The sequence below is a fragment of the Streptomyces sp. NPDC033216 genome (assembly GCF_055577115.1).
On the sequence record NZ_JBVIQK010000004.1, the window covers coordinates 403,172 to 458,747 of the forward strand.

Here is a 55,576-nt window from a genome sequence, read left to right on the forward strand (position 1 = left end):
TCGCCTACGGACCTGGTGCACAGCCGGATCGCCGCCTTCTCCGAACACCACTGCGACTTCGGGGCGGTCCTGCCGATCGCCCGCACGCTCCGGGAGAAGATCGACTGGGACCGGGTGCGCCGTGCCTGCGGCGACGAGCCGATGCCCGACGCGTTCTTCTATTTCCTGGAGCGACTGGACGTCATCGCGCCGAGGCCGGAGGAGGACCGACGATGAGGCCTTTCGCCGAGCCGTCCGGCAGCGGCGCGGACAGCGCCCGGCGGCCCCCCGGGACCGCCGGGACCGCCGGGACCGCCGGGACCGCCGGGACCGCCGGGACCGCCGGGACCGCCGGGAACATCGAGTACCGCGTCGCGCATCTGCACGACCGGCTCGCCGCCGAGGAGCTGGCCGAGCTGGGTGTGCGCGCCGAAGTGCGGGCCGGGTCGGTCGTGGTGACCGGCACGGTGCCCTCCGAGGAGTGCCGCGAGACGCTGCTGCGGACCGTTCACGAGGAGTTGGCGGGGCTCGCCGTGCACACCGACGTGGTGGTGGCCGAGACCGCCTCGCCCGACCATGCGGAGGACCTGCCATGATCCGCGTCGCCGCCGTCGGGGACATTCACATGGGCTCCGACAGCCAGGGCCTGCTGCGGCCCGCCTTCGACACCCTGGGCGAGTGTGCCGACCTGCTGCTGCTGGCGGGCGATCTGACCCGACACGGTACGCCCGAGGAGGCGCGGGTGGTGGCCCAGGAGGTGCGTGGTCTGCCGGTGCCGGTGGTCGCGGTGCTCGGCAACCACGACCACCACGACGAGCAGCCCGAGAAGGTCACCGGCATCCTCCAGGAGGCGGGCGTGACGGTCCTCGAGGGTGAGGGGACCGTCGTCGAGTGCGCGGGGGCGCGCGTCGGCGTCGCCGGCACCAAGGGCTTCTGCGGCGGGTTCGTCGGCCGCAGCGCCGGGGAGTTCGGCGAGCCGCTGATGAAGGAGTTCGTCCGGTACACCCGGCGCAGCGCGGACGCGCTGCACGGCGCGCTGGAGGACCTCGGCCGGGAGGGCTGCGACGTGCGGGTCGCGCTCACCCACTTCTCCCCCGTCGCCGACACCCTCGCCGGTGAGCCGCTGGAGATCTACCCCTTCCTCGGCAGCTATCTGCTGGCCGAGGCGATCGACACGGCCGGCGCCGACCTCTCCGTCCACGGCCACGCCCACATGGGCACCGAGCACGGGATGACGGCGGGCGGGGTCCGGGTGCGAAACGTGGCCCAGCCGGTGATCCGGCGGGCGTTCAACGTGTACCAGTTGCACGCCGGCTGACCTGAGGGCCCGCGCACCGGCCAAACCCGTACCGGGGGTCCTTTCGGTCGCACGGGAGCGTGGCGTTGCGCGCGGTCCGTCCCGAGGCACGGCCGGGCGCGGGTTCGCGCCGTGGCGCTGCCACGTTCAGGTGGTGATCACCTCGGATCGCCCTGCGGCCCCGCGTCCGCCCGTATCCAGGGCACATGGACAATCTCCACACCCGCGACGAACCCCGCTCCCTGTCCCGCAGACACTTCACGGCCAGCGCCGGTACGGCCACCGCGGCCCTGCTGGCCGCGGCCCCCGGCGCGACCGCCGCTCCGGCCTTACCGCAGGCCCCGCCGAAGCCCACCGCCGACTGGGCCACCTGTCTGGCGGTCGCACGCGCCCTGCTGGTCGTCGACGCGCAGGACAGGCCGCTGGTCCCCGGCTATCAGAAGATCCTCGGCGGCGGGCTGCCCCGCGCCGGGACGAAGACCGCGAGGAAGGTGCTCGTCATCGGCGCGGGCCCCGCCGGACTGGTGGCCGCCTGGCTGCTGAAGCGGGCCGGGCACCACGTCACGCTCGTCGAGGCCAACGGCAACCGCGTCGGCGGCCGCGTCAAGACCTTCCGCACCGGCGGACACGAGAACGCGCCCCAGGCCTTCGCCGACGCCCGCCAGTACGCGGAGGCGGGCGCCATGCGCATCCCCGGCAGCCATCCGCTGGTGATGAGCCTGATCGACCAGCTCGACGTGGAACGGCGCCGCTTCCACCTCGTCGACGTCGACGGCCAGGGCAAGCCGGTCAACAACGCCTGGCTGCACGTCAACGGCGTGCGGATGCGCCGTTCCGCCTACGCGAAGTCTCCCCGCAGGATCAACCGGTCCTTCGGAGTGCCGCGGAGGTTCTGGGACACGCCCTCCTCGACGATCCTGCGTCAGGCCCTCGACCCGGTCCGCGACGAGTTCAGCACGGCCGGCCCCGACGGCAAGCGTGTCGACAAGCCGATGCCCGAGCGGGTCCGGGGCTGGGCCCGGGTCGTCCAGCGGTACGGCGACTGGTCGATGTACCGCTTCCTCACCGAGGAGGCCGGCCTCGACGAGCGGACCATCGATCTGATCGGCACCTTGGAGAACCTCACCTCACGGCTGCCGCTCTCCTTCATCCACAGCTTCATCAGCGCGTCGCTGATCAACCCGGACACCGCGTTCTGGGAGCTGGTCGGCGGTACGGCGACCCTGCCGGACGCGCTGCTGCGGGAAGTGTCCGACGTGCTGCGCCTCGACCGGCGTGCGACACGCATCGAGTACTGGACGCCGGGCCGGACCGGCACCGACGGTACCCCGCACGTCCGGGCGGACGGTCCGCACGTATGGATCGACACCGTGTCCGAGGGCCGCGACGGCACGGTGGTGCGCGAGCAGTTCACGGGTGACGTCGCGATCGTCACCGTGCCGTTCTCGGGGCTGCGCCAGGTCCAGGTCAGCCCGCTGATGTCGTACAAGAAGCGGCGGGCCGTCGCCGAGCTGCACTACGACAGCGCGACCAAAGTGCTGCTGGAGTTCAGCCGGCGGTGGTGGGAGTTCACGGAGGCCGACTGGAAGCGGGAGCTGGACGCCGTACGGGCGGGGCTGTACGACGAGTACCGGGCGGGAAAGGCACCGGCGGACGGAAGTCTGCTCGGGGTGCACCCGTCCGTGCCGCCGGGGCACATCACGGCGGGGCAGCGGGTGCACTACGCCGCCAACCGGTGGGTGGGCCGCGACCAGCCTGAGGCGGCGCACATCGTCGGCGGGGGCTCCGTCTCCGACAACGCCAACCGCTTCATGATCAACCCGTCCCATCCGGTCGAGGGCAGCCGGGGCGGGGTCGTCCTCGCCTCCTACAGCTGGGCCGACGACGCCTCCCGCTGGGACTCCCTCGACGACGACGCCCGCTACCCGCACGCCCTGCGGGGTCTCCAGCAGGTCTACGGCCAGCGTGTCGAGGTCTTCTACACGGGCGCCGGCCGCACCCAGAGCTGGCTGCGGGACCCGTACGCCTACGGCGAGGCGTCGGTCCTGCTCCCCGGCCAGCACACGGAACTGCTGGCCGCGATCCGCTCCCCCGAGGGCCCGCTGCACTTCGCGGGCGACCACACCTCGGTCAAGCCGTCGTGGATCGAGGGGGCGGTGGAGAGCGCGGTGCGGGCGGCGCTGGAGGTGCACCGAGGGTGAGGCCGACACCGCCGACCCATTTTTGAACGCGTTCAATTCTCCGGTAGGCTCCCCTTCACACGAGCGAGGGGGAGCCTCACGATGAAGATCGTCATACCCGGTGGGACCGGACAGGTGGGAACGGTCCTGCGCCGGGCGCTCACCGCATCCGGGCACGAGGTCGTGGTGCTCAGCAGGCGGCCGGAACGGCCCGGCGACCTCGCCTGGGACGGCAGGACCCCCGGGCCCTGGACCGACGCCGTCGACGGCAGTGACGTCGTGATCAACCTGGCCGGCCGGAGCGTCAGCTGTCGCTACACGCCGGCCAACCTGCGGGAGATGATGGACTCGCGGGTGCACTCCACGCGGGTCGTCGGCCAGGCGATCGCCGGGGCCTCCCGGCCGCCCCGGCTCTGGCTCCAGATGAGCACCGCCACGATCTACGCCCACCGCTTCGACGCGCCGAACGACGAGGCCACGGGACTCCTCGGAGGGGCCGAGCCCGATGTCCCCGCCTACTGGTCCTACAGCATCGACATCGCCAGGAACTGGGAGCGGGAGCAGGAGGAGGCCGACACCCCGCACACCCGCAAGGTGGCGCTGCGGTCGGCCATGGTGATGAGCCCGGACCGGGGCGGGGTCTTCGACGTACTGTCGACGCTGACCCGCCTCGGCCTCGGCGGTCCGGTCGCCGGTGGCTCCCAGTACGTGTCCTGGATCCACGACCGTGACTTCGTGCGCGCGATCGACTTCCTGATCGACCGGGAGGACCTGGCCGGACCGGTGAACCTCGCGGCCCCCGCCCCCCTGCCCCAGCGCGTCTTCATGCGCGCACTGCGAGGAGCGTGGGGCGTACCGGTGGGCCTGCCCGCGACGAAGCGGATGGCCGGACTCGGCGCCTTCGCCCTCCGCTCGGACACGGAACTCCTGCTCAAGAGCCGCCGTGTCACCCCCGGCCGCCTCCTCGAAGCGGGCTTCACCTTCGCGCACTCCGAGTGGCCGGGGGCGGCGGAGGACCTGGTACGGCGGAGGCGGGGCGGACGTGAGGTCCGCGCGGGGAAGGGCGCGGGGGCCGCGCGGACCTGACGCGGGAGGCGCGTCCGCACGGCTCTGCCACAGGTGTCAGCTCGTCGCCCGGACCGCCGCGCGGATCAGGTCCGCGACGTCCTTCGGCCGGGACACCGCGACGGCGTGCGAGGCGCCCTCGAGTTCGACGATCGTCGCGTCGGCGCGCTTGGCGCCGAAGCGCTCGACCTCGGGGTTGATCGCGTTGTCCGCTCCGGCGATCAGCGCCCAGGAGGGCTTCGTCCTCCAGGCGGCCGCGGCGGCGGCCTCCTCGAACGCGGCGGCGGCCAGCGGTCGCTGAGCGGCGGCGAGGATCTTGGTGACGTCGGCCGGCACGTCGGCGGCGAACACCGACGGGAAGGCGTCCTCGGCGATGGTGACCTCGGCGGCGGCCGCGCCGTCCGGCGTGGGGTACGTCCACTGCTTGAGGTTGCTGACCAGCGGGGACAGCGGGAACCGGCCCTGGAGCTCGCCGAGGCTCTCGCCCTCCTCCAGGACGTAGGCGGCAACGTACACCAGGCCGACGACGTTCTCCGTGGTGCCGGCCACGGTGATGAGGGCACCGCCGTAGGAGTGGCCGACCAGGATGACGGGGCCGTCGATCTGGGCCGCGACGGAGGCGACGTAGGCAGCGTCGAAGGCCAGGCCGCGCAGCGGGTTCGGCGGGGCGATCACGGGAATGCCGTCGCGCTGGAGTTCGTCGATGACGCCGGACCAGCTGGCCGCGTCCGCGAACGCGCCGTGGACGAGGAGGACGGTGGGAGTGGTGCTCATCTTGCGGGTCTCCTCGGATCAGGCGGTGCGCAGGGCGGTGCGCAGGGTGGTGGTGGCCTGGGTGATGGCGGCCTGGGCGGCGTGGGTCTCGCGCAGGGCGTTGAGCATGACGAAGTCGTGGATGATGCCCTGGTAGCGGACGGCGGTGACGGGGACACCGGCCTGGCGGAGCTTGTTGGCGTAGGCCTCGCCCTCGTCACGCAGGACGTCGGCCTCGCCGGTGATGATCAGGGCCGGCGGCAGGCCGGCGAGCTGCTCGGTGGTCGCCCGCAGCGGGGAGGCGGTGATCTGGGCGCGCTCGGCCTCGTCGGTGGTGTACTGGTCCCAGAACCACTGCATGCCGTCGCGGCGCAGGAAGTAACCGGTGGCGAACTGGTGGTAGGAACCCGTTTCGAAGCTCGCGTCGGTCACCGGGTAGAACAGCACCTGCTGCACCAGCGGCACATCGCCGCGTTCCTTGGCCATCAGGGTGAGGGCGGCCGTCATGTTGCCGCCGACGGAGTCGCCGGCGACGGCGATGCGGGTGGCGTCCAGGCCCTTGGTGGCACCCTGCTCCACGATCCAGCGGGCGACCGTGTAGTTCTGCTCGATGGCGACGGGATAGCGGGCCTCGGGCGAGAGGTCGTACTCGGGGAAGACCACCGCGGCACCAGCGCCGACGGCGAGTTCACGCACCAGGCGGTCGTGGGTGTGGGCGTTGCCGAAGACCCAGCCTGCGCCGTGGATGTAGAGGATGACGGGCAGGGTGCCCTGGCTGCCGGCGGGCTTGACGATGCGGGCCCGGACATGGCCGGTGGGGCCGCCGGAGACGGTGACCCACTCCTCGTCCACGGCGGGCTTGTCGATCTCCCCGGACTGCACCTCGTCGACGGCCTTGCGTCCCTCCGCCGGCGCCAGATCGAACAGGTACGGCGGGTTCGCGGTCGCCTCCACGAACGCCTGGGCGGCGGGCTCCAGCACCGGCGGGGACGGCTCTACGACGTCGGACATGAGAATCTCCTGCTGTTGAGGTGTGCGTTGTTCCGCACATGGACGCTAAACGCCCTCCGCCGGCGGACTTTGTCCTCGCGTGCACCGGCAGTGTGCTCAGAGCGCACAGCGTGCCGTGCACAGCGATAAGTCGTTCGGCGCGCTCGGAGAACACACCGGGGAAGCGGCGAGTCCGCCGCACGCGACCTGGGGAATTCCGATGGAGTTCACGCCGTGTCGACCATGTGGGCCGGCGGGCCGGAGAACTCCTCGTCCCTCGCGGACCTGGAGACATCCGGCCGACCGTCGGCGCGTATCCCCCTTCGCCTTTTCCGCGACCGCGGGCCAGGGAAGACCATCTCAGCCGCTCGACGCAAACAAGCGCTCCGCGTGACGGTCACGCTTCACCGTTCCCCTACGGAATGGACTTGAACCTCGCCTGGACCCGGCCCGTTCGGCGGACTTCACGCAGCATCGGCCCCGAGTCGCCGATTGCGCACCGGAATGGGAGAAAGTCCTGCGACTTCCCGTGGAGAGGGGCCGGGATTCCGTCGGCACGCCACCTACGGCGAAACCTTCCGGCGCGATCTGCCGATCTCGCGGAGTCGCGGTTTTCGTCGGCCTCGTCGGCCTCGTCGGCCTCGTCGGCCTCGTCGGCGAGAGCCTCTTCCCGACCGGCGAACGCGGCTGTCCGGCCATGCCGAGACGGTCCGCCGGAGAGCCCCGAGCGCCTGGCGGCCCTCGGATGCGCCGTGTCCGTGCGGCACCGCCCGTCCTTGCAGGGTGAGGCGTTCCCACGGCGCCACGGACCCGGTGCCGCCTTCCACGCCCCGCCGGTCACCGCCCCGCGCTGTCCCGCCACTCGCGGGGGGACATGCCGTAGGCGGCGCGGAAGACGCGGCTGAAGTGCGTGGCGCTCGTGAAGCCCCAGCTGCCCGCCACGGCGGCGATGGTGCGGCTGCCGTGGCGCATCAGATCGCGGCGGCATTCCTCCAGCCGGCGGCGCAGGATCCAGCGGCCGACGCTGGTGCCCTCGTCCTGGAACAGTTTGTGCAGATAGCGCACGGAGATGTGATGGGCGCGGGCGAGGGTCTCCGGCGAGAGGTCCGGTTCGGTCAGGTGCAGCTCGACGTACTCCAGGATGCGGGCCATCACGGGCGACGGCTGGCCGTCCGGGCCCGGGGTGCGGCTGCCGAGTTGTTCGGAGGCGAGTGTGGCCAGGAGGTTCACGGCGCTTCCGGCGAGCATCACGCCGACCGGTGGCCGGGCCTCGGTCGCGGTGCGGGCCAGGTCGGACAGCAGCGGCGAGAGCAGGGCGCCGAGCCGGGAGGTCCGGGTGACCGGGGTCCGGGTGATCCGCCCGGCGTCGGCGGGGGTGAGGCCCATCAGGTCGGTCGGCACGAGGAACACGGTGGCCCGGAACCGCTCGGGGAAGTCCAGGGCGGGCGGCCGGCGCGCGTCGTAGAAGCAGATGTCGCCGGGGGTGAGCCGCACGGCGTGGGGGTCCGGGAGCCGGGTGGCGCCCCGCAGTCCCACGAAGAGGTACTCGCCGGCGTCCCGTGCGTGCGGCCGGTGCTCCGGCTGCGGGGCCCGCTCGCCCGGCAGTCGGCCGGGGCCGGTCTCGGCGGTCATGATCTCTACGCCCAGGGGCGTCCGGCAGATGGGTACGTCGATCGTGCTGGTGGTGGTCATCTTCCGCCGTTGCCTCCTGAGCGAGCGACTGTCGGACTCGTCGCCCGGACGGTAGGCCGGAGGATGTGTAAAAAGAGTGACAACGCAGTGACAGCGGCGGGTACCGGTCAGGCGCGCACGGCGTCTTCGGCTTGCTCGGCGCGCTCGGCCGCGAAGATCCGCAGCAGGTCGTGCAGGACGTGGTGGCCGGGCGTGTGCTCGGTGATCAGGTGGGCCTCGGCGAGTTCGCCGAGCAGCCGGCGGGCGCCGCGGACCGGCAGGCCGGTGAGTGCCGCCGCCGACGCCGGGGTGAGGTCGGGCCCCGAGTGCCGGGGCAGCAGCCGGAACAGCCGGGCCGCCTCCGGGGAGAGCCGTCGGTAGGAACCCAGGAAGGCGTCCCGGACGTCGGCCGTTCCTCCGCCGGCGAAAGCGTCCAGGCTGCCCCGCGTCTCGCGCAGGTACGCGGCCACGTCCGCGAGGGGAGTCTCACGGTGGCCGCGGGCACGTACGGCGACGGCGGCCAGCGCGAGGGGCAGCCGGCCGCTCCGGGCGACGATCTCGTCGGCTGCCTGAGGCTCGGCGGCCGTTCGGTCGGCGCCCACGAGGCCGGCCAGCACCTCGCGCGCGTCCTCGGCCGAAGGCGGCTCCAGGCGCAGCGGGCGGGCCCCCGAGGCGATGAGGCCGGGCAGGGCGTGGCGGCTGGTGACCAGCGCCAGACAGCCCGGTGCGGCGGGCAGCAGCGGACGCAGTTGTTCCGTGCCGGCCGCGTCGTCGAGGACCACGAGGACGCGCCGGCCTGCCAGCAGCGTGCGGTACAGGCCGGTCAGCGCGGCCGGTCCCGTCGGCATCCGGGCCGCGGACACGCCGAGGGCCGTGAGCATCGCGCGCAGCGCCTCCTCGGCCCGGGCCGCGGGCCGCGCCGGGTCGCCGCCGCGCAGCGCGACGTACAGGTGTCCGTCGGGGAAGCGGCCGGTGGCGCCGTGGGCCCAGTGCAGGGCGAGGGCGGTCTTTCCGACGCCCGCCATGCCCCCGATGAGCACGGGCGCCGGGGCTCCGGCGCTCCCCGCGACCGCGTCCCCCACCGCCGTCAGCCATTCCAGCTCGGCCTCGCGGCCGGTGAACCCTTCGGGAGATGCGGGCAGTCGGGCGCGCCGAGCGGACGCCGTCCGGTCCGGTACGGCGGGGGCGGCACCGGTCGCGGCGTCATCGACCCGTGGGTCCGGGCCCACCCGTCCGACCGGCGTCTGCCGGCCGAGGTTCACGCGTGGCCCTGAGGTCAGCCCGCCCACGTCCTGGCGCAACACGCGCGTGTGCGCCGCCGTCAGTTCGGCGCCGGGGGTGACGCCGAGTTCCGCGGCCAGCCGGCGGCGGAGGTCCCCGTGGACCGTGAGCGCGTCCGCCTGGAGACCGCAGGCGGCGAGGGACAGGATCAGCCGGGCGTGCAGCGACTCGTCGAGCGGATCGAGCGCCGCGGCCCTGCGCAGGGCGGGCAGGACCTGGGCGGACCGGCCGCAGAGCAGAGCGGCGTCGGCAGCCATCCGGGCCGTCCGCAGGAGTTCGCGGCCGAGCGCCGTGAACTGGACGTGCCGGCGTGCGGCGGCGGGAATGCCCATCGCCACCGGCCCGCGCCACTCCTCCAGGGCCTCGGTGAGGCGCAGCGCCGCCGTCTCGGCCCGCCCGGTGGCGGCCGCCCGCTCGCCCTGCCGGGTCAGTTCGCGGAAGCGCAGCAGGTCGACCTCCTCCGTGGCGGCCTCCAGCAGGTAGCCGCCGGGACGGCGCAGCAGGCGTTCGCCGGGGGCGCGCGGCGGCAGTTCCGGTTCCAGCAGGCGTCGGAGCGCGCCCACGTAACGGCGCACCACGTTCGACGCGCTGGCGGGCGGGTGGGCCGGCCACAGCACGTCGAGCAGTTCCTCGGTCGGCACGGGCCGGCCCGCGTGGGCCAGGAGCAGGGCGAGCAGGGCCCGCTGCTGCGGGAATCCGAGGTCGAGTTCCGTTTCGCCGCGCCGCACCCGCACCGGCCCCAGCACCTCGAACCGCGTCACGGCGGGGTCAGCAGGCACCGGCCTGCCCGTCCCGTCCGGCGAGGCGGGCGTGGACCCGCTCGGCGTCGGGGTGGTCGAGGCCTCTGAGGAGGCCGAGGGCCTCGGTCCAGGCGGCGCGGGCGCCGTCCTCGTCGCCCATGGCGCGGTGGGTGTCGCCGACCCGCGCGAGGATGTCGGCCTCGGCGTAGGGCGCGCCGAGGTCCCTGAGGAGGGCGAAGGCGTTGCGGTAGGCGAGGAGGGCGTGCGGGTGGCGGCCGAGGTGCTGGTGGGCGTAGCCGATGCTGTCCCAGGTGACGGCCTGGCCGTAGCGGTCGCCGAGGTCCTGGAGGGTGGTCAGGGCCTCGAAGCAGTGCGTCAGGGCCGACTGGTGCTCGCCCAGCCGGGCGTGGTACCAGCCGACCGAGTTCAGGACGCTGGCCTGTGCGGCCCGGTCGCCGGCGGCGCGGAACAGGGCGAGGGCGAGCTGGTTGTGGCGCAGGGCGCCGGGCAGGTCGCCGCGCTGCTCGCTCTCCCAGCCGAGGCTGCGGTGGGTGTTGGCGCGTCCGGTGTCGTCGCCCAGGCGCGTGAAAAGCTCGAGGGCGTGTTCGAGGCGGGGGACGGCCTGGTCGTTCAGGCCGAGCCGGCCCTCTATGCGGCCGAGTCCGCGCAGCCCGCGGGCTTCCATGGCGGGTTCGGCGAGCCGTCGGGCGGCGTCGAGGGCGGTGCGCTGAACGGTGAGCGCGTCGTGCCAGTGACCCCGGCGGTCGAAGAACGGTTCCAGGGACCAGGCCAGATGGCAGGCGAGACGTTCCTGCGCGGTGGCGGCGGCGGTGTCGACGACGGCGAGGAGCACGGCGTGTTCGGCGGTGAGCCAGGCCAGGGCCCGGTCGACGTCGACGAGCGGTTCCGGGCGTACGCCCTCGGGTGCGGGCGGCGGGGGCAGCGGGTCGGAGTTGGGGGCCAGCAGCCGGTCGGCGGCGTGGGCGGTGTGCAGGTAGTGGTGGTGCAGCCGGTGTACGGCCGCCCGTCGTTCGTCGTCGGTGTGCCGTTCCTCGACGAGTTCGGCGGCGTGGGCGCGGAGCAGATCGTGGAAGGCGTGCCGGCCGGGGCTGTGCTCGGTGACGAGGTGCAGGCCGGTCAGTTCGGCCAGCAACGGCCGGGTCCGGCGTACCGGCAGTCCCGCCAGGGCGGCGGCGGCCGGCAGGGAGAAGTCGGGGCCGGGGTGCAGGGCGAGCAGCCGGAACAGCCGGGCGGCCTCGTCGGAGATCTGACGGGAGGACCAGGAGAAGACGGTGCCCACGTCCACGGAGGAGTCGGAGCGGGCGAACGCGTCGAGGCTGCCGTGGGCGTCGCGCAGTTCGGCGGCGACGGCGGAGAGCGGGAAGTGGGGGTGGGCGGCGGCCCGGGCGGCGACGCAGGCGAGAGCGAGGGGCAGTCCCGCGCACAGTTCGGTGATCTCGTCGGCGGCGCGCGGTTCGGCCTCGACCCGTTCGGCGCCCAGGCGGCGGACGAGCAGGACGCGCGCCTGCTCGGTGTCGAACGGCCGCAGCGTCAGGGAGTGGGCGCCGTGCGCGGCGACCAGCCCGGACAGGGCGTCGCGGCTGGTGACGACGGCGAGACAGCCGGGCGAGCCGGGCAGCAGGGGCCGTACGTGGTCGCTGTCGCGCGCGTTGTCCAGGACGACGAGGATCCGCCGCCCTCTCAGCACACCCCGGTAGAGGGCGGCCTGCGCGTCCATGCCGTGCGGTATCCGGTCGGGCGGTACGCCGAGGGCGTCCAGGAAGCCGCGGAGGGCCTCGCCCGCCTCCATGACCGCGCCGGAGGGGTCGTAGCCGCGGAGGTTGACGTAGAGCTGCCCGTCGGGGAAGCGGTCGGCGACGCGATGCGCCCAGTGCACGGCGAGGGTGGTCTTGCCGACCCCGGCCATGCCGCCGATGGCGGTGATCACCACGGTACCGGGCGCCCCGTCGGGCAGGCTTCCGTCGCCGCCCGACAGGGCGAGGACCTCGTCGAGTTCGCCGCGTCGGCCCGTGAACGCCGGTAGGTCGTGCGGGAGCTGGGCGGGGACCGGGAAGGCGGGGAGACCGGCGGGTGCCGCCTCACGGGCGGGGACGGGGGGTTCGTGAGCCTGCGTGAGGGGGGCCTCGGGCGCGCCGGCGTTCGTCCGGTGATCGGCCGGTCCGGACGCCGCCGGGGCGCCCCCGCCGGGCTTGTCCCGCAGCACGGTCTCCCGGGCCTCGCGCAGCTCCGCGCCGGGGTCGATACCCAGGTCCTCGACGAGCCGGGTCCGTACGGCTTCGTACACGCCGAGGGCCTCGGACCGGCGGCCCGCTGCCGCCAGGGCGCGGATCAGCGCGGCCTGCACGGGTTCGTCCAGGGGATGCGCGTCGGCGGCCCGGTGCAGTTCGGGCAGGACGGCCCCGGGAAGGCCGGCGCGCAGGGCGGCGTCGGCCGCGTCGCGCACGGCGGTGAGGCGTTCGCGGTCCACCGCGTCGAACGCCGGGTGGGCGCGGACCTCGGCGGGCAGGCCGACGGCGACCGGCCCCCGCCACAGGGAGAGCGCCTCGGTGAGCGGGCCGAGGGCCTGCTCGGGCGCATCGCGTACGGTCCGCTGCCCGGCTTCCCGCAGGGCACGGAAGCGGATCAGGTCCAGGGAGTCACCGTCGGTCACGAGGCGGTAGCCGCCCGCGTCCCGCACCAGCCAACGGCCCTCCGCACGGGGGGCGAGGCCGGGCTCCAGCAGCCGCCGCAGTGATCCCACGTGCCGGCGGACCACGTTGACGGCGCTGCGCGGCGGGTCGGTCCCCCACAGCGTGTCGACGATCTCGTCCATGCCGACCGGCTGCCCCGCCCTGACCATCAGCAGCGCCAGGAAGGCTCGTTCCTGCCGCCCGGCCGGCTCCAGCTCGGTCTCTCCCCGACGCACCCGCACGGGCCCCAGGACCGCGAACCGCACGGACTCCAGCGGCACGTCTTCCCCCTCCGGTGTCACTCCCAGAGGCCGACCCTACGTCACCGCTCGTGTTACCGAGAGTCAGTCCAGGAGCCGGGAAACCGCAGGTGGGGGGTAGTTTACCGGACGGTCACGCCGACCGCGTGCGGGCCAGGGCGTCCGTCAGCGCCTGGTGGATCTCGTCGGGGAGCCAGCGGCAGTGGGCGCCCTGCACCACGTACTCGGCGACCTCGCGCAGCTTGGTGTTGGTGCGCTGGGAGATCTCCCGGAGCACCTCCCAGCCCTGCTCGGGGCGCAGCCGGCCCACGGCGACGACCACCCCGATGGCCTGGTCGATCACGGCGTGGGAGGCGACGGCCTGCCGCAGCTGGGCCACCTCCTCCCGCAGCGCGGCGACCCGCGCCTCGGCGTTCTCCTCCGCAGCCCTGCCGCACTCCACTGTGTTTCTCCTCGTCAGGAGCCCGCGAAGCCGCGGGCGGCCACCAGGCGTCACCGTGCCGTCCCCGTCCAGCCTGCACAGAAGCGAACGGTTCGGCCGCACACCGAACGAACGACATCGCCGGGGACGGTCCGGAAAACGAATGCCCCCCCGGAGGGGGGGAAAGCGTGCGGAGGCGGCGAAACGTCGTTGCGACGACCGTCCGGCCCGCGCGGCGCGGGGCCACCGACCCACCGGACGAAGGATTCATGGACACGCTGTTCTTCGACAGTGACGACCTCGGCCGGACCGAGGACTTCCTCAGCAGGGCCTACGCCAGGATGCGCATCGGCAGCAGCGACCCGGGGGCCGGCCGGGCACGCATCAGCCGTGCCGCGATGCCGTCGGTGACCGTGGACGAACTCGACCTCGGCTTCGAGATGAGCTACTCGGTCGCCCCGCTGGGCCGGATCTGTCTGTGCCTGGTCCACGAGGGCACCATCCGGGACCACACCTTCGACGGTGTGCAGGACGCCTTCGGGCCGGGCGACGTGGTGTCCTTCGTTCCGCCGGAGCTGCCGTACTCGGGGCGGGTCTGCAACGCCCGCTACAACATCACCATGCTCGACACCGACCTGCTCGCCCAGGTGGCCGCGACGGCCCCGGGCCGCAGGCCGGGACCGGTCCGGCTGACCGGGCACCGGCCGCACTCCCCCGCCGCGGCCCGGCAGCTGCGGCAGACGGTCGGCTACCTCCGCGACCATGTACTGGCCGCGCCCGGCCTCGCCGACCAGCCGCTCGTCGCCGCCACCGCCGCCCAGCACCTGGCGGCGGGCGTCCTGGCCGCGTTCCCCAACACGGCGCTCACCGAACCCACCGCGGCCGACCGCAACGACGCCCGGCCGGCGACGCTGCGCCGCGCGCTGGCCTACATCGACGACCACGCCGACGAACCGATCACGGTCGCCGACATCGCCGCGGCCGCGCACGTCACGGTGCGGACCCTCCAGTACGCCTTCCGGCGGCACCTCGACACCACGCCACTGGCGCACCTGCGTGGGGTCCGCCTCGCCCACGCACACGACGAGCTGCGGGCCGCGAACCCGACGGAGGGCACCACGGTCACCGACGTCGCGGCCCGCTGGGGCTTCCTCCATCCCGGCCGCTTCGCCACCCTGTACCGCTCCGTCTACGGCCGTCCGCCGCACCGCACGCTCGCCGGCTGAGCCCCACCCCGCGGCCGGGCCGCCGGCGACGAGCCCGCCCGGGTTCTCGACGGCTGATCGGACCAGCCCGCGCGAACGGAGCCGACCACGCGTACGACCACCGGGGTGTACGGGCACGACCACCGGCTCCAGCGCCCTTCAGGTCAGTGCGGCGCGGGCGGCGAGGCGGGGAGCGCGGCGGGTCAGCGCCGCGGCGGACAGCCCGATCAGCGCGCCGGCCGCGACGTCGGAGGGGTAGTGGGGGGCGGTGTACACGCGTTCGCCCGCCACCATCACCGCCGGCACCGCGCAGAGCGCTCCGGCCAGAGGCCACACCCCGGCGACGGCGGCGGTGAAGCCGACAGCGGCGGCCGTGTGTCCGGAGGGGAAGGAGGAGGAGTCGGGCCGGTCGTGGGCCTCCTCCTCGGGGATCCACTCCCTCGGCGGGCGGCGCCGTTCTCCGAGCTGCTTGACCACGCCGTTGGACACCGCCTCCGCGACTGCCATGCTGACCAGGCCGGCTGCGGCGGCCCGCCGTCCCCGCCACCCGCCTGCCGTGGCCATCACGAAGGCGGCGCCCCACCAGAACTTGGTGTGCTGCGCCGCCTCCTCCACCGCCGGGAGCGTCCGCCGCGCCGGGTCCCACCGCCACGACGCCATCCGCCGGGCCAGCCGCCGGTCGCCCTCTCCGAGATCAGCCCAGCACTCATGGGCTGCGCCTTCCCGCTACGGCGTGTCCCTAGCGGGACGTCGGGGCGCCCCTCACGTCATGCGGCGCTGGTCCTCCTCGCTCCAGGCACGGGTGTCGCGGGGCGGCACGTACGGCTCCTGGTCCGGCGGGAGACCACCCGCGACGGCCCGCTGGCGGGACAGTTCCGCGTCGAACTCCAGGCCGAGCAGGATGGCGATGTTGGTGATCCACAGCCACACCAGGAACACGATGACGCCCGCGAGGGTGCCGTACGTCTTGTTGTACGAGCCGAAGTTGGCCACGTAGAAGGCGAAGCCCGCCGAGGCGATCAGCCAGATCAGCAGGGCCAGCACGCTGCCCGGGGTGATCCACCGCAAGCCGCGGCCCTTCACGTTGGGGGTCGCCCAGTACAGCAGCGCGATCATGATGGTGACCAGGACGACCAGGACCGGCCACTTGGCGATCGACCACACCGCCAGAGCGGAGTCGCCGATGCCCAGCGTCGTACCGGCCCGGCGGGCGAGGCCACCGGTGAACACCACGATCAGGGCGCTGATCACGGCCAGCACGAGCAGCACCACCGTCACACCGACCCGGACCGGCAGCACCTTCCACACGGGCCGGCCCTCCGGCATGTCGTACACGGCGTTCGCGCTGCGGATGAAGGCGGCGACATAACCGGAGGCCGACCACACGGCCAGCAGGATACCGACCAGCGCCATGAGCGAGCCGATCCCGCCCCGGCCCTGGAGTTGGGTGACCGCGTCGGTGATGATGTCCCGGGCCGCCCCCGGGGCGAGTTGCCGAACGTTCTTCAGGACCTCGTCGGTCGCCGTCTTGCCGGCGACGCCCAGCAGTGACACCAGGACCAACAGGGCGGGAAACAGCGAGAGTACCCCGTAGTAGGTCAGGGCGGCGGCACGGTCGGTCAGCTCGTCGTCCTTGAACTCCTTGACCGTGCCCTTCAGCACCGCCAGCCAGGAGTGCTTGGGCAGTCGGCTCAGGTCGTCCGGTTGCCGGCGCTCCACCTGCTCGTCCGGTCGGTTTCTCGATGTCCGTGGCATAGCACACGTAGTAACCCCGGTAAGCCGTTCCATGCGGCCTCCGGGACCTCGGCCACACGGGAACAGCTCGCGGCGGCTCGGCGCAGCCGTGCCCGCGTGGGTGCTTCGTGTGCGGACCGGGTGGCTCCCGGCCCCTCGGCGCCGGCCCCCGCCGGGAGGTGCCGGTGCGGCCGGCGACGCGGTCCGCGGGTCAGGCCGTACGCCCGCCGGAGTCCGGGACCTCGTCGTGGGCGCGGGACGCCGCCGCGCAGAACGCGTCGAGTCCCTCCATCAGCGCGACCCGCTTCCCCGCGGGCATCCCGGCCAACACCGCGCGCAGCTCCCGCTCCCGACGCTCCCGCAGGTCGGCGAGGAAGGCCCGCCCCCGTCCGCTGAGACGCAACCGCAGCTCGCGCCGGTCGGAGGAATTCACCACGCGCTCCACGAAACCGGCGGCCTGGAGCCGGTCGCACAACCGGCTGGTCGACGGCGGTGTGGAGGCGAGGGAGTCGGCGAGGCCGCGCAGGTTGATGCCCTCCTGGTGCTCCAGGACGAACAGCACGCGCAGCTGGGACGGGGACGCGGGCGCCGTCGAGGCCCGTCCCCACAGCACTTCCAGCAACTCCGCGGCCGTCGCGGTCACCCGTGCGACCTCGTCGGGATCCGGGTGATGGCGCAGGGCATTCACGGTCACACTCTCGCATGCGCGGGGACGACGGCCGGCGTCCCAGTGGCTCCGCCCGCCCCCGGTACCGCTCCGACACGCCTCGAAGCGGCGGCGCAGCGCGAGCGCCTGGTGTGCCCGGACCGGCACGGCCGCTGACCGGCGCCCGCCGCATCGCCCCCGGCGCGGCAGGTGTGCGCCGGGGCGACACCGCGTGTCCGCCGCCGTGCGCCCCCGGTCCCGCTTGTCACCGGCCCTGTCCTCGCACTACTGTCACCAGGCCTTGGTGAACGGGAAATCCGGTGTGATGCCGGTGCGGCCCTCGCCACTGTGATCGGGAAGTCCGGCTCCGGCCCTCGCGGGCGGCCACTGGGTCCTCACGGACCCGGGAAGGCGGAGCACGGGCGGTGGTACCCGTCAGCCAGGAGACCGGCCAAGGCGCGTCAACCATCCACGAGGTGCTGGAGAGGGTCTGCTGAGCCATGCACATAGCCGAGGGTTTTCTGCCTCCGGCGCACGCGGTCGCCTGGAGCGTCGCGTCGGCGCCGTTCGTCGTCCACGGAGCCCGGTCGCTCACCCGTGAAGTCAGGGAGCATCCCGAGAGCACGCTGCTGCTCGGCGCCTCCGGTGCCTTCACGTTCGTCCTGTCCGCGCTCAAACTGCCGTCGGTCACCGGTAGTTGTTCCCACCCCACCGGCACCGGTCTGGGCGCCATCCTGTTCCGGCCACCGATCATGGCCGTGCTGGGCACGATCACCCTGCTCTTCCAGGCGCTGCTGCTCGCGCACGGCGGCCTGACCACACTCGGCGCCAACGTGTTCTCGATGGCGATCGTCGGCCCGTGGGCCGGTTACGGCGGGTACCGGCTGCTGCGGCGCTACGGCGCGCCGCTGATGGTCGCGGTGTTCTGCGGCGCGTTCGTCGCCGACCTGTCCACCTACTGCGTGACCAGCGTGCAGCTCGCGCTGGCGTTCCCCGACCCGAACAGCGGTTTCCTCGGCGCGCTCGGCAAGTTCGGGTCCATCTTCGCCGTCACGCAGATCCCGCTGGCGGTGAGCGAGGGGCTGCTCACCGTCTTTGTGATGCGTCTGCTCGTGCAGTCCAGCAAGGGTGAACTGACCCGGCTGGGCGTGCTGGTGACGGGCGGCCGGAAGTCGGACACGACCGAGGCGGTGGCCCGGTGAAGCGGAACACGAGGATCAACGTCCTGCTGCTGCTCGCCGTGCTCGCGCTCGCGGTGCTGCCGCTGGCCCTGGGGCTCGGCGACCACAAGGAGCAGCCGTTCACGGGCGCCGACAGCGAGGCGGAGACGGCGATCACCGAGCTGGAGCCGGACTACGAGCCGTGGTTCTCGCCCCTGTACGAGCCGCCGTCCGGGGAGATCGAATCGGCGCTGTTCGCCGTCCAGGCGGCCCTGGGGGCGGGCGTTCTCGCCTACTACTTCGGAGTGCGCCGGGGGCGCCGCCAGGGCGAACAGCGGGCTTTGGCCCGGTCGGCGGAGGAGCGGGGCGGGCCGTCGGCCGAGGGGGCCGATCGGGCGGCCGGGGACGGGACGTCCCGGCAGGGTCGGGTCTGAGCGCTCGTGCTGCCGATCGACGCCGCGGCGCACAGCAGCAGCTGGCGCCACCGTCATCCCGTGGACAAGGCCGTGCTCGGGCTGGGTCTGACCCTGCTCGCGATCTCGTTGCCGCCCTGGCCGGGCGCGGCCCTGGTGCTGGTGACGGCGCTCGTCCTGCTGCTCGGTCCGGCGGGCGTGCCGGCCCGCCGGCTGTGGCGGGCCTATCGGGTCCCGTTGGGCTTCTGCGCGACGGGCGCGCTCACCCTCCTCGTCCAGGTGGGCGGCCCCGACGGGTTCGTGTCCCTGGCCGACGGGGGTCCGGTTCGGGCCGGCGAGCTGATGCTGCGCACCTCGGCCGCTTCCCTCGGCGTGCTGCTGTTCGCGTTCACCACGCCGATGTCCGATCTGCTGCCCCGTCTGGTGAGCGCAGGTGTGCCCGCGCCGGTCGTCGACGTCGCCCTGGTGACGTACCGCATGAGTTTCCTGCTGCTGGACTCGGTGCGCCGGATCCGGGAGGCGCAGGCGGCCCGGCTCGGGCACACCGGGCGCGCCGCCGAGTGGCGGTCGCTCGCCGGGCTCGGCGCCACCGCGTTCGTGCGGGCCTTCGACCGGGCGGCGCGGCTCCAGGCCGGGCTCGCCGGACGCGGCTACGACGGCACGCTGCGCGTCCTGGTGCCCGAGGCCCGCGTCTCCGTTCGCTTCACGGTGGCCGCGGCCGGGCTGCTGGTGGCCCTGGCCGTCCTCACCCTCGTCCTGGAAAGGCCTCTGCCATGAGCGGGCTGGTCGCCCTGCGGGGTGCCTCCTTCGCGTACGAGGACGGCCCGGCCGTGCTCGACGGTCTCGACTTCACGGTGCGCGAAGGGCGCGCCCTCGCCCTGCTCGGCCGCAACGGCAGCGGGAAGACGACCCTGATGCGGCTGCTGAGCGGCGGCCTGCGCCCGCGCACCGGCGCGCTGACGGTCGAGGGGCGGCCGGTGGCGTACGACCGCAAGGGGCTGACGCGGCTGCGGACGACCGTGCAGCTGGTGGTGCAGGACCCCGACGACCAGCTGTTCGCCGCGTCCGTCACGCAGGACGTGTCGTTCGGGCCGCTGAACCTGGGGCTGCCCGACGCCGAGGTGCGGGCCCGCGTGGACGAGGCGCTCGTCGCACTGGACATCACCGCCCTGGCCGACCGGCCCACCCACCTGCTGTCCTACGGGCAGCGCAAGCGGACCGCGATCGCCGGCGCCGTGGCCATGCGGCCGCGCGTGCTGATCCTCGACGAGCCGACCGCCGGGCTCGACCCGGACGGGCAGGAGCGGCTGCTCGCCACGCTGGACGGGCTGCGCGCGTCCGGCACGACGGTGGTGATGGCAACCCACGACGTGGACCTCGCCCTGCGCTGGGCCGACGACGCGGCCCTGCTCACCCCGTCCGGCGCGCACACCGGTCCGGCGGGCACCGTGCTGGCCCGCACCGACCTGCTGCGGGAGGCGGGCCTGCGCCTGCCCTGGGGCATCGCGGTCGCCCGGCTGCTCGCCGGACAGGGCCTGTTGGCCGACGGCAAGGCCGGGCCGCGCAGCCCGGAGGAGCTGGCGGCGCTGTTGGCCGGGGGCTGAGCCCTCGGAGGACGCCTCGGCCCTGGAGGCCCGGTGGCGCCGTGCGCGGCGCCGGTCGGTTCGGACGCCGGTGAACCACGCCGGCGGGTGGAGGGGCAGCACCGTCGCGGAGGCGGCGGCCAGGATGTCGGACCGCCGGGCGACCGCCCACTGGGGCGTGCGCGATCGCCGATGACCATCGGCAGACCCGCACGGGTTCTTCTCGGCGCCGCAGTCTGTCCGGCGCTCATCAGTGTCGGCCCGCGCACCGGGCGGGACCGCTCGCCCGCGCGGATCGCCCGGTCGCCGCGGCCGGACTCGCCGGCGCCGTGGAAGGCGCCGGTCAGTGTCCTGAACTCCCCCGGTGCCCGGACATCCGGTGCCCCGGGGCCGTCCGGCGTGCCCGGCCGCGGATCGCCCGGTCGCCGCGGCCGGACTCGCCGGCGCCGTGGAAGGCGCCGAACAGTGTCCTGAACTCCCCGGTGCCCGGACATCCGGTGCCCCGGGGCCGTCCGGCGTGCCCGGCTGGTGAGCGTCCCGCCCCCCTCGACCCCCGTCACGGACGCGTTCCCTCCCCCAGACGTGCCGTGGTCTCCATCAGCGCGACGGTGAACGGATGCCGAGGACGCGTCAGAACCGCTCCGGCCGGTCCCTGTTCGACCAGTTCTCCCGCCTCCAGCACGGCGATGCGGTGGGCGAGGCGCGCGGTGTCCAGATCGTGGGTGACGAGGACCAGTGCGAGGCCGTCACCGTCGCGCAGGAGGCCGGCCAGCACGTCGAGAATGCCGCGCCGGGTGACGGTGTCGAGGCCGGAGGTGATCTCGTCGCAGATGAGGACGCGGGGCCGGGCGAGCAGGGCGCGTGCGAGGGCGGCCCGCTGGAGTTCCCCGCCGGAGAGGGCGCCCGGCGGACGGTGGGCGAGATCCTCGGGCAGGCCGAGGCGCGCCAGCATCGTCGACGCCTCGCCGGTGGCGGTGCGTTCGTCGGTGCCGCGCAGCCGGACCGCGGTGCGGGCGACCTGCGCGAGGACGGGCCGGAACTCGTCGAAGGCGGCGCGGGCGTCCTGGAACACGTACTGCACGGCGGCGAGCGCGTCCCGGTCGCGGTGCCGGAGGCTGCGCGGGAGGGCCGTCCCGTCGAGCAGGATCTCGCCGGTGTGGTCACGGTGCAGGCCGGCGAGGCAGCGGGCGAGGGTGGTCTTGCCGCTGCCCGACCGGCCGACGACTGCCAGGCACTCACCGGCTCCCAGGGCGAGGTGCGGGGCGCGCAGCACCGTGGCCGTGCCGTGCACGGCGGTCAGGTCCCGGACGGTCAGGACGGTCCGGGCGGGCTCGGCGCCGGTGTCCGTCGTCGGCTCGGCCCGGTGTCCGTCGAGGAGCCGGCGGGTCCACTCGTGCCGGGGGGCGAGCCACACCCGTTCGGCCGGACCGGACTCCACGACCCGCCCCGCCCTCATCACCAGGACCTCGTCGGCGAGCGCGCGGACCACGTCCAGGTCGTGGCTGAGCAGCACGACCGCGATGCCCCTGGCCGCGACCGCCGCCAGCTGGTCGACGATGCGGCTCTTGGTCAAGGCGTCCTGACCGGTGGTGGGTTCGTCGGCGACGACGACACGGGCGCCGAGCAGCAGCGCCTGTGCGAGCACCACCCGCTGCTGCTGGCCACCCGAGAGCTGATGCGGATAGCGGCGCAGCAGTGTGGCGCCGTCGGGGAGTTGGGCGTCCTCCAGGGAGCGCAGGACCAGCTCGCGGGCCGCGGTGCGGCGTTCGGCGCGCGGCAGGTGACGGACCTGGGGGCGGGCGATGTCGTGGAGCAGGGCGCTGATGCGGCGGGCCGGGTTGAGGACGGCCGCGGGATGCTGGGGCACGTAGCCGACCGGCCCGTCTCCGGGGCGGCGCACCTCTCCCGTGACGCGGGCGCCGGGCGGGTACTCCCCCAGCAGGGCGAGGCCGGTGGTGGTCTTGCCGCTGCCGGAGGCCCCGACCAGGGCGGTCACCCGGCCGGGCGGCACGCTCAGGTTCACCCCGTCGACGATGGCCCGGCCGTCGATCTCCACGCGCAGGTCGCGGATCTCCGCCGCGCAGGCGGTGTCGTGGCTCACGGACGTCGTCCCTTCCGTCGCGGGGTCCTCTCCAGGGCGGCGTCGAAGAGCAGGTTCGTGCCCGTCGTCAGTGCCACGATCAGCAGGGCGGGCACCACGACCGCCCAGGGCTGCACGAACAGTCCGGTGCGGTTGCGGTCGACCATGACCGCCCAGTCGGCGGCGTCCGGTGCGACGCCCACGCCGAGGAAGGCGGCCGTGGACACCAGGTACAGCACGCCGGTCAGCCGTATGCCGGCGTCGGCGGCGAGGGTGCGCAGGGTGGACCGGCCGACGTAGCCCACGGCGATGCGCCACCGGGTCTCGCCCTGCATGCGCAGGGCCTCCACCGCCGGTCGGGCGGCGGCCTCGCCCGCCGCCGCCCGCACGATCCGGGCCGCGTCGGGCACGTTCACCAGCGCGACGAGCAGCGCGAGGCCGGCCGCACCCGGCGAGAACACGGACGCCACCAGCAGGATCAGCAGCAGCGACGGTACGGCGAGCAGCACGTCCAGCGGCCGCATCAGCGACTCCTCCAGGCGCCGTACGTGGGTGAGCGCGGCGGCCAGTCCCACGGGCAGCGCGACCAGGTAGGCCAGGGCGGTCGCGGCGAAGGCGGTCAGGACGACCGTGCGGCCGCCGTGCAGGACCTGCCGCCAGACGTCCCGGCCGACGAAGTCGGTGCCGAGCGGGTGCCCGCCGCCGAGGGCGAAGGACAGGGAGCGGGGGCCCGGCTCGCCCGCGAACACGGGTCCCAGGAGGGCGAGGCCCAGCGGGACGGCGACGACCGCGATGCCGAGGGCGAAGCGGCTCCGGGTCATGCCGACACCTGCGCACGCGGGGTCAGCCGGTGGGCCACCAGGTCCGCGCCCAGGTTGAGGACGACGGTCAGCACGCCGAAGACCACGGCCAGCCCCTGCACCACCGGTACGTCCCGTTCGGCGACGGCGTTGAGCAGGACCGTGCCGAGGCCCGGAACGACGAACAGCGCCTCGACGACGATGACGCCGCACAGCAGCCAGTCGGCGGTGCGGGCCAGTTGCTGGACGGCCGGGGCGAGGGCGTTGGGCAGGGCGTGCGCGTAGCGGACACGGACGCCGGGGACGCGGCAGCGACGGGCGTGGGCGGCGTAGGGCGAGGCGAGGGCGTCGACCATTCCGGCGCGGACCAGCCGGGACAGGGAGCACACCGGCCGGGAGAGCAGGACGAGCACCGGAAGGATGAGGCCCTCCGGGTGGGCGAGGAGGTCGGTGCCGTAGCCGACGGCGGTCGGTGGCAGCCAGGCCAGTTTCAGCGCGACGACCGTCACCAGCAGGACACCGAGGGCGAACTCGGGGACCGCGTACACCGCGAGGGTGACGGAGCTGATCAGCCGGTCAACGGGCCGTCCCTCGTGGCGGGCGGCGAGCACACCCAGGCCGAGGCCGAGCGGGACGAGCAGGGCCAGGGTGAGGGTTGCCAGCAGCAGGGTCGGCCCGGAGCCGTCGGCGAGGTACTGGGACACCGGGCGGCCGGAGGTCAGGGAGGTGCCGAAGTCGCCGTGCGGCAGGCCGGCCGCCCAGGCCGCCAGCCGTTCGTGGGCCGGCCGGTCGAGGTCCATCGCCTCGCGGATCGCGGCGATGCGCGCGGGGTCGGGCTGGTCCCCGGCGAGGGCGACGGCCGCGTCGCCCGGCAGCGCCTCGGTGAGCGCGAAGACCAGCAGCACGACGGCCACGGTCTGCGCGGCGCCGAGGAGCAACCGCCGGGCGACGAACGAGCGCGGGCCCCTCGTCCTCGGCCTCTCCGTCACGCCAGCCAGACCTTGTCGAATCGGGCCCAGTCGAGCGTGTTGGCGGGCGCCCGGGTCTCGACTCCCCTCACCGAGCGGGCGGTTCCGATGATCCAGTCGGCGAACCCCCAGATGAGGAAGCCCCCCTCGGCGTACAGGCGGCGCTGCATGCGCTCGTACACGGCGGCCCGTTCGGTCTTGTCACGGGTGGACTGGGCCTGCTGGTAGAGGGCGTCGAAGTCCGGGTGCTTCCACTTGGTGGCGTTGGTGGTGGAGCCTGTGAGGAGGCGCTGCGAGATGTGCGCCTCGATGGGCATGGCGCCGGAGCGGTAGCAGCACAGGGTGCCGTGGTCGAGGATGTCGCTCCAGTAGGAGTCCTTGCTGCCCATCCGCACGTCCACGGTGACCCCCGCCCGGGCGGCCTGGTCGCGGAAGATGCCGGCGGCCTCGGTGAACCCGGCGGCGACGGCCGAGGTGTCCAGGGTGACCTTCAGTTTCCCGGCGCCGGCCTGCCTCAGCAGGGCACGGGCCCTGTCGAGGTCCTGGGCGCGCTGCGGGAGGCCGTCGGCGTAGTACTCGTAGCCCTTGCCGAACAGGTCGTTGCCGACGACGCCCGCGCCGGACAGAGCGCCGTCGACGAGTTCCTGGCGGTCGGCGATGAGGAAGAACGCCTCGCGCACCCGCTTGTCGTCGAAGGGGGCACGGTCGGTCTTCATGCAGAAGGCCTGCATGGCGCTGCCCCGCAACCGCACGATGTCGATCCGCCCCCTGCCCTCGTGGGCGCGGGCGGTGGTGGGGTTGAGTTCGTGGGCGTACTCGATCTGACCGCCGAGGAGGGCGTTGACGCGGGCCGATTCCTCGTTGGCCACGACGAGTTCCAGTTCGTCGAGGTGCGGGGCGCCGTCCCAGTAGGCGTCGTTGCGGCGGAAGACGGCCGAGCGGCCCGGCGCGAAGGAGACGAACCGGAAGGGCCCGGAGCCTACTGGCCCGCGGTCGAAGTCGGTGGCGTTCTCGGGCACGATGTACGCGCCGAACGCGGCCAGCACGTTGGGGAATTCGGCCGTCGGCCGCTTGAGCCGGAACTCGATGCCGCGTGCGCCGGTGGCGCGGCTGGCGTCGAGGTCGATGGGCTCCAGGGAGGCCTTCGCGCGGTAGGCCTGCTTCGGGTCGGCGATACGGCGGTAGCTGTACAGCACGTCCTCGGCGGTGACCGGCCTGCCGTCGTGGAAGGTGGCCGCGCGCAGGGTGACGTGCCAGCGGGCGAGGGTCTTGTCGGGCTCCCAGGACGCGGCGAGGCGGGGGCGCGCGGAGAGGTCGGCGCCGTAGTCGGCGAGTTTGTCGTAGAGGGCCTTGGCGCGGGCGACGTCGGCGAACAGGTTGGCCAGGTGCGGGTCGAGGGTCTCGCTCGCGCCGCCGCCGGCGAAGGCCGCTCGCAGCCGCCCGCCCTTCCTGGGCTTGCCGTCACCGCTGTCGGGTCGGTCGTCGCCGGCGCCGTTCCCGCAGCCGACGAGGGCGAGGGCGGCGGCCCCCGTGCCGGCCGCGAGGAAGCCGCGTCGGCGCAGGCCGGAGATACGTTCGTCGTGCATGGCTGTTCCTTGGAGTGAAGTCGGACGGGGTAGGGGGTCAGGGGGTGACGCTCAGGCGGGCCACGAGGTGCAGGCGGTCCCCGTCGGCCGTGGCGCCGGGGAGATCGCCTTCCCGCCACGGAGGTTCGGTGCGCGGACCGGGTCCGTCGTGGAGTTCCAGGACCTCGAAGCCGTGCCCGGCGAGGAAGTGCCGCAGCTCCTGCGGGAACAACAGGCGCCAGGCGGAGTGCTGTTCGACCGGGGGTGTGCCGTCGTCGGCGGTCCACACGCGGATGCGGCGCAGGAGTTGGGCTTCGCGGTCGACGAACAGGTGGGTGGCTGATCGGTAGTGGGTGCCGCGCCAGGTGAACGCGTCGATCTTCGGGGTGTCGAGGAGGTCCGTGCGGCCGAGGAGATGGGCGCCGTTGCGCATCTCCGCGAGCAGCAGCCCGCCGGGCGCGAGGGCGCGGCGGCAGGAGGCGAGGAAGCCGTCGAGCTGGTCGTTGGTGTGGCAGTACAGCAGGGAGCTGTCCAGGCAGATCACCGCGTCGAAGGCGGCCCGGCCCAGGTCGAAGCCGTGCAGGTCGGCCCGGACGTAGACCGGGCCCCGGTGGTGAGCGCGGGCGTGGCCGAGCATGGCCTCGGAGAGGTCGGCGCCGGTCACCCTACGGCCGGCCCGGTGCAGGTGGGCGGCGTCGCGGCCGGTGCCGCAGCCCATGTCGAGGACGCGCGGACCGGCGTCGTGGTGGCGCAGGCGCTCCTGTGCCCAGCGTGCGGCGAGCCGCTCGGGGTCGGGGAAGCGGGCCTCGTAGAGGGCGGGGTTGTCGGTGAGGAGGTTTCCGCCGGTGTGGACGGTCACGCGTTGCTCCTCTCCTCGGCCGGGACCGCTCGGGCCGCGGGAACGGGCTGCGGCCTTCCGGGGAGCGCCCCGTGCCGGTGCAGCCACGCCACCCCGGCCGCCGAGGCCGGGCCGAGCAGGGCGCAGCACACCCACGGCAGCCACTCGGCGCCCGTCCGCCCGCCCGTGTCCATGGCCCAGCCGACGACCGTGTTGCCGACGGCGGCGGCGACGCCCGAGACGACGTAGAAGACGCCGAAGCAGGTGCCGGTCAGCTCGGGGCGGCCGAAGCCGGGTATCAGCTCCATGACGAAGGGCGAGGCGATCATGATGCCGAGATGGAGCAGGAGGGCGCCGAGCAGGACGGGCACGGCGCCGAGCCACCCGTCCGGCGACGAGCCGGCCGCCACCGCCGGGGGCAGGAACGCCAGGCCCATCAGGATGAGCCCGTACGTGATCCAACGGGCCCTGTGTCCACGGGCCTTGAGGGCGCGGGTGACGCGCAGCTGGAGCGCCAGGTTGGCGAGCGTGCCGACGAGGAGGACGAGGCCCGCGGCACCGTCCCAGCCGGTGGCCTGCCGGGCGCCGTCGGGCAGCAGCAGGTAGAGCTGGTTCTCCAGGGTGAACATGCCGACCATGGCGAGGGCGAAGCCCAGGAAAGCCCGGTTGCCGGCCACCTCCCGCCAGTCCGCGAGGACACCGCCCCGGCTGGGCGGCACCTTCCGTGCGGGCAGCACGAGCGCCTGCGCCACGGTGAGGACGGCGAAGATGCCGGCGGCGGTCAGCGCGGAGGTGCGGAAGTCGACGAGGAGCAGGGCACTGCCCAGCAGCGGGCCGATCAGGGCACCGGTGGTGGCGAACACGTTGAACAGGGCGAACGCCTCCGCCTTGCGCTCCCCCGCCTCCTGCGCGAGGTAGGTGCGCACGGCCGGGTTGAACAGGGCGCCTGCGAGTCCGCTGAGCACCGACGCGGCGAGCAGCACCGGCAGTCCGTCGCCCAGCGCGAACAGGGCGAACCCGACCGTGCGCAGGGCGCACCCGGCGATGATCACCCCCCGCGCGCCGAGCCGGTCGGCCGCGGAGCCGCCGATGAGGAACAGGCCCTGCTGGCTGAGGTTGCGCACGCCGAGGACGATGCCGACGACGGCTGCCGACATGCCCAGGTTCTCGCCGAGGTGGACGGCGAGATAGGGGATGAGGAGGTAGAAGCCGGTGTTGACGCCGAGCTGGTTGACCAGCAGGAGCCGGACGGCGAAGGGGAAGCCGCGCATCTCACGCCAGGTCCGCATGGGTCACCCCCAGTCCCGGCCGGTCGCTCGCGCGGACGAAGCCGTCGGTGCCGCCGATGCCGCTCCACGGGTCGTGTGCGAGGAGCAGGTGTCCGTCGAGGTCGGCCCACCGGGCGCGGTCGGCGAGGTGGACGGCGGGCGCGAGACCGAGGCTGCTGGCGGTGAGGCAGCCCAGCATCAGGGCGGTGCCGCTGCCCTCGATCGCCTCGGCGATGCGCAGGGCCGCGTGGACGCCGCCGCACTTCGCGAGTTTGACGTTGACGCCGTGCACGCGTCCGGCGAGGCGGCGGGCGTCCTCGAGGCCGACGGCGTCCTCGTCGGCGATGACGGGCAGAGGTGACCGCTCGGCGAGGGCGGCCAGCGCCTGCGGGTCGCCCGGGGCGACAGGCTGTTCGACGGCCTCCACGCCGAGGTCGGCGAAGCGGGGCAGGAGCTTCTCCGCCTGGCGGGGTGTCCAGGCCCCGTTGGGGTCGAGGAGCAGCCGCACGCCGGGGGCCGCGTCCCGCACGACGCGCACGCGTTCCACGTCGTCCTCGGGGTCGGGGGCGCCCGCCTTCACCTTGATGACCCGGAACCCGCTCGCGGCGAGTCGGCGGGCCTCGACCGCCGCGTGTGCGGGCGAGGTGATGCCGAGGGTGCGGGCGGTGGCGGCCACGGGAGGCGCGGACGCGCCGAGGAGCCGGTGGACGGGAACGTGCGCGCGCTTGCCGACGAGGTCCAGGAGCGCGGCCTCGACGGCGGCGGTCACGGCCGGTGGCACGACCGGCTCCTCCTCGCGCAGGGCCTCCAGCGCGCTCTCCGGGTCGGCGAAGCGGCCCAGGTCGACGGCGCGGAGGAGGCGCAGCAGCGTATCGGTGTCCAGGCCGTAGTAGACGCTGGTGACGGCCTCGCCGTGGCCGCGCAGTCCGTCGTGCTCGACGGTCAGCCACACGGCGTCGCGGGCGGCCATGGTGGACCGGGAGATCCGCAGCGGCTCGGCGAGAACGAGGCGTACGGTCCGCAGACTGGCCTTCATCGGCTCCCCTCCTGGGGACGTGGGGCGCCGAGGGGGTCGGTGACGCGGGTGCAGCGCGCCCAGCCGGTCGCCTCGGCGGTGTGCGGGTGCGGTATCTCCACGGGCCGGGTGGCCGCGGCGGCGGGGTCGATGCCGTGCGCGGCGGTGAAGTCGTGGTCGTAGACGGTGCCGAGGTAGCGGTGCGGGCCGTCGGGGAAGACGGTCGCGACGACCGCGCCGGGGTGCACGCGGGCCGCCCAGGCGGCGACGCGGGCCACCGCGCCGGTGCTCCAGCCGCCGGTGACGAAGCTGCCGCGGGCGAGTCTGCGGCAGCTGTCGACGGCCTCGGCGGGGCCGATCCAGTGGACCTCGTCGAACGCGTCGTAGGCGACGTTGCGCGGGTGGATGCTGCTGCCGAGGCCGCGCATCAGGCGGGGGCGGGCAGGCTGGCCGAAGATGGTGGAGCCGGTGGCGTCGACGCCGATCAGGCGCAGCGCGGGCCAGTGGCGGCGCAGTGGTCCTACGACGCCCGCGCTGTGACCGCCCGTGCCGACGCTGCACACCAGGATGTCCAGGTGGTCGAGCTGGGTGGCGAGTTCGGCGGCCAGGGTGGCGTAACCGGCGGTGTTGTCGGGGTTGTTGTACTGGTCGGGCCAGTAGGCTCCGGGCAGTTCGGTCAGCAGTTCCCGCAGCCGGGCGAGGCGGGCGGCCTGCCAGCCGCCCTGGAGGGCGGGCCGGTCGGCGATCTCCAGGCGGACGCCGTGGGCGCGCAACAACTGCCGCATCGACGGCTCCAGTTCGCGGTCGCCGACCAGTACGACCGGATGGCCGAGGGCCTGTCCGGCGAAGGCGAGGCCGATACCGAGCGTTCCGGAGGTGGACTCCACCACCGGTGCCCCGGGGCGCAGTTCGCCGCGTTCGCGGGCGCCGAGCAGCATCGACACCGCGGCCCGCGCCTTCATGCCGCCGGCCGAGAGCGCCTCCAGCTTGGCCCAGAACCCGGGGTGGGCACCCGGCAGGTCGGCGGTGACGCGCACCACGGGCGTGCGGCCGAGCAGCGCGAGGAGTTCCCGGCGCGCGTCGGGGAGGACGGCGGTCGTGGTCATCGCTCGCCTCCCGGACACCCGTAGCGGTGAACGGTTCCCGGGCCGCCGTCGAGCCAGAAGAAGGGGTAGGGCTCGGCGCAGACGGCGCTCAGCCCGTGGCCGAGGAGGCGGGGCAGCACGGCGCTGCCGGTCTGGGCGAACGCGACCAGTTGCTTGCCATGGGCTTGCGCGTGCCGGCGCAGGGGCTCGAAGGTGCCGTTGCCGAGGGTCATGCCGGAGACGAGCAGGGCGTCGCAGCGGTCGGCCGCGGCGAGCGCGTCGGTGAGGACCGGTTCGCCCCACTCCGTGGTGCCGCCCTTGAGGTCGCTGGGGAGGTACCGGAGTCCGCGCGAACGGAGGGCTTCGAGCAGGGAGTTGACGACCCCGACGACCAGCACGTTCGCCCCGGCGGGCAGGTCGAGCAGTTCGACCACGGCGCGGGCGCGGGCGCGCGACTTCTCCAGGGAGGACCCGGCGGGCAGCGGGACCGGCCGGGCACCGTGCTCGGGGGTGTGCGGGGTGACGTGCATGAGGTAGGCGTCGAGGGCCGCGACCCGGACCGGCGCCAGGGGGTGCCGCAGGAGCCGGGCCACGTCCGCGCCGACGCAGTCGTCGAGCGCGCTGTCCGGCAGCTCTCCGGGTTCGACGGCGCAGGAGCCGACGGCTTCGGCGAGGCGCAGGCTGAGCACCTCGTTGCGGTATCCGGTGCCGCGTCCGGCGTGGCGCACGGCCTGCCGGGTGGTGAAGGCGACGGCGATGCGCAGCGTGGCCGGGTCGGGGCCGAGGGTGCCGCCGCGGACTCGGTCGACGAGATCCTCGTAGGCGTGGAAGGTCGCGGTGGTCATCGGACGACCAGTCCCGCGCGCACGCCGGCCAGCAGGTCCTCGACACGGGTACGGGCGCCGGGGCCGCGGGTGTCGGCGACCATGACGTGCCCCAGGTACTCGTTGTTGCTGCCCGCCGCCTTCACCGCCCTGCCGGGCTTCGCGAGTTCCGCCTCCAGTACGCCGTCCGCGTCCCGTACGCCGCCGTCGTCGAGGGCCTTCAGGGTGCCGGCGTGCTCCGGGACCAGGAAGCCGATCGCGGCGCTGCGCACTCCGGTGTCGGTGCGGCGCAGGTCGGGGGCACGGCCGAGGGCGACGTCCACGAAGGCGGCGGCGAGGTCGACACCGGTGACATGGCGGACCAGTTCGGTGATGCGGTTGCCGGCCGGGCGGGGGTTGACCTCGACGACGCGCGGTCCGGCGACGGTCAGTTTGATCTCGGTGTGCGCCACGACCCCGTCGGTCAGGCCGAGGGCCTCGAGCGCGCTCAGGGCGGTCTCTTCCGCGGCCTTGGCGTCGGCGGGCGTGAGGTCGGCGGGGAACATGTGGCCGGTCTCGATGAAGGCGGGCGCCCCGCCGACGCTCTTGTCGGTCACGCCGACCACATGGACCGCGCCCGCGTGCGACACCGTCTCGACGCTCACCTCGGGCCCGTCCAGCAGTTCCTCCAGCAGGACGGCGGGCGACCGGCGCTGCCCGCGTGCGTTCACCGGGAAGCCGGCCAGAGCGCGTACGGCCTCGGCGAGCTGTCGTTCGTCGTCCACGCGGCGCACGTACATGCCGGCGCACAGGTCGACCGGCTTGACGACCAGCGGGTAGCCGATCTCCCGAGCCGACCGGGCGAGGTCGTCCCACTCCTCGTGCAGGGCGAAGCGCGGGCCGGGCACCGCGGCCTCGGCGAGGACGCGGCGGGTGGCGTCCTTGCGGCAGGCGTTCCCGACCGCTTCGGGGCCGGGGCCCGGCAGGCCGAGGCGGGCGGCGATCCGGGCCACGGCCGGCAGGTAGTAGTCGCAGGAGGTGAGGACGCCGTCGAAGCGCAGTGCCGCGTGCAGCCGTTCGGCCTCGGGGAGCAGGCTCTCCACGTCGTTGGTGTCCGCCGTGACGACGTTGCGGGCGCCGAGCAGCGGGTGCGCCGTCCCCTCGGGCGCCGAGCGCAGGTAGTGGTGCAGGTCGCGGGTGAGGAACGTGAACGTGTGCCCGCCCTCCCCGATCGCCCGTGGCAACAGCCTGCTCATCGATCCGACCCAGCTCTCGACCATCAGCAGATGAGCCACAGTTCCCCTTTTCCAGCGGCGAGTTCAGGCGACACGGCAGCCCGGCGGACCCTCACCGGAGAGAGGGTGCCGGGCGGCGCCGCCCCACACGCTATCGATAACCATTTTCATTTTCCAGCCCCCGTGTCGCACCGGCGCACCATGCGCGCCGGGGACGCGCCCGAGACGCTCCGCCGACGGATCGGACGCCACACCCCGTTTCCCTCACCGCATCGAGGTGTCGCCGAGCCGAAGGGTGATCCCACCGCGCCTCGGGCACGGTGGGGCCGGGGAGATCGGCACCCGCCGCCCCTGTCTGCCGTGCATCGGCACCCGTAGACTGACAAGTCACCGAAGTTCGGGCGCTGTTGATGGGGGAGGACAGCCATGTCCGGAGATCAGTACGGCATGCGGGGCCACAGTTTCCACGTGCCGCCCATGCCGTCGGCACCGCCACCGGCCCCGCCCGCGCCGCCGGACGGCGCGCGGGCCGTCGCCGTCGCGGTCCTCAACCTCAGCGGCCTGGGGCTCGGGTACGCGCTGCTGCGCCGCTGGGTGCTCATGCTGCTGTGCTGGACCGCCACCGCCGTGCTGCTGCTCGTGGCCCTCCCGGCCGACCCGGACGGGGTCCCGGTGGCGACCCTCGTCCTGTACGCGGTGTTCCTCGCCGGGGTCGCGGCGCACGGCGCCCTCGTCGGCCTGCGCTCCCGCAGGGCGTTGCTGCAACGGGCGCCCCTCGCCCTGCTGTTGGGCCTGGTCCTGCTCGCCGTGCCGGCCGGAGGCGTCGTGCTGTACGACGACGCGCGGGAGGAGGCGACGGAGCAGATGCTCCTCGACCGGCTCGACCGGGCCGACAAGCTGGTCACGGCGTCCGGCGAACAGGACTTCGGCACCGGCAAGGCCGGCTACCGCGAAGCGCTGACGGCCTACGAGGACCTCAGATCCGACCACCCCGACTCACGCGCCGCCGCACGGGTGCCCACCCGGATGAAGACCTTCTACACCACGGTCGCCACCCCGTACGAGGACGCCGACTACTGCACGGCGATAGCGCCCCTCACCTACCTGCGCACCGTCCCCGAGGCCATGCCCTCCACCGACCTCGGAAACCTGGAGAAGTGGCCCGACGACCGGCTGGCCACCTCCCTGTACGAGTGCGCCTCGCGGGGCCTGGCCTCCGACCAGTCCACCTGGGCGGCCCACTTCGGCGAGCTGCTGACCACCTTCCCCGACTCCGACCAGGCCGCCAAGGTGGAACCGGCCGTGGCCGCCGCCGTCACCCGGGAGGTGAAGGGCCTCTCCGGAGCCGAGCCCTGCACGGCCGTCGAGCGGCTGAAGGACCTCGGCTCCCGCATCGCGGATCTGCCGGGCGACGAGGCGGGCATCGGGGCCGCCCTCACCAAGGACGCCGGGCGCGCCACGAGCAGCGCCGACTCGGGCACGTACACCTGCGGTGTGGACCAGTACCGGGACGGTGACTTCGAAGCCGCGCAGACGACGATGAACGAGTACGTCTCGGCCCACAGGACCGCAAAGAACGCCGCTCGGGCGAAGAAGATCGCGATCGGGGCGGAGATCGCCCAGACCCTGCCGGCCGCGGGCAAGACCCTGCCCACGACACGGTCCGGCGGCAGCATCCCGGTCACGGTGAAGAACGACAGCCCCGACGAGGTCACCGTCCTGTACACCGGACCGGTGACGGGCAGCCTCACCCTGAAGGGCTGCGGCGGCTGCAAGGCGTACTCCCTGTCCAGCACCCTCAGCCCCGGGTTCGAGCCGTGCAGCGGCGACAGGAACTACCCGCAGCGCACGATCAGCCTGCCGCCCGGCACGACCTACTTCGTGCACAAGTCGGCGTCGGACACCATGTCCACCCCCGCCACCGACACCGCGAAGCTGGAGTCCGGCTACCTCTACACGGAGTGCGCCTACACCACGCGGACTCTGGGATCGGGCATCTGAGAGACCCGAACCGGCCCTGGGGGGCCGGGGTCGCCGCCGGTCGGGTCTCCCCCGGCGCGTGCGGCGACCCTCGGGCGCTTCATTGGAAGCGGCCGCTCCGGACACGCAGGGTCAGGCGGGTGAAGCCTGAGCGGCCGTTCGCCCGGTGGGGCATGCATGAGAGTCCCGGCCGTCCCGGCCGTACCGGCCGAGTCGGCGGACTCGACGTGCTGGAGACACATCATGAACCAAAGAACCCACCAACCGGGCGGCTCGATCCACAAGGTCCCCGTCCTGATCGTCGGCGGGTCCCTGGTGGGCCTGTCGACCTCACTGTTCCTGGGCCGGCTGGGGGTGCGGCACACCCTGGTGGAGCGCCATTCCGGGACCTCCCGCCACCCCCGCGGACGCGGCAACAACGTCCGCACGATGGAGCTGTTCCGGGTGGCCGGCGTCGAACCGGCGATCCATCGGGCCGCGGCCACCCTGGCCGACAACCACGGCATCCTCCAGGCCCGCGACCTGGTCGGCGATCCGGGCGAGTGGCTGGTCAAGGACATCGATCCGGGCGGCGGACTGGCCCGCTTCAGCCCGAGTTCCTGGTGCCTGTGCAGCCAGAACGACCTGGAGCCGGTCCTGCTCGACCACGCCACCGCCCTCGGTGGCGACCTGCGGTACTCCACCGAACTGCTCTCGTTCGAAGCCGACTCCGACGGTGTCACCGCGGTGGTCAAGAGCCGGGAGACGGGCGAGCACACCAAGATCCGCGCCGACTACCTGGTCGCCGCGGACGGCCCCCGCAGTCCCGTCCGCGAACAGCTCGGCATCGGCCAGAGCGGTCCCGGCGAGCTGTTCAGCAATGTCAGCATCACCTTCCGGTCCCGCCTCCTCGCCGACGTGGTGGGCGAGCGCCGGTTCATCGTCTGCTACCTCACCAGCCCCGACGGCGACGGCGCGCTGCTGCCGGTGGACAACCGGGAGAACTGGGTCTTCCACGCCCCCTGGCACCCCGAACGCGGGGAGACGCTGGAGGACTTCACCGACGAACGCTGCGCGGAGCACATCCGCCGTGCGGTCGGCCGGGCGGACCTCGACATCGAGGTCACCGGGCGGGCGCCCTGGCACGCCGCCCAGCGGGTGGCCCGCGGCTACCGCGCGGGGCGTGTCCTGCTGGCCGGCGACTCGGCCCACGAGATGTCCCCGACCGGGGCCTTCGGCTCCAACACCGGCATCCAGGACGCACACAACCTGGCCTGGAAGCTGGCCGCCGTGCTCGGCGGCTGGGCGGGGCACGGCCTGCTGGACTCCTACGACCTCGAACGCCGCCCGGTGGCGGAGGCGACCAGTGCCCGCGCCGCGGTCCGGTCGGCCGAGCACAGCCACCCCGGCTTCGCCCCGCCGGCGGGCGCGGGCGGGGGCGGGCCGCAGCGCGGCATCCTCAACGTCGCCCTCGGCTACCGCTACCCGCAGGGCGCCGTCGTCGGCACCGACCCCACCTCGCCCGTGGTCCCGGAGAAACTCGCCCTGAACGGCGACCCCGGCACCCGGGCGCCCCACCTGTGGGTCCGACACGACGGCACACGGCTGTCCACGCTCGACCTGTACGAGCGGTCCCTGGTCCTGCTGAGCGACGGCGACGCCGGAGCCGACGGGCCGAACGGCTGGCACGAGGCCGCCGTCCGGCTGGCCGATCAGCTGTCCGTCCCCCTCGTGTCGTACCGCGTGGGAGCGGGGCCGGACGCCGAGTTGGTGCCCGAGGACGGCGAGGACTGGCGTGAGCGCCACGGCACGGCGAGCGGAGGTGCCGTACTGGTGCGGCCGGACGGGTTCGTCGCCTGGCGCTCGCCCGGCCCGGTCCCGGAGCCCCGAGCGGTGCTGCGGCGCGTCCTGACCACGGTGCTGGCGCTGACCTGACCGGTCGTCGGATGCCGTACGGCGTCCGCCGGGCCTGTGCCGACCCTCCCCCGGAGGGTCGGCACAGGCCCTTCGTCATTCCCCCGGCTGCCGCCCACCCTCACCCGGCTGAGCGCCTCGAGTGGTGGAACTCACCGAAGTGACTGACGGTGGATCACGTCGGGGCCGGGTCTCCTCAGCTGACGAAAAGCCAGCTGCCCGGCCGACGGAAGGACCCTCATATGCGCTCAGCACGCATGATCCTGGCCACCGCGGCGGCCTCGGCCGCCCTCTCCCTCGCCGCGCCCGGCGCGTACGCGGCGGGCGGTGACTGGGAGCACGACGACTCCTCCTACAGCAAGGAGCAGGACAACGGAGGCAAGCACGACGACTCCTCCTACAGCAAGGAGGAGGACAACGGAGGCAAGCACGACGACTCCTCGTACAGCAAGGAGGAGGACAACGGAAGCAAGCACGACGACTCCTCGTACAGCAAGGAGGAGGACAACGGAAGCAAGCACGACGCGCCGCGCGGTGGAATGCACACCGGTGGTGGTGCGCTGACCACGCTCAAGGCCGACGACTGGGACACCGCGCGCGACCCCAAGCACGACTCGGAGACGAACAAGAAGGACAGCGAGCACGGCAAGGACTCCTCCTCGACCAAGGACGGCGAGGACAAGGACTCCTGGAGCGGCGAGGAGAAGCCGCGCGGCGGCATGCACACCGGTGGCGGCGCGCTGACCACGCTCAACGCCGACGACTGGGGCACCGCGCGCGACCCGAAGCACGACCCGGAGACGTACAAGAAGGACAGCGAGCACGGCAAGGACTCCTCCTGGACCAAGGACGGCGAGGACAAGGAGTCCTGGAGCGGCGAGGAGAAGCCGCGCGGCGGCGTGCACACCGGTGGCGGCGCGCTTGACGCACCCGCCGCGACCACGGGCGGCATCGCCGTCCTGGCCGTCGCCGCGACCGGCCTGTACGCCGCTCGCCGCAGGAAGTCGGCTCACGGCCTGGCCTGACCCATGCCGGGCGACATAGCAGCCGTGGCCGCCACCGAGCTTCACGTGGCGGCCCGGCTCGCTTTCCGCCCCCGCCCGTCCGCTGCCGTGAACCAGCTAGTGAGGTCACCTCAGATGGCTGTCCACTCATCCGCCTCCTCCTCCGACGGGTCGGCACCGGCCCGGCAGTCCCGCCGAGGGCTGACCATGCTGTGCGCCGGGGGGTTGCTGCTGCTGGCGGTGCGCCTGCTCGGCGACGACTCCCCGCAGGCCGGCGCACCCAGTCCGTCGCCCGAATCGCAGTTCGCCCCGCGGGCGGCCGCACCGGCCACGCCCGGCGCGGGGCCGGTGCAAGAACACCTGCCGCGGTCCAGCCCCGTGCGGCTGCTGATCCCGAAGATCTCCGTCGACGCCCCGTTCACCGACCTCGCCGTCGGCGCCAACGGTCAGCTCCAGGCCCCGCCGCCGCACGACACCAACCTCGTCGGGTGGTACGCCAAGGGCGCCTCCCCCGGTGAGACCGGCACCGCGATCATCGCCGGACACGTCGACACCGCCACCTCCGCCGCCGTCTTCGCCCAGCTGAGTGAGCTGAAGAAGGGTGACGTCTTCCGCGTGCGGCGGGCCGACGGACGTGTGCCCGTCTTCGTGGTCGACAGTGTCGAGAAGTTCGACAAGGACCACTTCCCCAGCCGACGGGTGTACGGCGACACCGCCGACGCCCAGGTGCGCCTCATCACCTGCGCGGGCGACTACGACCGCACGGTCAAGGACTACACGGAGAACCTCGTGGTCTTCGCGCACCTCAGGTGACGGAACCTCACACGGACGAGGGGACCAGGTCACCCACGTAGTCCCTACCGGTCGCGCACCGGTCCGCCCCGCCACAGGATCGAGGCACGCTCACGTCGCCTCACCGCAGCCGAGGTTGCGCCCCGCTCCCCGAAGGAGATCCCCCACGATGACCACCACGTCCGCCTCCGCTTCAGAATCGCTGACCCGACAGGTGTCGCAGCGCGTCTCCCAGTCCGTCTTCGACGGCTCCCACCTCCGGGTCGTCCTCCTGGTGGACGTCTACGACGGGGCCCAGCAGCAGTTCCTGGAGGCGTACGAGCAGCTCTGCAACCAGGTCGCGTCGGTCCCCGGGCACGTCAGCGACCAGTTGTGCCAGTCGATCGAGAACCCCTCCCAGTGGCTCATCACCAGTGAGTGGGAGAGTGCCCCGCCGTTCCTCACCTGGGTCAACAGCGAGGAGCACGTCCGGATGGTGGAGCCGCTGCACAGCTGCGTACGGGACACCAGGTCGCTGCGGTTCCACGTCGTGCGCGAGACCGGCGGCCCGGCGGCGCTGGCCGAGCCCGGTGAGCGCCGGCTCCAGTCGTCCCCCCGGATCGGCGACGGCGTGATCCGCCACGCGCTCACCTTCACGGTGCGACCGGGCAGCGAGGAGGCCGTCGCGAAGATCCTCGCCGACTACGCCTCCCCGGAACCCCGGGTCGACGACACCACCCGGCTGATCCGCACCTCACTCTTCATGCACGGCAACCGGGTCGTACGCGCCATCGAGGTGCGCGGCGACCTGCTCGCCGCCCTGCGGCACGTCGCCCGGCAGCCCGAGGTCCGGGCCGTCGAGGAGGCCATCAACCCCTATCTGGAGCAGGACCGGGACCTCGACGACCCCGAGTCGGCCCGCGTCTTCTTCACCCGCGCGGCCCTGCCGGCCGTCCACCACGTGACGGCGGGCGAGGCGAGGCAGGACGCCGTACGGCACGCCCTGTACTACCCGGCGCGGGAAGGCGGCGGCCTGCGGCTGGCCGAACTTCTCGCCCAGCGGGACGAGAAGGCGGCGGACGACCCGCGGAGCCCGGTGCTGCGCAGCACGATCTTCCAGCGCGACGACGTCGTGGTGCGCCTGGTCGACGTACGCGGCGGAGACACCGACGCCGCTCAGGTGCTCGGTCTGACGGACCGAGCGGGGGCGGCCCGGCTGACGGCCCTGCTGGACGCCGACGCGCTCGGCGTGGACGCCTCCGCGTTGCGGGACGGGGCCGCCGACCGCCTCCTCACGCTCGCCCGCATGGAACTCGTCACCGACCGCCGCTCGCCCGACGCCTGAGCCGTCCGGCAGGCGGGGCGCCGGTCTCCGACGCCGACACAGCACACGAAACGGAGCATCGTCGTGATCACATCCCGTCCCAGAATCGTGGACCTCAGCGAGGTCGAGCCCAACACCCGGCGCGGCGGCGACCTGCGCGCCATGCTCACGCCCACCACGTCAGGTGCCACCAGCGGCTTCATGGGCGTGGCCATCGTCCAGCCGGGCGACCGCATCGGTGAGCACTACCACCCGTACTCCGAGGAGTTCGTGTACGTCGTGTGCGGGCAGCTGGAGGTCGACCTCGACGGCGAACCGCACCCGCTCCAGCCCGAGCAGGGGCTGATGATCCCCATGCACATGCGGCACCGGTTCCGCAATGTGGGCAAGGTGGAGGCACGCCTCGTCTTCCACCTCGGCCCGCTGGCGCCCAGTCCGCCGCTCGGGCACGTCGACACCGAGGAGACCGAGCCCGTCGCCGTCGCGGCGGAGGCCGTCCACGGCGGTGCGGTCCAGACGGCGGGGCGACGGCAGGTCGGTTCATGAAGCGGCGGGTGGCGGTCACCGGCATAGGGGTCGTCGCGCCGGGTGGTGTGGGAGTGCCGGCGTTCTGGGACCTGCTGTCCCACGGGCGCACCGCGACGCGGGGCATCACCTTCTTCGACCCGACGGGCCTGCGGTCGCGGATCGCGGCCGAGTGCGACTTCGACCCGACGGCACACGGGCTGGACGCGGAGCAGGTCGCACGGTGCGACCGGTACATCCAGTTCGCCCTGGTCGCCGGGGAGGAGGCGGTACGGGACTCCGGTCTCGACCTCGGCCGGGAGAACCCCTGGCGGGTGGGCGTCTCGCTGGGCACCGCGGTCGGCGGCACCACCCGCCTGGAACACGACTACGTGCTGGTCAGCCACGGCGGACAGCGCTGGGACGTGGACCACGGCCGGGCCCAGCCGCATCTGCACCGAGCGTTCTCGCCCAGCACGCTGGCCTCCACGGTGGCGGAGCGGTTCGAGGCGCGCGGACCGGTGCAGACGGTGTCGACGGGCTGCACCTCCGGGCTCGACGCGGTCGGGTACGCCTTCCACACGATCGAGGAGGGCAGGGCCGACATCTGCGTCGCCGGCGCCTCGGACTCGCCGATCTCCCCGATCACCATGGCCTGCTTCGACGCCATCAAGGCCACCTCCTGCAACAACGACGACCCGGCGCACGCCTCGCGCCCCTTCGACGCCAACCGGGACGGCTTCGTCATGGGAGAGGGCGGTGCGGTGCTCGTCCTGGAGGAACTGGAGCACGCCAGGGCCCGCGGTGCGCACGTCTACTGCGAGTTGGGCGGCTACGCGACCTTCGGCAACGCGTATCACATGACCGGTCTGACCAGCGAGGGCCTGGAGATGGCGCGGGCCATCGAGGACGCCCTCGACCACGCCCGGGTCGACCCCACGGCCGTCGACTACGTCAACGCGCACGGCTCCGGGACCAAGCAGAACGACCGGCACGAGACCGCCGCCGTGAAGCGGACCCTGGGCGAGCACGCCTACGACACTCCCATGAGTTCCATCAAGTCGATGGTGGGGCACTCCCTCGGCGCGATCGGCGCGATCGAGGTCGTCGCCTGCGTGCTGGCCCTGGCTCACCAAGTGGTGCCGCCCACCGCGAACTACGAGACCCCGGACCCCGAGTGCGACCTGGACTACGTGCCGCGTGACGCGCGCGAGCGGAAGCTGAACAGCGTCCTCTCCGTGGGCAGCGGGTTCGGCGGTTTCCAGTCGGCGGTGGTCCTCAACCGGCCGAGGGAGAGGGAAAGATGACCGAACCCCATCCGAGGCGCGCCGTCGTCACCGGTATCGGTGTGGTCGCGCCCAACGGAGCCAGTACCGAGTCGTTCTGGAAGTCCACCCAGGAGGGACTCAGCGCCCTCGGCCGGGTCACCCGCGAGGGCTGCGGGCACCTCCCGCTGCGGGTGGCGGGCGAGGTGCGGGAGTTCGAGCCGACGGCGGCGGTCGAGGAGCGGTACCTCGTACAGACCGACCGGTTCACGCACTTCGCGCTGGCCGCGACCGACCTCGCGCTGGAGGACGCCCGCCTCGGCCAGGCAGACACCGGCGGCGCGCCCTACTCCGTGGGCGTGGTCACCGCGGCCGGTTCCGGCGGCGGCGAGTTCGGCCAGCGGGAGCTGCAACAACTGTGGGGCAAGGGCAGCCGCTTCGTCGGGCCGTACCAGTCGATCGCCTGGTTCTACGCCGCCAGCACCGGCCAGGTCTCCATCCGGCGCGGATTCAAGGGGCCCTGCTCGGTCGTCGCCTCCGACGAGGCCGGCGGTCTTGACGCCCTGGCGCACGCGGCGCGGGCGGTGCGGCGCGGCACCGACGTCATCGTGGCCGGCGCGACCGAGGCCCCGCTCGCGCCCTACTCGGTGGTGTGTCAGCTCGGTTACGAGGAGCTGAGCACCTGCGACGACCCGGAGCGGGCCTACCGCCCCTTCACGGAGGGGGCCTGCGGGTTCGTTCCCGCCGAGGGCGGCGCCATGTTCGTCGTCGAGGCGGAGTCCGTGGCCCGGCAGCGCGGCGCACGGGTACGGGCCACGCTCGCCGGGCACGCGGCGACGTTCACCGGCGCCTCCCGCTGGGCGCAGTCCCGGGAGGGTCTCGCGGAAGCCGTCCGCGCGGCACTGGCGGAAGCCGACTGTGCGCCGGAGGAGATCGACGTGGTCTTCGCCGACGCGCTCGGCGTGCCGGAGGCGGACCGTGCCGAGGCGCTGGCCATCGCCGACGCCCTCGGCGCGCACGGCAGGCGGGTGCCGGTCACCGCACCGAAGGCCGGGATCGGGCGCGGCTACTGCGCGGCGCCGGTGCTGGACTCCGCGGCGGCGGTGCTCGCCATGGAGCACGGCCTGATCCCGCCCACCCCGCACGTCTTCGACGTCTGCCACGACCTCGACCTCGTGACCGGCCGGGCCCGCCCCGCCGAACTGCGCACGGCACTGGTCCTCAGCCGGGGCCTCATGGGGTCGAACTCGGCGCTGGTGCTGCGGCACGGCGCCACCGACGCCTCGTGACGGGGCGCAGCACAGAGGCGCAAGAACCACCAGAGACACAGCACCGAAGGAGAGGAACCGCATGAGTGACCGCATCACCGTCGAGGAACTGTCCGAACTGATGAAGAAGTCCGCGGGCGTCACCGTCGCCCCGGACGACCTCCAGCGTCAGTACGACGTCGGCTTCGACGCCCTCGGCATCGACTCGCTCGGCCTGCTCGGCATCGTGGGCGAGCTGGAGAACCGCTACGGCACGCCGATGCCCCCGGACGCGGAGCGCAGCAAGACGCCCCGGCAGTTCCTCGACCAAGTCAACAGTGCTCTCCTGGCAGGGGCGTGAGATGTCCGGACACACCGAGAACGAGATCGTCATCGCCGCTCCGTTGGACCTGGTCTGGGACATGACCAACGACGTGGCGAACTGGCCGCAGTTGTTCAGCGAGTACGCGTCGGCAGAGATCCTGCGGCAGGAGGGCGAGAAGACCACTTTCCGGCTCACCATGCACCCGGACGAGAACGGCAAGGTGTGGAGCTGGGTCTCCGAGCGTGAGACGGACCGCGGCACGCTCACCGTGCGGGCCCGCCGCGTCGAGACCGGACCGTTCGCCTACATGAACATCCGGTGGCGGTACGAGGAGGTCCCGCAGGGCACCCGGATGGTGTGGACGCAGGACTTCGAGATGAAGCCCGAGGCCCCGGTGGACGACGCCTGGATGACGGACAACATCAACCGGAACTCCAAGGTCCAGATGGCCCTGATCCGGGATCGCATCGAGCAGGCGGCCACAGAGCACCGGCCTGTGCCGAGCCTGGCCGACTGAGCCGGACGGAGGACAGGATGACGCACCAGGCCCTGATCGTCGCCCGGATGGCCCCGGGGTCCGCCCCGGACATCGCGAAGCTGTTCGCGGAGTCGGACCGCGGGGAGCTGCCGCACCTCGTGGGAGTCTCCCGGCGCAGCCTCTTCCAGTTCGACGACGTGTACCTGCATCTCATCGAGTCGGAGCAGGACCCGGGACCCGCCATCGCCAAGGTGGCCGGGCACCCCGAGTTCCGTGACATCAGTGAGCGGCTGACCGCGTACGTCAGCGCGTACGACCCCGCGACCTGGCGTTCGCCGAAGGACGCGATGGCGCACTGCTTCTACCGCTGGGAGCGGGACTCCACGGCGTGAGACGCCGGTGTCCACCGGTGGCCGGGTACGCGCTCGTCGCGGGCCCGGCCACCGGTGGTACGCCAGTTGTCACGCGGGCACGGTGCAGTCGAACGCGTGCAGGTAGGGGTTGACCGGACGGATGTCGTCGATGACCAGGCCCGCCCCGGTGAGCCGGCTCACCATGCTCTCGGTGGTGTGCTTGGCGCCGCCCACGTTCAGCAGCAGCAGCAGGTCCATCGCGGTGCTGAAGCGCATCGAGGGCGAGTCGTCGACGAGGTTCTCGATGACGACGACCCGGGCGCCGGGCCCACCCGCCGCCATGACGTTGCGCAGCGTCCTGGCGGTGCTGTCGTCGTCCCACTCCAGGATGTTCTTGATGACGTACACATCGGCCTGGACGGGGATCGCCTCGCGGCAGTCGCCGGGCACGATGCGCATCCGGTCCGCGAGGGCGCCGCCCGGCCGCAGCCGCGGGTCGGCGTTCTCCACCACACGGGGCAGGTCGAGCAGCGTCCCGCGCAGGGTCGGGTACTTCTCCAGCAGGCTCGCCACCACGTGCCCCTGGCCGCCTCCGACGTCGGCGACCGAGGCGCTTCCCGACAGGTCGAGGAGCTGCGCGACGTCCCGTGCGGACTGTGCGCTGGACGTCGTCATGGCCCGGTTGAAGACGAGGGCGGATTCGGGCGCGTCCTCGTTGAGGTAGGTGAAGAACTCCTTGCCGTACAGGTCCTCGACGACGTTGTGGCCGGTGCGCACGGCCTCGTCGAGCAGGGGCCAGGCGTCCCAGGTCCACGGCTCGGTGCACCACAGGGTGATGTAGCGCAGGCTGTGCGGGTCGTCCTCGCGCAGCAGGCGGGACATCTCCGTGTGCGCGAAGGTCCCGTCGCCCTTCTCGGCGAAGACGCCGTAGCAGGACATGGCCCGCAACAGCCGTCGCAGCGGCTTGGCTTCGGTCTTCACCGCGGCCGCGAGGTCCTCGACGGCCATGGGGCTGTCGCCGAGGGCGTCGGCGACGCCCAGCCGGGCCGTCGCGCGCAGGGCGGCGGCACAGGCCGCCCCGAACACCAGCTCCCGCAGCCGCATGGACGGCGCCGGAGCAGTTTCTGCGGTCGTCATGTGCCGCCTTTCCTCGTTCGTCGTGTTCACGGGTGGCTACGGCCGGTCAGCACAGACCCGCGGGCCTGGACACCTGGCAGGTGTTGGCCTCGAAGGTGTTGGCCCTGGCGGTCTCCTGGTCGACGAGGTCGGCCGGGGAGTTGCCGCTCAGTTCGTTGTCGCTGATCCGGTTCCGCTCACTGGTCGTGCCGACGAAGCTCTTGAACAGCACGATGCCGCCCGACAGCGGGGACTCGCCGGCGTTGTCCCGGATGACGTTCCGCGTGATCAGGGTGTCCTCGGTGCCGGTCAGGACGATGCCGGAGCCCTGGAGGGCGTCCAGCCGCGCGGTCTTCGGACAGGACTTGTTGTTGCGCACGATGCGGTTCTCGGCGACGGTCACCTGGCCCGCCCTGGGCTTGTTCTCGTCGCCGACGACGAACACTCCCGCACAGTTGCCGGTGAGGTGGTTGTCGGCGACGGTGAGGTTGCGCAGCCGGCGGACGGTGACGCCGATCCGGTTGCCCTCCAGCCGGTTGCGCTCGACGAGGGTGCCGTCGGTGTCGGTGGCGCCCTGCTCGGCGCTGATGGTGTTGGCCAGGAAGAGGCCGGCGTCGCCGTTGTCCCGGGCGGTGTTGCCGCGGAACACACCGCGCACCGAAGCCTCCTGGGCGATGCCCCACACGCCGTTCTTCACCGCGGTCACCCTGCGCACGGTCAGCCGGTCGGTGGCGGCCGCGTAGACGCCGCTGCGGGTGAAGCCGGTGACGGTCAGCGAGGCGAGGGTGACGTCCTCGACCTTGCGGTCCTTCGTCCCGACCACGCAGATGCCGTTGCCGCCCGCGGCGCAGGTGCCGGCGGCGGCCTTGTCGGCGGTCGGCCGGATCACCACGCCGCGGCCCACGCCGCGCAGGGTCAGTCCGGGCGTGGTCACCGTGACGCTCTCCCGGTAGGTACCCGGGGTGATCAGCACGGTGTCGCCGGACGCGGCGGCGTCCACCGCCTTCTGGATCGACTGTCCCGCGTGGACCACGTGGGTCATATGGCCGGCGGAGGCCGGAGCGGCGCCGAGGCCCGCCCCCACGACCGCTGTGGCGCACGCGAGATACACGAAATGGTATTTCTTCATATTCCGGACAATATGCTCGCAGCGTCGGCGGCCCGGCGGTATGGGCCGTACGGCGGCGTGTTGCGCGGGGCCGACCGCGCACCGCCCGGACTCCCCCGCCTCCCCCGGCCTTCCGGCCGGCGGGCCGCCACCGGCGCCCCGCGTTACTCTGCCCGGATATGACCGTTCGGCCCGTTCCTGGAGGTGGTCATGGCCTCGCGCCTCAACCCGTACATCAGCTTCGGCGGCAATGCCCGGCAGGCGATGGAGTTCTACAAGGACGTCTTCGGCGGCACCCTGGCCCTCAACACCTACGGTGAGTCGGGACAGCAGGGCACGCCGGAGGCCGACCAGATCATGCACGGCATGCTGGAGACGCCGAGCGGATTCACCCTGATGGGCGCGGACGCCCCGCCCGGCATGAAGGTCACGCCGGGCGACAACTTCTCCGTCAGCCTCAGCGGTGACGACGACGCGGAGCTGCGGGGCTACTGGGAGAAGCTGTCCGCCGGTGGCTCCGTGGCCGTCCCGCTGGAGAGACAGATGTGGGGCGACGTGTTCGGCATGTGCACCGACCGCTTCGGCGTCCCCTGGATGGTGAACATCAGCGAGCCTGAGAGCTGACCCGAGCGGCCCGGCGCCGTCGTCCCCGGCCTCGGCCGGACCCGACGTAGCGTGGCCCGAACAGCGGGGCTGGGGCCCACGACGGTCGACTCGATGGTGGCGCGATGTGTTGGAGTGCGACGGCCGACCTGGTGGCGGGCGCCGGGGTGACCGCCGTCGGGGTGGCCTGTGTGACGCGGGTGCGCGGTGTGCGGGACCTGCCGCTCGCCGCGCTGCCGCTCCTGCTCGGGGCCCATCAGGTCGTCGAGGCGATGGTCTGGGACTCGGGTGGCGGCGGCGGACCCGCCACCGTCGTCTGGGCCGTCGTCGCACTGCCGTTGCTGGCGGTGTGGGTGCCCGCGGGAGTGTGGTGCGCCGCCCCGCATCCCGCCCGCCGCCGGCTGGGCCTCGTTCTCGCGGTCGGCGTCGCGACCGCCGCGGGGCTCGCGTACGGACTGGCCGTCGGCCCCGTCACGGCCGAGATCCGGGGACACACCATCGGCTATGTGACCGACCTGTCCCATCCCGTTCCGCTTGTCGCGGGCTATCTCCTGGCCACGGTGGGTTCCCTGCTGCTGTCCGGCGACCGGCGGCTGCTGGTGCTGGGGATCTTCGCCGCCGTGGGCGCGCTGGTCTGCTGGACGCTGTGGCGGCTGGAGTTCGTCTCCACGTGGTGCGCCTTCGCGGCGGTGTGCTCGGTGCTCCTGCTCGGCTGGGTCCGTGCCCGGCCGGACCCCCGGTGAGCGCGGACCCGGCAGCCCGCGGGTCCGGGCACTCGTCTCCTCGAACCCCGCACGCCCGCACAGCGGTTCGCCGCAGACCGGCCGCGTAGGATAGGGCCCTGCGGGCGGGTCGGCGGGCAGCGCCGGGGAGGGGGAACAGCATCGTTCCTGCCCTGGCGGCCGGACCCCCTGCGCCACGTGTGCCATACTCGGCGCCGCTTATAGCAAGATCTGACCGGGGGGGTCCACCTGCACGCCATAGCCTTGGACGCCCCCTACCTGGACACGGACGCGGAACAGCTCTGCTTCTCGCTGGACCTGGACGAGCGGCCGGCCCTCGCCGAGCGCGCGACGACCGTGGGCGGGATCGACGTCCGCCTGCGGCTGCTGGGTGCCTCGCACCAGGTCTTCGCCGGCCCCGTGAGGGAGACCGTCGCGTGCCTGCTGGGATCCGTGAAGGGTCTGCCGACGACGTACACCCGCCGACTGCCGGGCTGGAGCTACGACTTCACGGCCGGGACCGACCGACTGGGCCCCGCGGACTTCAGCGACCGGGTGTCGGGGATCCGCCGTCAGGTCGCCGACACCCCCGACAGCCTGTGCGGGGTCTTCCCCGGTTCGCCGGAGGCGCTGACCGCCGTCGTCGTCGAGGCCGCCGACGGAGCGCCCGGCGGCGGAGGGCTGGTCTGGCGCACCTGGCACACCTACCCGCAGCACGGCCAGATCGTATCGACGTACACACGGCTGGAGGCCCGATGAAGAGCGCCCGACTCGTCCGCGCGGCGGTGGCGGCCGTGCTGGCCGTGGCCCTGCTCGCCGCCTGCTCCTCCGACGGCAACGACGGGGTGCCTCGCGGCTGGATACGCGACAAGTACACCGAGAGCGGCGCGGACTGGGTCGTCGGCGGCAAGAGCCCGACGCAGGTGGCCGACGCCATCCACAACCACCGCGCGGCCCTCGACCGCGCGTCCGGCGACAGCACGGAGTTCCTGCGCTACGGCGACGACATGGTCACCGTGTCGCCGTACCGGAGCGGCAGCCGGATCGAGATCGAGGACTACCGCAACGGGTACCACCGGCACAGCCGGCACCTGACGTACTGGCCCAACCCGGACAGTGCCAGCTTCCGCGGCGGCGGCCCCGGCGAAGGCAAGTGACACCCGGCCGACCGGCCCGACGCGTGACTCACCACCAGACCCTGACGACGCCGTCAAGAAAGGCAGCACAGTGACCGAGATCTTCGAGTCGACGGGCCAGGCCCTGCTCTACGGAGTCGTGGGCCTCGCCGTGATGACCGTCGGCTTCATCGCCCTCGACCTCGTCACGCCCGGCAAGCTGTTCCACGTGGTCTGGGTGGACCGCAACCGGGGTGCGGCCGTCCTGCTCGGCAGCCAGTCGATCGCCGTGGGCTTCGTCATCATGGAGGCCATCCAGGCCAGCGAGTCCGAAGAGGGCCTCGGCTACGGCCTGTTGAGCACACTCCTCTACGGTCTCGCCGGGGTGCTGGTGATGACGCTGGTCGGCGCCGTGATCGGCCACGTCACGCCGGGCCAGATGGGCGCGGTCGCCCTCGACGACGGCAGCGACGGCCGTCCGCACCCGGCCGCCTGGGTGCAGGCCGGGATGTACCTCGGGACCGCCTTCATGGTCGGCGCGGCACTGTCATAAGCACCGCCCCCGTGAGCACGACCGCACTTCAGGGCCGCGGCAGCGCGGCATCCTCCCGCCCCCCGGCCGTCCGGCACACCCGGGGGGCGCGTTTCCTCCTGCTGCTCGCCGTCTTCCTCTGCGCCGCCTGCGGCCTCGTCTACGAGCTGGCCCTCACCGCGCTGGGCAGCTACCTCATCGGCAACTCCGTGCTCCAGACCTCCGTGGTCATCTCCGTGATGGTCTTCGCGATGGGTCTCGGCTCGCTCGCCGCCAAACCGCTGCGTCGCCGCGCCGTCGGCGCGTTCGCGCTCGTCGAGGGCGCGCTCGCGCTGGTGGGCGGGCTTTCCGTGCTGGTGCTGTACGCGGCGTTCGCCTGGCTCCAGCTGTACACCCCGGCGATGATCGTCATCACGCTGGTGGTCGGACTCCTGATCGGGGCCGAGATACCGCTGCTGATGACGCTGCTGCAACGGATCCGGCGGCAGGAGGCGGGCAGCGCCGTCGCCGACATGTTCGCGGTCGACTACATAGGGGCGCTGGTCGGCGGGCTGTGCTTCCCGCTGCTGCTGCTGCCGACGTTCGGACAGCTGCGGGGCGCGCTGGTGGTCGGCGCCGTGAACGCGGTGGCCGGCGTCATCGTGGTCCTGTTCATCTTCCGTCGGCAGACCCGGCGCTTCGTCCAGGTCGGTCTCCTCGCCGGCGTGACGGCGGTACTGGCCGTGCTCGGTACGGCCTATGTGCTGGCGGACGACCTGGAGGTCACCGCACGCCAGCAGATGTACCAGGACCCGATCGTGCACGCCGAGACGACGCCGTACCAGGAGATCGTCGTGACCCGCTCCACCGCCTTCACCGGCGGTGCCGACACGCGTCTCTTCCTCAACGGTGACCTCCAGTTCAGCTCTGTCGACGAGTACCGCTACCACGAGTCGCTCGTCCACCCCGCGCTGTCCGGACGACGCGGCGAGGTGCTGATCCTGGGTGGCGGTGACGGGCTGGCCCTGCGTGAGGTCCTGCGCTACGACGACGTGCGGCAGGTGACGCTCGTCGAGCTGGACCCGGCGATGACGCAGCTGGCCCGTGACTTCGCGCCCCTGCGCGAACTGAACGGCGGGGCGCTCGCCGACCCGAGGGTGCGGGTGGTCAACGCCGACGCCTTCAACTGGCTGCGCGGTGCCCGCCAGCGGTACGACGCGGTGATCATCGACTTCCCGGACCCGGACACGGCGGCGCTGGCGAAGCTGTACTCGGTGGAGTTCTACACCCTGCTCGGCCAGGTCCTCACGCCACGGAGCCAGGTCATGGTGCAGAGCGGGTCGCCGTTCTTCGCGCCGAGGACGTTCTGGTCGATCGCGGCCACCGTCGAGGCGGCCGGGTACACGACGACGGAGTTCCAGATCGACGTGCCGAGCTTCGGAAACTGGGGATTCGTCCTGGCCACCCGCGGCGGCACCACTCCCCCGCCGCTGCGACTGGCCCCGGACGCCCCCCGCCTGCGCTACCTCGACGACTCGGTCCTGAAGGCGGCCACCGTCTTCCCCGTCGACCGCCGCCGCCAGGACGTGAGGCCGAGCACGCTGATGGAGCCGACGGTGCTGGAGTACGTGCTCAACGAGTGGAAGAACTACTGAGCCCGCTCGGGCGCCACCGGATCGGGCCGGCTGCGCCGGGGCGGTAGCGAGGGGCCGGTCCGCGGGGCCGGCACGGCAGGTCGATGGGGGTCGGCGACGTCAGCCGATGAGGTCGGCGACGAGGACGGCGAACTCGTCGGGAGTGGCCAGGCGCACGCCGAGGGACTCCGCCTTGACGCGCTTGGAGCCGGCGCCCTCCCCGGCGACGACCAGGCTGGTCCTCCGGGAGACGCTGGAGGAGGAGCGGCCGCCGGCGCGTTCCACGAGTTCGTTCATCTCGTTGCGGCTGAGCTTCTCCAGCGGGCCCGTCATCGCGCCGGTGACGACCACCGTCATCCCGGAAAGCGGCCCTCCGGCCGGCGCGGTGGAGTCGGTGGTCTCGGCGGCGTCCAGGGTGCCGTCGGTCCCGGTGGCAGCCGGGGCGGGCGGGGTGACGCCCGGCTCGGTCATGTTGACGCCGACCGCGGCGAGCCTGTCGATGAGCGGGCCGAGTGCGGCGAGTTCCGCCACGATCGACGGGGCCTTCTCGGTGCCGACGCCCTCCACCCGCTGGATCGTTTCCGCGTCGGCGGCGCGCAGGTGGTCCATGGTGGCGAAGTGGCGGGCGATACGGCGGGACATGGAGCGTCCGGTACCGCGCACACCGAGCGCGCACAGCACCCGCGCCAGCGGCCGGCCCTTGGCCCTGTCGAGCGCGGCGAGGAGGTTGTCGGTGCTGGTCTCGCCCATCCGGTCCAGGCCGAGGAGCTGCTCACGGGTGAGGGTGAACAGGTCGGCGAGGTCGGCGACCAGGCCCGCCTCGACGAGCTGCACGACGCGGGTGTGACCGAGACCCTCGATGTCGAGCTGGTCGCGCCCGGCGGCGTAGGAGAGGGAGGCGACGAGGTGGCAGTTGCGGCCGTTCTCGCAGCGCCAGCGCTGCTCGCTCGTGTCGATGGCCGATCCGCAGCGCGGGCACGCCTCGGGGAAGACGACCGGCTGTTCCTCGCCCGTGCGCAGATGGGCGACGGGCGCCTCGACGCGGGGAATGACGTCACCGGCCCGGTGCACCATCACGTGGTCGCCCAGGCGCAGGTCGCGGCGGGTGATGTCGGCCGGGTTGTGGAGGGTGGCGTAGGTGATGGTGGAGCCGTCGATCTCGACCGGGGCGAGGACGGCGCGGGGCGCGATGATGCCGGTGCGGCCCACGTTCCACTCCACCTCCAGCAGGCGGGTGATCTTCTCGACGGCAGGCAGCTTGTAGGCGATCGCCCAGCGCGGGGCCCTCGAACCCGATCCGGCGGCCTGCTGATCGGCGGCCAGGTCGGCCTTCACGACGATCCCGTCGATGCCGAAGGGCAGTTCCGGCCGCAGGGCGGCGATCTCCCGCACCCGGGCCAGGACGTCCTCCACGCTGGACGCGGTGACACCCGGCACGGAGGTCGTGGCGGTCGTGTTCACGCCGAGCACCGCGGCGCGGGCCATCAGGTCGCTGTGTGCGGCCTCGCCGAGGGCGGTGGCGAGACCGGGCTCGGTGTCGGCGAGGGGCAGCAGGCCGTAACCGAAGAAGGTCATCGGCACGGTGTAGGCGCGGTCCTTGGCGCGCAGGGTGCCCGCGGCGGCGTTGCGCGGGTTGGCGAACGGCTGGCCGCCGTGCGCGGTGCGGACCTCGTTGGCGTGCTCGAACTGGGCGGTGGTCATCAGGACTTCACCACGCACCTCCACGGTGACCGGCTCGGCCAGCTGCTCGGGCAGGCCCTCGACGGTGCCCGCGGCGTGCGTGACGTCCTCGCCTGCCGTCCCGTCGCCCCGCGTGATCAGCCGCGTCAGGCGGCCCCGGCTGTAACGGGCCGCGATCGCCAGGCCGTCCAGCTTCGGCTCGACGCTGTACCGCTCGCTCTCGTGGCCGATGCGCCGGGCCAGTGAGGCGGCCCAGGCGGTGAACTCCTCGGGCGAGAACACGTTGTCGAGGCTGAGCATCGCGATGGTGTGCGGGACGTCTCCCTCCACCGCGCCGCCCGCCACCTTGCCCGTCGGCGAGTCGGGCAGCACCTGGTCGGGACAGGCGGCCTCCCAGGCGGCGATGCCCCGCACCAGCCGGTCGTAGGCGTCGTCGTCCAGCACCGAGGTGCCCCCGGTGTAGTAGGCGGCGGACGCCTTCACGGCGTCCTCGACCGCCTGCGCGTAGGCGGCGGCATCCACGATCTGTGCGGCTGGTGTCGTCATGCCCGCCATACTGCCTCCCACCACTGACAATGCCTTTCGGGCGGGGGCGACACCGGAGGCCCCGTCGTCCGTTCGGGCAGCCGGGGCGGGTCGCCGGGGACGACCGTGCGGCGCGGGCCGTCAGAGTGCCGGGGTGCCGCCGGACCGGTCGACCGCCCGTCCTATGACCGCCCGTCCTGTGACCGCCCGTCCTGTGACCGTCCGCCCTCGCGGGGTTCGGTTCGTCCGGGGTGAGAGCGGATCCGAGGTGGGGGCGGCCGAGCACCGGGGGCCGGCCGAGCACCGGCCGGTCGGGGACCGGGTACGCTGCGGCAGCGTCCGTCGTACGGTCAACGCCTTGGACGGTCAGCGGCCCGTCCCGCACGTACGCGGGGGACGGGCTTGTCCCCCGTGCGCCACCGGCCGTCCGACGCGTCCCACCCCTCCAAGAATGTTTTATATTCAACTATGACTCGACGGATCTTCATCGACAAGCAGAGCCCCAGGGCCTACCACGCACTCCTGGAGACCTCCGAGGCCGTGCGCGCGACCGCGGCCGAGGCGGGCCTGGAGCGCACCGTCGTGGAACTGGTCAATCTGCGGGTCTCGCAGCTCAACGGCTGCGCCTTCTGCCTCGACCTGCACACCAAGGCGGCCCTGCGCGCCGGCGAGTCGTCCCGGCGGCTCGGTGTGCTCGCCGCCTGGCGGGACACCGGACTGTTCAGCCCGCTGGAGCGCGCGGCCCTGGCGCTGGCGGAGGCGACCACCTTCCCGGCCGACGCCGCCACGCAGGAGGCCGCGTACGCAGACGCCCGGCAGGCCCTCACGGAAGACCAGATCGCGGCGGTGATCTGGGTGGCGGTCACGATCAACGCCTTCAACCGGGTGTCCGTGATGAGCAAGCACCCGGTGCGCTGACCGGGATCGGCCGGCGCCGGTGCGTCAGCGCAGGGCCATGAGCGCCGGTTCCACGGCGCGGTGGAACGTCGGATACGTGTAGATCATGTGCTGGAGCGTCGCCACCGGAACCTCCGCGTGCACGGCGACGTTCAGGCCGTACAGCAGCTCCCCGCCGGCCGGTCCCGCCGAGGTCGCGCCGACGAGGACGCCCCGGTCGGCGTCCTCGACCAGTTTGAGGAAGCCCTCGCCGCCGGGGCCGTGGATCCACCCTCGGGTGGAGGAGGACAGCGGCACGAGGGCCGTACGGATCCGCAGTCCCCGCTCCCGCGCCTGCCGCTCTGTCAGGCCCACGGCGGCGATCTCCGGGTCGGTGAACGTCACGCGGGGCAGCGCCCGGTAGTCCGCCTGCGGGCCCGGCTGCTCCAGGACGTCCCGGGCGGCGATCTGCGCCTGGTAAAGGGAGACATGGGTGAAGGCTCCGCGGCCGGTGATGTCGCCGACCGCCCACAGCCCGTCCGCCGCCCGCATCCGGCCGTCCGTCGGTACCGCGCGGGCCCGCGGGTCGAGCCCGACGCTGTCCACGCCGAGCGCGCGGAGGTCGGCGTACCGCCCGGTGGCGACGAGCAGCCGCTCGCCCCGCAGCAGCTCGCCCGCGCCGATGTCGACGCTGAACTCCCTTCCGTCGTGTCTGACTTCGCGTGCGCGGGCGCCGGTCAGGATCGTCACTCCGTCGGCCCGCAGGGCATCGGCGGCCGCCTCACCGGCCTCCGGATCCTCCTGACCCAGCAACCGCTCCTGACCCTCGACGAGGGTGACCCGGCAGGCGAACCGGGCGAATACCTGGGCCAGTTCGACCCCGACGGCGCCCCCGCCGAGGACGATCATCGACGCGGGCAGCACCCTGGCGGCCATCGCGTCCCGGTTGGTCCAGTACGGCGTGCCCGCCAGACCCGTCACCGGAGGGATCCGGGGCCGGCCGCCCGTCGCGAGCACGACGCCGCGGCGGGCCGCGAAGGTGCGGTCGCCGACCGTCACCCGGCGCGGTCCCGCGAGGCGCCCCACGCCCCGGACCAGGCGGCCGCCCTTGCCCTCGAGCCGGTCCGCGGCGACCTGGTCGTTCCAGTCGTCGGTGGCCTCGCGGCTGATGCGATCGGCGACCAGCGCCCAGTCCGGCGTCACCGAAGCCGCCCCGGCGAGGGCGGGGACGCGCCGCGCCTCGGCCAGCGTGTTGGCGGCCCGGATCATCATCTTGCTCGGCACACAGCCCCAGTACGGGCATTCCCCGCCGACGAGTTCCGCCTCGATGCCGACGACCTCGAGCCCCGCCTCGGCGACCGTGCCCGCGACATGCTCGCCGCCGGGTCCCAGACCGACGACGACCACGTCCACCTGCTCGTCCATGCCCCGCGTCCTCCCTTTCGCACGTACGGCCGCCGTACCGGCCGCAGGCCACCGAGGCTAGGGCGGGCTGCGCATCCGAGGTGCCCCTGAGCGCACGGGCGTCGGCCCATCAGCGCACGGCCGCCCACCGCGGCGGCGCGGTGCGCTCAGGGACGCGTGCGCGTGCGCCGACGGACAAGTCGCCCGCACCCGGCCCGCCTAGCGTCGCCGCGTACGTTCGACACCGCAGCGCAGGAGGCACCCTTGAGCACCGATCCGCATCCCCTGAGCAGCCAGCCGTGGCTGCACCAGAAGGGCGAGGTCATCCAGGAGTTCGGAACCGTCAAGCAGTTCCCGCTGGGCCTGTCCCACGACGCGCGCATGTACTCCTGCCAGCGTCTGAACAGGATCCTCGCGGACACGCAGATCCTCTACGGCCTCTACAAGAAGCACCACTGGTTGTTGCGCGGCGCGACCTTCTACCAGCTGCATCTGCTGCTGGACAAGCACGCGGACGAGCAACTGGTCCTCGTCGACACCCTCGCCGAGCGGGTGCAGACCCTGGGCGGGGTCGCGGTGGGCGACACCCGGCACGTCGCGGAGATCACCTCGATCCCGCGTCCCCCGGACGGCGTGGAGGAGGTCCCGGCGATGCTGTCGCGGCTGCTGGCGGCCCACGAGACGATCCTGACCGACGCCCACGACGCGGCCTCCCGTACCGCCGAAATGGGCGACGACGGCACCAACGACCTCCTGGTCTCCCAGGTGATCCGCACCGGCGAACTCCAGGCCTGGTTCCTCGCCGAGCACTTGGTGGACACACCTCTCGTGCGTTCATGAACCTGGTCGCGGCATCGGCCGGGACCGCGGGACGTCCTTGACGAACACCCTGCCGTCAAGGGTCCGCCAGGAGTGCCGGGCCGGGCGGGCGCAGCCCAGGTACGGCGACGCGAGGGGCGGTACGCGTGTCACCGGGACCGGCGGCCGCCGTGCTTGCATACGGTGGTGACCCCCGCGCCCGCCGAAAACCCGACCCTCTGCGTCCGGCCCCGTGTGCGGGCCGACCTGGACGACTGCGTCAGCGCGCTCGCGCTGACGCACGCGCACAGCCGGTACCCGGTCAACTGGCCCGCCGTGCCCGCAGCCTGGCTCACCCCGCCGACCCTCCTGGCGGCCTGGGTGGCCGAACGGGACGGCCGGATCCTCGGACACGTCGCACTGTGCCGGGGCGAGGACGGCGATCCCGCACCGGCGTTGTGGGCGGCGCGCGGGAGCGGAGTGCCGGCGGTCTGTGTCAACCGGCTTTTCGTCGCGCCCGAGGCGCGCGGGCTGGGCGCCGGAGCGGCTCTCACGGAGCGGGCCGTCGAGGAGGCCCGCTCCCTCGGAAAGCACGCCGTGCTCGATGTGGTGGCC

At 73.3% G+C, this 55,576-nt stretch carries 53 protein-coding genes and 1 riboswitch (2 of these 54 cut by a window edge); of the genes, 30 read left to right on the top strand and 23 right to left on the bottom strand.

Annotated features, from left to right (window positions below; translation table 11 throughout):
- The 5 genes from ACZ5Y0_RS11265 to ACZ5Y0_RS11285 form a co-directional block, all read left to right on the top strand.
- Positions 1 to 216, top strand: the 3' end of a protein-coding gene (locus ACZ5Y0_RS11265; RefSeq protein WP_469128371.1) for a nucleotidyltransferase family protein. It extends 477 nt beyond the left edge of the window; 216 of the gene's 693 nt are visible here — the last part of the coding sequence; its start codon lies beyond the left edge, outside the window; the stop codon is at positions 214 to 216.
- Positions 213 to 575, top strand: coding sequence for a BON domain-containing protein (locus tag ACZ5Y0_RS11270; RefSeq protein WP_469128372.1), 363 nt, complete (start codon positions 213 to 215; stop codon positions 573 to 575). The genes ACZ5Y0_RS11265 and ACZ5Y0_RS11270 overlap by 4 nt, the downstream gene beginning before the upstream one ends.
- Positions 572 to 1,297: a metallophosphoesterase family protein gene (locus ACZ5Y0_RS11275; RefSeq protein ID WP_469128373.1), complete on the top strand. Its 726-nt coding sequence runs from the start codon at positions 572 to 574 to the stop codon at positions 1,295 to 1,297. The genes ACZ5Y0_RS11270 and ACZ5Y0_RS11275 overlap by 4 nt, the downstream gene beginning before the upstream one ends.
- Positions 1,298 to 1,482: 185 nt before the next feature.
- On the top strand, positions 1,483 to 3,477 hold the full coding sequence (locus ACZ5Y0_RS11280; RefSeq protein ID WP_469128374.1) for a flavin monoamine oxidase family protein: 1,995 nt from the start codon (positions 1,483 to 1,485) through the stop codon (positions 3,475 to 3,477).
- 81 nt (positions 3,478 to 3,558) lie between these two features.
- A complete protein-coding gene (locus tag ACZ5Y0_RS11285; protein WP_469128375.1) occupies positions 3,559 to 4,542 on the top strand; it encodes a TIGR01777 family oxidoreductase in 984 nt (327 codons plus the stop codon).
- Between the two features lie 36 nt (positions 4,543 to 4,578).
- Here ACZ5Y0_RS11285 and ACZ5Y0_RS11290 read toward each other — a convergent pair whose 3' ends face one another.
- The 6 genes from ACZ5Y0_RS11290 to ACZ5Y0_RS11315 form a co-directional block, all read right to left on the bottom strand.
- A complete protein-coding gene (locus ACZ5Y0_RS11290; RefSeq protein ID WP_469128376.1) occupies positions 4,579 to 5,295 on the bottom strand; it encodes an alpha/beta fold hydrolase in 717 nt (238 codons plus the stop codon).
- Between the two features lie 18 nt (positions 5,296 to 5,313).
- The gene (locus tag ACZ5Y0_RS11295; RefSeq protein WP_469128377.1) at positions 5,314 to 6,285 is read right to left on the bottom strand and encodes an alpha/beta hydrolase; all 972 of its coding nucleotides are present in this window, start codon (positions 6,283 to 6,285) and stop codon (positions 5,314 to 5,316) included.
- An 816-nt stretch (positions 6,286 to 7,101) separates the two neighbouring features.
- Entirely contained in the window at positions 7,102 to 7,956 is an 855-nt protein-coding gene (locus ACZ5Y0_RS11300) for a helix-turn-helix domain-containing protein (protein WP_469128378.1), read from the bottom strand.
- Positions 7,957 to 8,063: 107 nt separating this feature from the next.
- Positions 8,064 to 9,995 carry an AfsR/SARP family transcriptional regulator gene (locus ACZ5Y0_RS11305; protein ID WP_469128379.1) on the bottom strand — a complete coding sequence of 644 codons (1,932 nt, stop codon included), beginning with the start codon at positions 9,993 to 9,995 and terminating at the stop codon, positions 8,064 to 8,066.
- The gene (locus ACZ5Y0_RS11310; RefSeq protein ID WP_469128380.1) at positions 9,985 to 12,927 is read right to left on the bottom strand and encodes an AfsR/SARP family transcriptional regulator; all 2,943 of its coding nucleotides are present in this window, start codon (positions 12,925 to 12,927) and stop codon (positions 9,985 to 9,987) included. Before ACZ5Y0_RS11310 ends, ACZ5Y0_RS11305 begins: the two co-directional genes overlap by 11 nt.
- A 112-nt stretch (positions 12,928 to 13,039) precedes the next feature.
- Entirely contained in the window at positions 13,040 to 13,348 is a 309-nt protein-coding gene (locus tag ACZ5Y0_RS11315; RefSeq protein ID WP_469128381.1) for an ANTAR domain-containing protein, read from the bottom strand.
- A 248-nt stretch (positions 13,349 to 13,596) separates the two neighbouring features.
- Here ACZ5Y0_RS11315 and ACZ5Y0_RS11320 point away from each other — a divergent pair, with 248 nt between their 5' ends.
- On the top strand, positions 13,597 to 14,553 hold the full coding sequence (locus tag ACZ5Y0_RS11320; protein WP_469128382.1) for a helix-turn-helix transcriptional regulator: 957 nt from the start codon (positions 13,597 to 13,599) through the stop codon (positions 14,551 to 14,553).
- Between the two features lie 138 nt (positions 14,554 to 14,691).
- Here the strand turns inward: ACZ5Y0_RS11320 and ACZ5Y0_RS11325 are convergent, their stop codons facing one another.
- The 3 genes from ACZ5Y0_RS11325 to ACZ5Y0_RS11335 form a co-directional block, all read right to left on the bottom strand.
- Positions 14,692 to 15,147: a phosphatase PAP2 family protein gene (locus tag ACZ5Y0_RS11325; protein ID WP_469128383.1), complete on the bottom strand. Its 456-nt coding sequence runs from the start codon at positions 15,145 to 15,147 to the stop codon at positions 14,692 to 14,694.
- 147 nt (positions 15,148 to 15,294) lie between these two features.
- Positions 15,295 to 16,287 (bottom strand): YihY/virulence factor BrkB family protein, encoded by a 993-nt coding sequence (locus tag ACZ5Y0_RS11330; protein WP_469128384.1) that lies wholly within the window; start codon positions 16,285 to 16,287, stop codon positions 15,295 to 15,297.
- A gap of 190 nt (positions 16,288 to 16,477) precedes the next feature.
- On the bottom strand, positions 16,478 to 16,960 hold the full coding sequence (locus ACZ5Y0_RS11335; protein WP_469128385.1) for a MarR family winged helix-turn-helix transcriptional regulator: 483 nt from the start codon (positions 16,958 to 16,960) through the stop codon (positions 16,478 to 16,480).
- A gap of 237 nt (positions 16,961 to 17,197) precedes the next feature.
- Positions 17,198 to 17,382, top strand: a riboswitch (cobalamin riboswitch).
- A gap of 30 nt (positions 17,383 to 17,412) precedes the next feature.
- Here ACZ5Y0_RS11335 and ACZ5Y0_RS11340 point away from each other — a divergent pair.
- From ACZ5Y0_RS11340 to ACZ5Y0_RS11355, 4 genes are read left to right on the top strand one after another with little or no spacing between them, the layout of a single operon-like run.
- The gene (locus ACZ5Y0_RS11340) at positions 17,413 to 18,114 is read left to right on the top strand and encodes an energy-coupling factor ABC transporter permease (RefSeq protein ID WP_469128386.1); all 702 of its coding nucleotides are present in this window, start codon (positions 17,413 to 17,415) and stop codon (positions 18,112 to 18,114) included.
- The gene (locus ACZ5Y0_RS11345) at positions 18,111 to 18,506 is read left to right on the top strand and encodes an energy-coupling factor ABC transporter substrate-binding protein (RefSeq protein WP_469128387.1); all 396 of its coding nucleotides are present in this window, start codon (positions 18,111 to 18,113) and stop codon (positions 18,504 to 18,506) included. The genes ACZ5Y0_RS11340 and ACZ5Y0_RS11345 overlap by 4 nt, the downstream gene beginning before the upstream one ends.
- 6 nt (positions 18,507 to 18,512) lie before the next feature.
- Positions 18,513 to 19,262, top strand: coding sequence for a cobalt ECF transporter T component CbiQ (cbiQ, locus tag ACZ5Y0_RS11350; protein WP_469128388.1), 750 nt, complete (start codon positions 18,513 to 18,515; stop codon positions 19,260 to 19,262).
- Complete coding sequence (locus ACZ5Y0_RS11355) at positions 19,259 to 20,089, top strand: ATP-binding cassette domain-containing protein (protein ID WP_469128389.1); 831 nt, start codon at positions 19,259 to 19,261, stop codon at positions 20,087 to 20,089. Before cbiQ ends, ACZ5Y0_RS11355 begins: the two co-directional genes overlap by 4 nt.
- A 535-nt stretch (positions 20,090 to 20,624) precedes the next feature.
- Here ACZ5Y0_RS11355 and ACZ5Y0_RS11360 read toward each other — a convergent pair.
- The 10 genes from ACZ5Y0_RS11360 to ACZ5Y0_RS11405 are packed head-to-tail and all read right to left on the bottom strand — an operon-like array spanning position 20,625 to position 31,785.
- The gene (locus ACZ5Y0_RS11360; protein WP_469128390.1) at positions 20,625 to 22,169 is read right to left on the bottom strand and encodes an ABC transporter ATP-binding protein; all 1,545 of its coding nucleotides are present in this window, start codon (positions 22,167 to 22,169) and stop codon (positions 20,625 to 20,627) included.
- A complete protein-coding gene (locus ACZ5Y0_RS11365; RefSeq protein WP_469128391.1) occupies positions 22,166 to 22,969 on the bottom strand; it encodes an ABC transporter permease in 804 nt (267 codons plus the stop codon). Before ACZ5Y0_RS11365 ends, ACZ5Y0_RS11360 begins: the two co-directional genes overlap by 4 nt.
- Entirely contained in the window at positions 22,966 to 23,937 is a 972-nt protein-coding gene (locus ACZ5Y0_RS11370; protein ID WP_469128392.1) for an ABC transporter permease, read from the bottom strand. Before ACZ5Y0_RS11370 ends, ACZ5Y0_RS11365 begins: the two co-directional genes overlap by 4 nt.
- Positions 23,934 to 25,502, bottom strand: a complete 1,569-nt coding sequence (locus ACZ5Y0_RS11375) for an ABC transporter substrate-binding protein (RefSeq protein WP_469128393.1) — start codon at positions 25,500 to 25,502, stop codon at positions 23,934 to 23,936. Before ACZ5Y0_RS11375 ends, ACZ5Y0_RS11370 begins: the two co-directional genes overlap by 4 nt.
- A 37-nt stretch (positions 25,503 to 25,539) precedes the next feature.
- Positions 25,540 to 26,340, bottom strand: a complete 801-nt coding sequence (locus tag ACZ5Y0_RS11380) for a class I SAM-dependent methyltransferase (protein WP_469128394.1) — start codon at positions 26,338 to 26,340, stop codon at positions 25,540 to 25,542.
- A complete protein-coding gene (locus ACZ5Y0_RS11385; RefSeq protein WP_469128395.1) occupies positions 26,337 to 27,608 on the bottom strand; it encodes an MFS transporter in 1,272 nt (423 codons plus the stop codon). Before ACZ5Y0_RS11385 ends, ACZ5Y0_RS11380 begins: the two co-directional genes overlap by 4 nt.
- Positions 27,592 to 28,623, bottom strand: coding sequence for a mandelate racemase/muconate lactonizing enzyme family protein (locus ACZ5Y0_RS11390; RefSeq protein WP_469128396.1), 1,032 nt, complete (start codon positions 28,621 to 28,623; stop codon positions 27,592 to 27,594). The genes ACZ5Y0_RS11385 and ACZ5Y0_RS11390 overlap by 17 nt, the downstream gene beginning before the upstream one ends.
- The gene (locus ACZ5Y0_RS11395; protein ID WP_469128397.1) at positions 28,620 to 29,708 is read right to left on the bottom strand and encodes a PLP-dependent cysteine synthase family protein; all 1,089 of its coding nucleotides are present in this window, start codon (positions 29,706 to 29,708) and stop codon (positions 28,620 to 28,622) included. Before ACZ5Y0_RS11395 ends, ACZ5Y0_RS11390 begins: the two co-directional genes overlap by 4 nt.
- Entirely contained in the window at positions 29,705 to 30,532 is an 828-nt protein-coding gene (locus tag ACZ5Y0_RS11400) for a Rossmann-like domain-containing protein (RefSeq protein WP_469128398.1), read from the bottom strand. Before ACZ5Y0_RS11400 ends, ACZ5Y0_RS11395 begins: the two co-directional genes overlap by 4 nt.
- On the bottom strand, positions 30,529 to 31,785 hold the full coding sequence (locus tag ACZ5Y0_RS11405) for an ATP-grasp domain-containing protein (RefSeq protein WP_469128399.1): 1,257 nt from the start codon (positions 31,783 to 31,785) through the stop codon (positions 30,529 to 30,531). Before ACZ5Y0_RS11405 ends, ACZ5Y0_RS11400 begins: the two co-directional genes overlap by 4 nt.
- Before the next feature lie 366 nt (positions 31,786 to 32,151).
- Between ACZ5Y0_RS11405 and ACZ5Y0_RS11410 the strand changes: the two genes are divergently transcribed.
- The 11 genes from ACZ5Y0_RS11410 to ACZ5Y0_RS11460 all read left to right on the top strand — a co-directional run bounded on the left by ACZ5Y0_RS11410 (position 32,152) and on the right by ACZ5Y0_RS11460 (position 42,908).
- Positions 32,152 to 33,726 carry a hypothetical protein gene (locus ACZ5Y0_RS11410; protein ID WP_469128400.1) on the top strand — a complete coding sequence of 525 codons (1,575 nt, stop codon included), beginning with the start codon at positions 32,152 to 32,154 and terminating at the stop codon, positions 33,724 to 33,726.
- 222 nt (positions 33,727 to 33,948) lie between these two features.
- Positions 33,949 to 35,619: an FAD-dependent oxidoreductase gene (locus tag ACZ5Y0_RS11415; RefSeq protein ID WP_469128401.1), complete on the top strand. Its 1,671-nt coding sequence runs from the start codon at positions 33,949 to 33,951 to the stop codon at positions 35,617 to 35,619.
- A 221-nt stretch (positions 35,620 to 35,840) separates the two neighbouring features.
- Positions 35,841 to 36,623: a hypothetical protein gene (locus ACZ5Y0_RS11420; RefSeq protein WP_469128402.1), complete on the top strand. Its 783-nt coding sequence runs from the start codon at positions 35,841 to 35,843 to the stop codon at positions 36,621 to 36,623.
- 114 nt (positions 36,624 to 36,737) lie between these two features.
- Positions 36,738 to 37,415: a class F sortase gene (locus ACZ5Y0_RS11425; RefSeq protein ID WP_469128403.1), complete on the top strand. Its 678-nt coding sequence runs from the start codon at positions 36,738 to 36,740 to the stop codon at positions 37,413 to 37,415.
- Positions 37,416 to 37,563: 148 nt separating this feature from the next.
- Positions 37,564 to 38,718, top strand: coding sequence for a SchA/CurD-like domain-containing protein (locus ACZ5Y0_RS11430; RefSeq protein ID WP_469128404.1), 1,155 nt, complete (start codon positions 37,564 to 37,566; stop codon positions 38,716 to 38,718).
- 63 nt (positions 38,719 to 38,781) lie between these two features.
- Positions 38,782 to 39,243 carry a cupin domain-containing protein gene (locus tag ACZ5Y0_RS11435; protein WP_469128405.1) on the top strand — a complete coding sequence of 154 codons (462 nt, stop codon included), beginning with the start codon at positions 38,782 to 38,784 and terminating at the stop codon, positions 39,241 to 39,243.
- Positions 39,240 to 40,508 carry a beta-ketoacyl-[acyl-carrier-protein] synthase family protein gene (locus ACZ5Y0_RS11440; protein ID WP_469128406.1) on the top strand — a complete coding sequence of 423 codons (1,269 nt, stop codon included), beginning with the start codon at positions 39,240 to 39,242 and terminating at the stop codon, positions 40,506 to 40,508. Before ACZ5Y0_RS11435 ends, ACZ5Y0_RS11440 begins: the two co-directional genes overlap by 4 nt.
- Positions 40,505 to 41,755: a ketosynthase chain-length factor gene (locus tag ACZ5Y0_RS11445; RefSeq protein WP_469128407.1), complete on the top strand. Its 1,251-nt coding sequence runs from the start codon at positions 40,505 to 40,507 to the stop codon at positions 41,753 to 41,755. The genes ACZ5Y0_RS11440 and ACZ5Y0_RS11445 overlap by 4 nt, the downstream gene beginning before the upstream one ends.
- A 61-nt stretch (positions 41,756 to 41,816) precedes the next feature.
- Entirely contained in the window at positions 41,817 to 42,074 is a 258-nt protein-coding gene (locus ACZ5Y0_RS11450; RefSeq protein WP_469128408.1) for an acyl carrier protein, read from the top strand.
- A 1-nt stretch (position 42,075) separates the two neighbouring features.
- Positions 42,076 to 42,555, top strand: a complete 480-nt coding sequence (locus ACZ5Y0_RS11455; protein WP_469128409.1) for an SRPBCC family protein — start codon at positions 42,076 to 42,078, stop codon at positions 42,553 to 42,555.
- Positions 42,556 to 42,572: 17 nt separating this feature from the next.
- Positions 42,573 to 42,908, top strand: a complete 336-nt coding sequence (locus tag ACZ5Y0_RS11460; RefSeq protein ID WP_356562995.1) for a TcmI family type II polyketide cyclase — start codon at positions 42,573 to 42,575, stop codon at positions 42,906 to 42,908.
- 69 nt (positions 42,909 to 42,977) lie between these two features.
- Here ACZ5Y0_RS11460 and ACZ5Y0_RS11465 read toward each other — a convergent pair whose 3' ends face one another.
- The gene (locus tag ACZ5Y0_RS11465) at positions 42,978 to 44,006 is read right to left on the bottom strand and encodes a methyltransferase (protein WP_469128410.1); all 1,029 of its coding nucleotides are present in this window, start codon (positions 44,004 to 44,006) and stop codon (positions 42,978 to 42,980) included.
- A 46-nt stretch (positions 44,007 to 44,052) separates the two neighbouring features.
- Positions 44,053 to 45,114, bottom strand: a complete 1,062-nt coding sequence (locus ACZ5Y0_RS11470) for a right-handed parallel beta-helix repeat-containing protein (protein ID WP_469128411.1) — start codon at positions 45,112 to 45,114, stop codon at positions 44,053 to 44,055.
- A 189-nt stretch (positions 45,115 to 45,303) separates the two neighbouring features.
- Here ACZ5Y0_RS11470 and ACZ5Y0_RS11475 point away from each other — a divergent pair, with 189 nt between their 5' ends.
- From ACZ5Y0_RS11475 to ACZ5Y0_RS11500, 6 genes are all read left to right on the top strand, one after another.
- Positions 45,304 to 45,717 (top strand): VOC family protein, encoded by a 414-nt coding sequence (locus ACZ5Y0_RS11475; protein ID WP_469128412.1) that lies wholly within the window; start codon positions 45,304 to 45,306, stop codon positions 45,715 to 45,717.
- A gap of 104 nt (positions 45,718 to 45,821) precedes the next feature.
- Entirely contained in the window at positions 45,822 to 46,439 is a 618-nt protein-coding gene (locus tag ACZ5Y0_RS11480; protein ID WP_469128413.1) for a DUF6629 family protein, read from the top strand.
- A gap of 243 nt (positions 46,440 to 46,682) precedes the next feature.
- Positions 46,683 to 47,177, top strand: a complete 495-nt coding sequence (locus tag ACZ5Y0_RS11485; protein WP_469128414.1) for a DUF2617 family protein — start codon at positions 46,683 to 46,685, stop codon at positions 47,175 to 47,177.
- Positions 47,174 to 47,575, top strand: a complete 402-nt coding sequence (locus tag ACZ5Y0_RS11490; protein ID WP_469128415.1) for a DUF4247 domain-containing protein — start codon at positions 47,174 to 47,176, stop codon at positions 47,573 to 47,575. Before ACZ5Y0_RS11485 ends, ACZ5Y0_RS11490 begins: the two co-directional genes overlap by 4 nt.
- Before the next feature lie 70 nt (positions 47,576 to 47,645).
- Positions 47,646 to 48,086, top strand: coding sequence for a DUF350 domain-containing protein (locus tag ACZ5Y0_RS11495; protein WP_467516504.1), 441 nt, complete (start codon positions 47,646 to 47,648; stop codon positions 48,084 to 48,086).
- 11 nt (positions 48,087 to 48,097) lie between these two features.
- A complete protein-coding gene (locus ACZ5Y0_RS11500) occupies positions 48,098 to 49,699 on the top strand; it encodes a polyamine aminopropyltransferase (protein WP_469128416.1) in 1,602 nt (533 codons plus the stop codon).
- Positions 49,700 to 49,798: 99 nt separating this feature from the next.
- On the opposite strand, the gene ligA is transcribed toward ACZ5Y0_RS11500, so the two are convergent.
- Complete coding sequence (ligA, locus tag ACZ5Y0_RS11505) at positions 49,799 to 51,904, bottom strand: NAD-dependent DNA ligase LigA (RefSeq protein WP_469128417.1); 2,106 nt, start codon at positions 51,902 to 51,904, stop codon at positions 49,799 to 49,801.
- Positions 51,905 to 52,351: 447 nt separating this feature from the next.
- Here ligA and ACZ5Y0_RS11510 point away from each other — a divergent pair, with 447 nt between their 5' ends.
- Entirely contained in the window at positions 52,352 to 52,801 is a 450-nt protein-coding gene (locus ACZ5Y0_RS11510) for a carboxymuconolactone decarboxylase family protein (protein WP_469128418.1), read from the top strand.
- A gap of 24 nt (positions 52,802 to 52,825) precedes the next feature.
- Here the strand turns inward: ACZ5Y0_RS11510 and ACZ5Y0_RS11515 are convergent, their stop codons facing one another.
- The gene (locus tag ACZ5Y0_RS11515) at positions 52,826 to 54,184 is read right to left on the bottom strand and encodes a dihydrolipoyl dehydrogenase family protein (protein WP_469128419.1); all 1,359 of its coding nucleotides are present in this window, start codon (positions 54,182 to 54,184) and stop codon (positions 52,826 to 52,828) included.
- 243 nt (positions 54,185 to 54,427) lie between these two features.
- Here ACZ5Y0_RS11515 and ACZ5Y0_RS11520 point away from each other — a divergent pair, with 243 nt between their 5' ends.
- Together ACZ5Y0_RS11520 and ACZ5Y0_RS11525 are read left to right on the top strand one after the other, a co-directional pair.
- Complete coding sequence (locus ACZ5Y0_RS11520) at positions 54,428 to 55,003, top strand: Dps family protein (RefSeq protein ID WP_469128420.1); 576 nt, start codon at positions 54,428 to 54,430, stop codon at positions 55,001 to 55,003.
- A gap of 165 nt (positions 55,004 to 55,168) precedes the next feature.
- Positions 55,169 to 55,576 carry the 5' portion of a GNAT family N-acetyltransferase gene (locus ACZ5Y0_RS11525; protein ID WP_469128421.1) on the top strand. The gene runs 135 nt beyond the window's last position, so the window shows 408 of its 543 coding nt (coding positions 1-408); it begins with the start codon at positions 55,169 to 55,171; the stop codon falls past the right edge of the window.

Excerpts from the sequence above, each read along its gene's own strand:
- ACZ5Y0_RS11270 (WP_469128372.1), top strand. The coding sequence starts at position 213 with ATGAGGCCTTTCGCCGAGCCGTCCGGCAGCGGCGCGGACAGCGCCCGG.
- ACZ5Y0_RS11275 (WP_469128373.1), top strand. The coding sequence starts at position 572 with ATGATCCGCGTCGCCGCCGTCGGGGACATTCACATGGGCTCCGACAGC.
- ACZ5Y0_RS11280 (WP_469128374.1), top strand. The coding sequence starts at position 1,483 with ATGGACAATCTCCACACCCGCGACGAACCCCGCTCCCTGTCCCGCAGA.
- ACZ5Y0_RS11285 (WP_469128375.1), top strand. The coding sequence starts at position 3,559 with ATGAAGATCGTCATACCCGGTGGGACCGGACAGGTGGGAACGGTCCTG.
- ACZ5Y0_RS11290 (WP_469128376.1), bottom strand. The coding sequence starts at position 5,295 with ATGAGCACCACTCCCACCGTCCTCCTCGTCCACGGCGCGTTCGCGGAC.
- ACZ5Y0_RS11295 (WP_469128377.1), bottom strand. The coding sequence starts at position 6,285 with ATGTCCGACGTCGTAGAGCCGTCCCCGCCGGTGCTGGAGCCCGCCGCC.
- ACZ5Y0_RS11300 (WP_469128378.1), bottom strand. The coding sequence starts at position 7,956 with ATGACCACCACCAGCACGATCGACGTACCCATCTGCCGGACGCCCCTG.
- ACZ5Y0_RS11320 (WP_469128382.1), top strand. The coding sequence starts at position 13,597 with ATGGACACGCTGTTCTTCGACAGTGACGACCTCGGCCGGACCGAGGAC.
- ACZ5Y0_RS11330 (WP_469128384.1), bottom strand. The coding sequence starts at position 16,287 with ATGCCACGGACATCGAGAAACCGACCGGACGAGCAGGTGGAGCGCCGG.
- ACZ5Y0_RS11340 (WP_469128386.1), top strand. The coding sequence starts at position 17,413 with ATGCACATAGCCGAGGGTTTTCTGCCTCCGGCGCACGCGGTCGCCTGG.
- ACZ5Y0_RS11355 (WP_469128389.1), top strand. The coding sequence starts at position 19,259 with ATGAGCGGGCTGGTCGCCCTGCGGGGTGCCTCCTTCGCGTACGAGGAC.
- ACZ5Y0_RS11365 (WP_469128391.1), bottom strand. The coding sequence starts at position 22,969 with ATGACCCGGAGCCGCTTCGCCCTCGGCATCGCGGTCGTCGCCGTCCCG.
- ACZ5Y0_RS11375 (WP_469128393.1), bottom strand. The coding sequence starts at position 25,502 with ATGCACGACGAACGTATCTCCGGCCTGCGCCGACGCGGCTTCCTCGCG.
- ACZ5Y0_RS11385 (WP_469128395.1), bottom strand. The coding sequence starts at position 27,608 with ATGCGGACCTGGCGTGAGATGCGCGGCTTCCCCTTCGCCGTCCGGCTC.
- ACZ5Y0_RS11390 (WP_469128396.1), bottom strand. The coding sequence starts at position 28,623 with ATGAAGGCCAGTCTGCGGACCGTACGCCTCGTTCTCGCCGAGCCGCTG.
- ACZ5Y0_RS11395 (WP_469128397.1), bottom strand. The coding sequence starts at position 29,708 with ATGACCACGACCGCCGTCCTCCCCGACGCGCGCCGGGAACTCCTCGCG.
- ACZ5Y0_RS11400 (WP_469128398.1), bottom strand. The coding sequence starts at position 30,532 with ATGACCACCGCGACCTTCCACGCCTACGAGGATCTCGTCGACCGAGTC.
- ACZ5Y0_RS11410 (WP_469128400.1), top strand. The coding sequence starts at position 32,152 with ATGTCCGGAGATCAGTACGGCATGCGGGGCCACAGTTTCCACGTGCCG.
- ACZ5Y0_RS11415 (WP_469128401.1), top strand. The coding sequence starts at position 33,949 with ATGAACCAAAGAACCCACCAACCGGGCGGCTCGATCCACAAGGTCCCC.
- ACZ5Y0_RS11420 (WP_469128402.1), top strand. The coding sequence starts at position 35,841 with ATGCGCTCAGCACGCATGATCCTGGCCACCGCGGCGGCCTCGGCCGCC.
- ACZ5Y0_RS11425 (WP_469128403.1), top strand. The coding sequence starts at position 36,738 with ATGGCTGTCCACTCATCCGCCTCCTCCTCCGACGGGTCGGCACCGGCC.
- ACZ5Y0_RS11430 (WP_469128404.1), top strand. The coding sequence starts at position 37,564 with ATGACCACCACGTCCGCCTCCGCTTCAGAATCGCTGACCCGACAGGTG.
- ACZ5Y0_RS11440 (WP_469128406.1), top strand. The coding sequence starts at position 39,240 with ATGAAGCGGCGGGTGGCGGTCACCGGCATAGGGGTCGTCGCGCCGGGT.
- ACZ5Y0_RS11445 (WP_469128407.1), top strand. The coding sequence starts at position 40,505 with ATGACCGAACCCCATCCGAGGCGCGCCGTCGTCACCGGTATCGGTGTG.
- ACZ5Y0_RS11450 (WP_469128408.1), top strand. The coding sequence starts at position 41,817 with ATGAGTGACCGCATCACCGTCGAGGAACTGTCCGAACTGATGAAGAAG.
- ACZ5Y0_RS11455 (WP_469128409.1), top strand. The coding sequence starts at position 42,076 with ATGTCCGGACACACCGAGAACGAGATCGTCATCGCCGCTCCGTTGGAC.
- ACZ5Y0_RS11460 (WP_356562995.1), top strand. The coding sequence starts at position 42,573 with ATGACGCACCAGGCCCTGATCGTCGCCCGGATGGCCCCGGGGTCCGCC.
- ACZ5Y0_RS11465 (WP_469128410.1), bottom strand. The coding sequence starts at position 44,006 with ATGACGACCGCAGAAACTGCTCCGGCGCCGTCCATGCGGCTGCGGGAG.
- ACZ5Y0_RS11470 (WP_469128411.1), bottom strand. The coding sequence starts at position 45,114 with ATGAAGAAATACCATTTCGTGTATCTCGCGTGCGCCACAGCGGTCGTG.
- ACZ5Y0_RS11475 (WP_469128412.1), top strand. The coding sequence starts at position 45,304 with ATGGCCTCGCGCCTCAACCCGTACATCAGCTTCGGCGGCAATGCCCGG.
- ACZ5Y0_RS11480 (WP_469128413.1), top strand. The coding sequence starts at position 45,822 with ATGTGTTGGAGTGCGACGGCCGACCTGGTGGCGGGCGCCGGGGTGACC.
- ACZ5Y0_RS11490 (WP_469128415.1), top strand. The coding sequence starts at position 47,174 with ATGAAGAGCGCCCGACTCGTCCGCGCGGCGGTGGCGGCCGTGCTGGCC.
- ligA (WP_469128417.1), bottom strand. The coding sequence starts at position 51,904 with ATGACGACACCAGCCGCACAGATCGTGGATGCCGCCGCCTACGCGCAG.
- ACZ5Y0_RS11510 (WP_469128418.1), top strand. The coding sequence starts at position 52,352 with ATGACTCGACGGATCTTCATCGACAAGCAGAGCCCCAGGGCCTACCAC.
- ACZ5Y0_RS11515 (WP_469128419.1), bottom strand. The coding sequence starts at position 54,184 with ATGGACGAGCAGGTGGACGTGGTCGTCGTCGGTCTGGGACCCGGCGGC.